Annotated in this window: 46 protein-coding genes (2 of these 46 running past the window's edge); 26 read left to right on the top strand and 20 right to left on the bottom strand. The window is 66.1% G+C overall.

The features are described 5' to 3' along the window. Positions 1-1,520, top strand: partial view of a polysaccharide pyruvyl transferase family protein gene (locus KHC24_RS05755; protein ID WP_213360387.1) — the 3' portion only. 49 nt of this gene lie to the left of the window's left edge; only the last 1,520 of its 1,569 coding nucleotides appear in the window; its start codon lies beyond the left edge, outside the window; the stop codon is at positions 1,518-1,520. 362 nt (positions 1,521-1,882) lie between these two features. Then, positions 1,883-3,442 (top strand): hypothetical protein, encoded by a 1,560-nt coding sequence (locus KHC24_RS05750; RefSeq protein WP_213360376.1) that lies wholly within the window; start codon positions 1,883-1,885, stop codon positions 3,440-3,442. On the opposite strand, the gene KHC24_RS05745 is transcribed toward KHC24_RS05750, so the two are convergent. Further along, complete coding sequence (locus KHC24_RS05745; protein ID WP_213360374.1) at positions 3,435-4,376, bottom strand: choline sulfate utilization transcriptional regulator; 942 nt, start codon at positions 4,374-4,376, stop codon at positions 3,435-3,437. The two genes, KHC24_RS05750 and KHC24_RS05745, sit on opposite strands and share 8 nt — an antisense overlap. Before the next feature lie 154 nt (positions 4,377-4,530). Between KHC24_RS05745 and KHC24_RS05740 the strand changes: the two genes are divergently transcribed. The 4 genes from KHC24_RS05740 (at position 4,531) to KHC24_RS05725 (ending at position 10,725) form a co-directional block, all read left to right on the top strand. Continuing rightward, entirely contained in the window at positions 4,531-5,472 is a 942-nt protein-coding gene (locus KHC24_RS05740) for a choline ABC transporter substrate-binding protein (RefSeq protein WP_213360367.1), read from the top strand. A gap of 67 nt (positions 5,473-5,539) precedes the next feature. Further along, complete coding sequence (gene betC / locus KHC24_RS05735) at positions 5,540-7,054, top strand: choline-sulfatase (protein WP_213360365.1); 1,515 nt, start codon at positions 5,540-5,542, stop codon at positions 7,052-7,054. 194 nt (positions 7,055-7,248) lie between these two features. After that, the gene (locus KHC24_RS05730) at positions 7,249-8,823 is read left to right on the top strand and encodes a multicopper oxidase family protein (RefSeq protein WP_213360362.1); all 1,575 of its coding nucleotides are present in this window, start codon (positions 7,249-7,251) and stop codon (positions 8,821-8,823) included. A gap of 228 nt (positions 8,824-9,051) precedes the next feature. Then, positions 9,052-10,725 carry a multicopper oxidase family protein gene (locus tag KHC24_RS05725; protein ID WP_246546173.1) on the top strand — a complete coding sequence of 558 codons (1,674 nt, stop codon included), beginning with the start codon at positions 9,052-9,054 and terminating at the stop codon, positions 10,723-10,725. A 171-nt stretch (positions 10,726-10,896) separates the two neighbouring features. Here KHC24_RS05725 and KHC24_RS05720 read toward each other — a convergent pair whose 3' ends face one another. Beyond that, positions 10,897-12,192, bottom strand: a complete 1,296-nt coding sequence (locus tag KHC24_RS05720) for an aminotransferase class III-fold pyridoxal phosphate-dependent enzyme (RefSeq protein ID WP_213360360.1) — start codon at positions 12,190-12,192, stop codon at positions 10,897-10,899. A gap of 216 nt (positions 12,193-12,408) precedes the next feature. Here KHC24_RS05720 and KHC24_RS05715 point away from each other — a divergent pair, with 216 nt between their 5' ends. The 8 genes from KHC24_RS05715 to KHC24_RS05680 all read left to right on the top strand — a co-directional run bounded on the left by KHC24_RS05715 (position 12,409) and on the right by KHC24_RS05680 (position 20,437). After that, the gene (locus KHC24_RS05715) at positions 12,409-13,113 is read left to right on the top strand and encodes a TetR/AcrR family transcriptional regulator (RefSeq protein WP_213360357.1); all 705 of its coding nucleotides are present in this window, start codon (positions 12,409-12,411) and stop codon (positions 13,111-13,113) included. Between the two features lie 371 nt (positions 13,114-13,484). Continuing rightward, complete coding sequence (locus KHC24_RS05710; protein ID WP_246546171.1) at positions 13,485-14,786, top strand: LLM class flavin-dependent oxidoreductase; 1,302 nt, start codon at positions 13,485-13,487, stop codon at positions 14,784-14,786. Between the two features lie 128 nt (positions 14,787-14,914). Beyond that, a complete protein-coding gene (locus KHC24_RS05705; RefSeq protein ID WP_213360350.1) occupies positions 14,915-15,997 on the top strand; it encodes an ABC transporter substrate-binding protein in 1,083 nt (360 codons plus the stop codon). Positions 15,998-16,092: 95 nt separating this feature from the next. Continuing rightward, on the top strand, positions 16,093-16,899 hold the full coding sequence (locus KHC24_RS05700) for an ABC transporter permease (RefSeq protein ID WP_213360343.1): 807 nt from the start codon (positions 16,093-16,095) through the stop codon (positions 16,897-16,899). After that, positions 16,896-17,735: an ABC transporter permease gene (locus KHC24_RS05695; RefSeq protein ID WP_213360341.1), complete on the top strand. Its 840-nt coding sequence runs from the start codon at positions 16,896-16,898 to the stop codon at positions 17,733-17,735. Before KHC24_RS05700 ends, KHC24_RS05695 begins: the two co-directional genes overlap by 4 nt. Beyond that, the gene (locus KHC24_RS05690; protein WP_246546170.1) at positions 17,732-18,868 is read left to right on the top strand and encodes an ABC transporter ATP-binding protein; all 1,137 of its coding nucleotides are present in this window, start codon (positions 17,732-17,734) and stop codon (positions 18,866-18,868) included. Before KHC24_RS05695 ends, KHC24_RS05690 begins: the two co-directional genes overlap by 4 nt. A 13-nt stretch (positions 18,869-18,881) precedes the next feature. Then, entirely contained in the window at positions 18,882-19,436 is a 555-nt protein-coding gene (locus tag KHC24_RS05685) for a flavin reductase (protein WP_246546168.1), read from the top strand. 47 nt (positions 19,437-19,483) lie between these two features. Continuing rightward, positions 19,484-20,437, top strand: coding sequence for an aminotransferase class IV (locus KHC24_RS05680; RefSeq protein WP_246546257.1), 954 nt, complete (start codon positions 19,484-19,486; stop codon positions 20,435-20,437). 299 nt (positions 20,438-20,736) lie between these two features. On the opposite strand, the gene KHC24_RS05675 is transcribed toward KHC24_RS05680, so the two are convergent. Then, positions 20,737-21,840, bottom strand: coding sequence for a LysR family transcriptional regulator (locus tag KHC24_RS05675; RefSeq protein ID WP_246546167.1), 1,104 nt, complete (start codon positions 21,838-21,840; stop codon positions 20,737-20,739). 297 nt (positions 21,841-22,137) lie between these two features. Here KHC24_RS05675 and KHC24_RS05670 point away from each other — a divergent pair, with 297 nt between their 5' ends. Beyond that, positions 22,138-23,448 (top strand): NtaA/DmoA family FMN-dependent monooxygenase, encoded by a 1,311-nt coding sequence (locus KHC24_RS05670; RefSeq protein WP_213360337.1) that lies wholly within the window; start codon positions 22,138-22,140, stop codon positions 23,446-23,448. 44 nt (positions 23,449-23,492) lie between these two features. After that, positions 23,493-24,029, top strand: a complete 537-nt coding sequence (locus KHC24_RS05665) for a flavin reductase (protein WP_213360334.1) — start codon at positions 23,493-23,495, stop codon at positions 24,027-24,029. 155 nt (positions 24,030-24,184) lie between these two features. On the opposite strand, the gene KHC24_RS05660 is transcribed toward KHC24_RS05665, so the two are convergent. From KHC24_RS05660 to KHC24_RS05640, 5 genes are read right to left on the bottom strand one after another with little or no spacing between them, the layout of a single operon-like run. Further along, entirely contained in the window at positions 24,185-24,961 is a 777-nt protein-coding gene (locus tag KHC24_RS05660; protein WP_213360330.1) for an amino acid ABC transporter ATP-binding protein, read from the bottom strand. After that, entirely contained in the window at positions 24,958-25,734 is a 777-nt protein-coding gene (locus KHC24_RS05655) for an ABC transporter permease subunit (protein ID WP_213360328.1), read from the bottom strand. The genes KHC24_RS05660 and KHC24_RS05655 overlap by 4 nt, the downstream gene beginning before the upstream one ends. Then, entirely contained in the window at positions 25,731-26,462 is a 732-nt protein-coding gene (locus KHC24_RS05650) for an ABC transporter permease (protein ID WP_213360326.1), read from the bottom strand. Before KHC24_RS05650 ends, KHC24_RS05655 begins: the two co-directional genes overlap by 4 nt. Before the next feature lie 25 nt (positions 26,463-26,487). Next, positions 26,488-27,339 carry a transporter substrate-binding domain-containing protein gene (locus tag KHC24_RS05645; protein ID WP_246546166.1) on the bottom strand — a complete coding sequence of 284 codons (852 nt, stop codon included), beginning with the start codon at positions 27,337-27,339 and terminating at the stop codon, positions 26,488-26,490. 45 nt (positions 27,340-27,384) lie between these two features. Further along, a complete protein-coding gene (locus tag KHC24_RS05640) occupies positions 27,385-28,704 on the bottom strand; it encodes an NtaA/DmoA family FMN-dependent monooxygenase (RefSeq protein ID WP_213360324.1) in 1,320 nt (439 codons plus the stop codon). Positions 28,705-29,159: 455 nt separating this feature from the next. On the opposite strand from KHC24_RS05640, the gene KHC24_RS05635 reads away from it, so the two are divergent. After that, on the top strand, positions 29,160-30,860 hold the full coding sequence (locus KHC24_RS05635) for a type I secretion system permease/ATPase (protein WP_246546164.1): 1,701 nt from the start codon (positions 29,160-29,162) through the stop codon (positions 30,858-30,860). Continuing rightward, positions 30,857-32,200 carry an HlyD family type I secretion periplasmic adaptor subunit gene (locus tag KHC24_RS05630; protein WP_213360314.1) on the top strand — a complete coding sequence of 448 codons (1,344 nt, stop codon included), beginning with the start codon at positions 30,857-30,859 and terminating at the stop codon, positions 32,198-32,200. Before KHC24_RS05635 ends, KHC24_RS05630 begins: the two co-directional genes overlap by 4 nt. On the opposite strand, the gene KHC24_RS05625 is transcribed toward KHC24_RS05630, so the two are convergent. Both KHC24_RS05625 and KHC24_RS05620 read right to left on the bottom strand, forming a co-directional pair. Beyond that, entirely contained in the window at positions 32,154-33,116 is a 963-nt protein-coding gene (locus KHC24_RS05625) for a LysR family transcriptional regulator (RefSeq protein WP_213360311.1), read from the bottom strand. The genes KHC24_RS05630 and KHC24_RS05625 overlap by 47 nt on opposite strands. A 200-nt stretch (positions 33,117-33,316) precedes the next feature. Further along, positions 33,317-39,643, bottom strand: a complete 6,327-nt coding sequence (locus KHC24_RS05620) for an Ig-like domain-containing protein (protein ID WP_213360302.1) — start codon at positions 39,641-39,643, stop codon at positions 33,317-33,319. Positions 39,644-40,092: 449 nt separating this feature from the next. Here KHC24_RS05620 and KHC24_RS05615 point away from each other — a divergent pair, with 449 nt between their 5' ends. From KHC24_RS05615 to KHC24_RS05590, 6 genes are all read left to right on the top strand, one after another. Further along, positions 40,093-40,710, top strand: coding sequence for a GntR family transcriptional regulator (locus KHC24_RS05615; RefSeq protein WP_213360299.1), 618 nt, complete (start codon positions 40,093-40,095; stop codon positions 40,708-40,710). Between the two features lie 66 nt (positions 40,711-40,776). Next, positions 40,777-41,655, top strand: coding sequence for an ectoine/hydroxyectoine ABC transporter substrate-binding protein EhuB (gene ehuB, locus KHC24_RS05610; RefSeq protein WP_213360291.1), 879 nt, complete (start codon positions 40,777-40,779; stop codon positions 41,653-41,655). A gap of 80 nt (positions 41,656-41,735) precedes the next feature. Then, a complete protein-coding gene (gene ehuC / locus KHC24_RS05605; protein WP_213360289.1) occupies positions 41,736-42,410 on the top strand; it encodes an ectoine/hydroxyectoine ABC transporter permease subunit EhuC in 675 nt (224 codons plus the stop codon). After that, positions 42,407-43,063 (top strand): ectoine/hydroxyectoine ABC transporter permease subunit EhuD, encoded by a 657-nt coding sequence (gene ehuD, locus KHC24_RS05600; protein ID WP_213360287.1) that lies wholly within the window; start codon positions 42,407-42,409, stop codon positions 43,061-43,063. The genes ehuC and ehuD overlap by 4 nt, the downstream gene beginning before the upstream one ends. Continuing rightward, a complete protein-coding gene (locus tag KHC24_RS05595; protein WP_271180657.1) occupies positions 43,047-43,847 on the top strand; it encodes an amino acid ABC transporter ATP-binding protein in 801 nt (266 codons plus the stop codon). Before ehuD ends, KHC24_RS05595 begins: the two co-directional genes overlap by 17 nt. A 5-nt stretch (positions 43,848-43,852) precedes the next feature. Next, positions 43,853-45,016 (top strand): aminotransferase class V-fold PLP-dependent enzyme, encoded by a 1,164-nt coding sequence (locus KHC24_RS05590; RefSeq protein ID WP_213360285.1) that lies wholly within the window; start codon positions 43,853-43,855, stop codon positions 45,014-45,016. A gap of 32 nt (positions 45,017-45,048) precedes the next feature. On the opposite strand, the gene KHC24_RS05585 is transcribed toward KHC24_RS05590, so the two are convergent. Next, positions 45,049-46,440 (bottom strand): amidase, encoded by a 1,392-nt coding sequence (locus KHC24_RS05585; RefSeq protein WP_213360283.1) that lies wholly within the window; start codon positions 46,438-46,440, stop codon positions 45,049-45,051. Further along, positions 46,437-46,709 carry a hypothetical protein gene (locus KHC24_RS05580; RefSeq protein ID WP_213360281.1) on the bottom strand — a complete coding sequence of 91 codons (273 nt, stop codon included), beginning with the start codon at positions 46,707-46,709 and terminating at the stop codon, positions 46,437-46,439. Before KHC24_RS05580 ends, KHC24_RS05585 begins: the two co-directional genes overlap by 4 nt. Before the next feature lie 29 nt (positions 46,710-46,738). Between KHC24_RS05580 and KHC24_RS05575 the strand changes: the two genes are divergently transcribed. Continuing rightward, on the top strand, positions 46,739-47,929 hold the full coding sequence (locus tag KHC24_RS05575; RefSeq protein WP_213360278.1) for a M24 family metallopeptidase: 1,191 nt from the start codon (positions 46,739-46,741) through the stop codon (positions 47,927-47,929). Positions 47,930-48,189: 260 nt separating this feature from the next. After that, on the top strand, positions 48,190-50,139 hold the full coding sequence (locus KHC24_RS05570; RefSeq protein WP_213360275.1) for a DEAD/DEAH box helicase: 1,950 nt from the start codon (positions 48,190-48,192) through the stop codon (positions 50,137-50,139). A 121-nt stretch (positions 50,140-50,260) separates the two neighbouring features. Here KHC24_RS05570 and pcaDC read toward each other — a convergent pair whose 3' ends face one another. The 8 genes from pcaDC to KHC24_RS05530 form a co-directional block, all read right to left on the bottom strand. Further along, on the bottom strand, positions 50,261-51,442 hold the full coding sequence (pcaDC, locus tag KHC24_RS25535; protein ID WP_213360273.1) for a bifunctional 3-oxoadipate enol-lactonase/4-carboxymuconolactone decarboxylase PcaDC: 1,182 nt from the start codon (positions 51,440-51,442) through the stop codon (positions 50,261-50,263). Between the two features lie 5 nt (positions 51,443-51,447). Next, positions 51,448-52,593: a lyase family protein gene (locus KHC24_RS05560; protein WP_213360270.1), complete on the bottom strand. Its 1,146-nt coding sequence runs from the start codon at positions 52,591-52,593 to the stop codon at positions 51,448-51,450. Next, positions 52,590-53,285 carry a protocatechuate 3,4-dioxygenase subunit alpha gene (pcaG, locus tag KHC24_RS05555; RefSeq protein WP_213360264.1) on the bottom strand — a complete coding sequence of 232 codons (696 nt, stop codon included), beginning with the start codon at positions 53,283-53,285 and terminating at the stop codon, positions 52,590-52,592. Before pcaG ends, KHC24_RS05560 begins: the two co-directional genes overlap by 4 nt. Then, positions 53,275-53,994 (bottom strand): protocatechuate 3,4-dioxygenase subunit beta, encoded by a 720-nt coding sequence (gene pcaH, locus KHC24_RS05550; RefSeq protein ID WP_213360262.1) that lies wholly within the window; start codon positions 53,992-53,994, stop codon positions 53,275-53,277. The genes pcaG and pcaH overlap by 11 nt, the downstream gene beginning before the upstream one ends. Positions 53,995-54,039: 45 nt before the next feature. After that, complete coding sequence (locus KHC24_RS05545) at positions 54,040-55,944, bottom strand: bifunctional sugar phosphate isomerase/epimerase/4-hydroxyphenylpyruvate dioxygenase family protein (protein ID WP_213360259.1); 1,905 nt, start codon at positions 55,942-55,944, stop codon at positions 54,040-54,042. Positions 55,945-55,956: 12 nt separating this feature from the next. Beyond that, positions 55,957-56,787, bottom strand: a complete 831-nt coding sequence (locus KHC24_RS05540; RefSeq protein WP_213360247.1) for a shikimate dehydrogenase family protein — start codon at positions 56,785-56,787, stop codon at positions 55,957-55,959. Between the two features lie 65 nt (positions 56,788-56,852). Continuing rightward, complete coding sequence (locus KHC24_RS05535; protein ID WP_213361235.1) at positions 56,853-57,584, bottom strand: amino acid ABC transporter ATP-binding protein; 732 nt, start codon at positions 57,582-57,584, stop codon at positions 56,853-56,855. A 70-nt stretch (positions 57,585-57,654) separates the two neighbouring features. Further along, on the bottom strand, positions 57,655-57,671 hold the 3' portion of the coding sequence (locus KHC24_RS05530; protein WP_213360245.1) for a transporter substrate-binding domain-containing protein. It continues 817 nt past the right edge of the window; only the last 17 of its 834 coding nucleotides appear in the window; its start codon lies beyond the right edge, outside the window; the stop codon is at positions 57,655-57,657.

The following is a 57,671-nucleotide window of genomic DNA, read 5'->3' as shown; positions in this document are numbered from 1 at the left end:
GCCTTCAACCCTACGTCGTGAAGGTTTGGACATATGACGATGTCTGCCTGGTCGCTGATTTGAATTATAAGGGCGTTCGATTCGGGTTTGATTTTACACCCTCGGAAAACGGGCTGTTCATCCTCGACATTGCTCCAAGACGATACAAATCCGCTTTTCGCGTGACTGCTAACGGCAGGAAGAAGCGGCTTGCGCAAGATGTCTCGCTGGATCGGACACTGAAGGTCGTCCGGAACAAAACTCGCCAGTTAATTTCAGATATCGACGGTTATATTGAGTCCCGCAAATCGCTTTCGGCAATAGCGACCGCTCCGCAACCTGCGACGCCCCCCGAGGCAGCACCAAGGCCTTCGAGGCCATTGAAGGTCGGGGTGATGACCCTTCCGCCCCGCACGAATTTTGGCGGCGCCCTTCAGGCGCACGCCGTGATGGAGGTGCTGAGGCGACTTGGGCACGAGCCCGTGCTTATCAACAGGCAACACCCCGCGCCCGACACGGATCCCGATGCAGCCGGTTCTGCGCAGGATGCGGAGATACCTCTGTTCACCAGCTCTTTTGCCGCAGGCAAAAAGGCTCCAGCATTCCTCTTCACCGAGAAATATACGTCTCCCATAACGAGACCGTTCTATTCTCCGGCTCAGTTAAGCAGGAATGTTGGTCGATACGATTTTGACGCAATCGTTGTCGGAAGCGATCAGGTTTGGCGTCCTCAATATGCGAGAAATATTCTATCCGATTTCTTCTGCGGCTTTCTTCCAGAAGATGACAATCGCACCAAACGCATCAGCTATGCGGCATCATTCGGCGCGCCTGACTGGGAATTTGACCCCGAACAGACGCGCATGGCTGCACACCTGATCAAGAAATTCGACGCCGTATCAGTCAGGGAGGATGGTGCCGTTGAACTCTGCCGGGACCATCTCGGGTCTGACGCCCAACATGTCCTCGACCCGACTCTGCTGCTGCCGGCCGATCACTATGCCAAGCTGTGCTTGCCCAAGCAGCTGAGCTCCAACAGCGGCCAGGTGACGGCCTATATCCTGGACACTAGCCGCGACAAAACCCGCGTCATCAACGCCGTGTCGCGAAAGCTTTCCGTAAAGGCCTACTCTACGGACGGCCAGCGCTACACCTCTACGGCGCCGGCAAACGACGATAAGGCCGACAAGACGGTCGAGGGTTGGCTTGCAGCATTCCACAAATCCGTCTTCGTGGTCACGGATTCCTTCCACGGATGCGTGTTCTCGATACTCTTCAACAAACCCTTCATTGCCTACGGCAATCCCGCGCGGGGCATGGCGCGTTTTACCTCCTTGTTGAAGATGTTTGGGCTGGAGGACCGGCTTGTGGTCAAGTCATCGGAGATAGACCTTGACCGGATGCTGCGGCCCATCGATTGGAATGCCGTTAATGGTCGCCTGGAGAAGCTTCGTGGGCAGTCTCTTGGGTTTTTGATCTCGGCGCTGGCCGGCGATAAAGAAGCGACTGAACGGCTCATATTGGCAGACGTATCCGCTTAGAACGCATGTCCCTGACGCTCGCCAACCTGCCTACGCGCTGCGGCCAGCCGCAGCGCGGCCTTGTCGCTTTCATTAGAACCGCAGCCATTTCTACCCTTGAAGCCGCATGGTTAAAGGAATCCATGCCGGCAGATGGATAAGGTGGAATGTGAGAAGCGTCACATCCGAGAAGGCTGAGATCATTTTCCCGGTCAGATCCTCGACATCGACCAAGGCGGCCCGGGCTTCACCCCGATTTCGCAGAAGCTGGCCACCCGTTGCTCATCACGCGCTTTGAAGCGTAACTGAAGCGGTCGAGCTTCGATCTGAACTGGCGAAGTGCCAGTGACAGATGCAGCAGGACCGATAAGAAAAGGAATGCCATGTCCGTCATCGCCACGCTTCCCATTGTGCAGGTCGCCGAAACGAAAGTGACAGGCTCCTCCCAGAAACAGATTGGCTTCAGTTCTCTCTCCACGCTCGTTCCCACCGGAACCAATCATCTGATTATCGAGATCAGCGGCGCGCAGACGTTCGATCAACGGCGCTTTTGCGAGGTCGTCGTCAACGGCGATGGCGCGGCCAAGTATCATCGCCGCGACTTTCAGGCCGTTAGTTCGAAGGTCTCAACCCGTTACAGTCTCGACCAGACTGTTGGTCAGGGCGTCGATATCGTTCCAGCCGCGGCCAATGAATTTAGTGGCGGATACATCTTCTTTCCCTACGCTTTTCGAACCGATAACGTGAAATGCTGGCAAACGATGGGCTCCTCGCTGGAGCAGCGACTGCATCGGCATATCTGCGCCTGGAACGATACGTCAGCGATCGATTCGATCGCATTCCGGCCCTGGCAAAAGACCCCCAGCCCGAATCGATGGACAGCAGGAACGACGGTCACGCTTTACGCGGTGGACGAGAGACGGCTCATTGAAGAAAGGGTGCTGACCGAGGACGGAAATTTTGCCTTCACGAATTTTCCGGCCGATGAGAACCACCTCATCTATCTGATGCATTGCAGGGCGAATTACGTGAACGCCGCCTATGTCGGCGACCGCACCTACCATGTGATCAATGACGATGACGGGAAGAATAATTACCGCGTCCAGCGGTTTGGCGGTGAAAAAATACCCAACAACGTCGTTTTGAATGAAAAATTCACGGAGCAGCGGATCGGATGGTCGTCGGCCATTGATTCTCCGGCCGACACTTTTGGTAGCCTCGTCGCACTCTATCCGGAGTTCCGTGATCGCGGCTTCTTCCAGCCCTGGATCAGCCAGCACGGTACCTTTGACAAGAAGACCTACATTCCGGTGAGCCAGGAAAACGGGTGTTGGCGGGAAACGTCCGATCTGACGAAAATTGCCTTCCGTCCAAAGGACAAAGCCGGCCTTTATAGCGCGGGGTCGCGTATAGGCGCATATTGCCCGAGCGGCCTCGCATCTCGCCACGTCGTCGCAGCAGAAGGGGCTGCGAGCGTCACGCTCGAGATTCCCACCGAGGCGAAGGCTCTCCGCTGCCTGGTCGTCGCGAGAACCGACGCGAATGAGGTGGAGGATCGTTTGCTTATCTCACTCAATGGAGATGGTGCTGCATCCAACTATGTTGGCCTACGGGCCTCTGCGCGTGACAAGTCTCACGAGGCGAAGGCTTCCGCTAATGAGGTGGGGGCGTTGCCGGGCGCGACTGCGCCGGAAAGCGTTTTCGGGTGTGGGACGGTCGCCATCCCCCAGCATTCAGCATCGGACCGCCACAAGCACTTGCTGTCCACGATAGGAGCCGCCGGGGGGCGTCTGGCACTCTACGGGACGCGCTGGAAGAGCACGGCTGCTGTCACATCGCTGACATTTCGCCCGAAGAATGGCTCGAAATTTGCTCAGGGAAGCGTGTTCGAACTCTCATTCGCCGACACGCTTCCTGAAGCTGGCGACACGGCGATCAAGTAAATCCGGAGGGCAAGGTCAGACCCTCTGGAAAACCACCACGATCAACGCCGCCACGCTGGATGATCCAGTTGATGAGATCCTGCACCGGCGCCGATGGCTCCGGACCCGGCTTCACCCAATAGCCGCTGTCGCCCCGTGACAGCGGCGGCCCCACCGCCACCAATGTGCCGTCGGCGATTGCACCGTCTATCAGCCCCGCCCAGCCGAGCGCCACGCCCTGATCGGCAATCGCCGCCTGCACGACAAGGCCATAGGTGTTCAGGCTCAGATCGCTCGGTCCGGCTTCGCGCGTCACAGGCATGGCGGCGAACCAGTCGCGCCAGGAGAACCAGCGCGGCTGCGGCGTGCTCTCCAGATGCAGCAAGGGCAAGTTGGCGAGCAGGCGGGGGGCGTCCAACAGCCCGTGGCGCGCGGCGAATTGAGGGCTGCAGACTGGGTAGACGCACTCCTCGAAGAGTTGGATGGCACCAGCGCCGAAATCCGACCGTGTACCAAACAGCACCGCCACATCCTCCGCCTCGTCGGCACCGGGATCGGCGGCGGCCGAGGCGATGATGTGGACTTCCGTTTCCGGATGCACCCGCCGAAACTGCGCCACCCGCGGCATCATCCAGAACGAGGCGAAGCCGTAATCGGTGAACAGCCGCACCACCGGACGCCGGCTCATGCGGCGAATGGCACGCGCACCGGCATCGAGTTCCGCCACCGCGGCGCTCGCCGCGCGGTGCAGCCGCTCGCCGGCGGGCGAGAGCGTGCTGCCGCGATGGCCGCGCTCCAGCAAGGCAGTGCCGAGCTGCTCTTCGAGAACGCGCACGGTGTAGCTGACCGCCGGCTGGGAGAGGCCAAGCTCCTGCGCCGCCGCCGTCAGACTGCCGAGGCGGCCGACGGCGTCGAACACCCGAACCCAACCAAGATCGAGACGGCGGTCAGCCATAAAAATCCATTGGGTCAGCCATTGAAAATAGCCAGCTTCACAGTGGCTGCCATTTAACGATCTGATGAATTCCAGGGCAAGGCGGGTAACAGACCAAAATCGGGGCACCCCTTCTTGCGATGCTTCGGCTCACATCTTTTTCAGAGGTCTGCCCATGAATCGCTTTCTACGGGCCGTTTGCGCCCTGTCCGTTGTCATATCTGCCGGCTCCGCCCTCGCGGCAGATGCCCCGACCTGCAAGACCGTCCGCATGTCCGATCCGGGATGGACCGACATCACCTCCACCAACGCCATTGCGAGCGTGCTGCTGCAGGGACTCGGCTACACGGCGGATGTGAAGACCCTGTCGGTGCCGATCGGCTATGAAGCCATGAAGACCGGCAATCTCGATGTCTTCCTCGGCAACTGGATGCCGGCGCAGCAGAAATTCATCGATGCGCTGAACGAGGCGAACGCCGTCGAGGTGCTGGCCACCAACCTCACCGGCGCCAAATTCACCCTCGCCGTGCCGAACTATGTCGCCGAGGCCGGAGTGAAGGACTTCAAGGACCTCGCCGCCAATGCCGACAAATTCGGCAATCAGATCTACGGCATCGAGCCGGGGGCGCCGGCCAATGCCAATATCCAGAAGATGATCGATGCCGGCGAATTCGGCCTCAAGGACTGGAAGGTGGTGGAATCCGGCGAGCAGGCCATGCTGGCGCAGGTCAAGCGCTCGGCCAGCGGCAAGGGTTGGATCGTCTTTCTCGCCTGGGCGCCGCACCCAATGAACGAGGCCTTTGCCATCACCTATCTCTCGGGTGGCGATGCCTATTTCGGGCCCGACTATGGCGGCGCCGAGGTCCGTACCCTCGCGCGCGCCGGTTGGTCCAGCCAATGCCCCAATGCCGCGAGCTTCTTCAGGAACCTGAAGTTTGATCTCGCGACCGAAAACGCGATGATGGGCAAGATCCTCGACGAAGGGATGGACCCGAAGGCGGCCGCCACCGTATGGATCAAGGCACATCCGCAGGCGCTTGAGCCCTGGCTCGCCGGTGTCACCACCTTCGACGGCAAGCCCGGCCTGCCTGCGGTGAAGGCCTCGCTCGGGCTCTGACCGCCGGCGCCGCCGGGCAATCGTCCCGGCGGCCGCGCCCTTTCATCGATGTCCCGCGAAGCGTGCCATGCCCCAGCCGAACATCCTCATCTTCATGGTCGATCAGTTGAACGGGACGCTATTCCCCGACGGACCGGCCGGGTTTCTGCATGCGCCGCATCTGAAGTCGCTGGCGAAGCGCTCCGCCCGGTTCGCGAACGGCTACACGGCGAGCCCGCTCTGTGCCCCGGCCCGCGCCTCGTTCATGTCGGGGCAATTGCCCAGCCGCACGCGGGTCTATGACAATGCGGCGGAGTTCAGCTCCGACATCCCGACCTTCGCCCACCATTTGCGCCGCGCCGGCTATCACACCGCGCTGTCGGGCAAGATGCATTTCGTCGGGCCGGATCAACTGCACGGCTTCGAGCAGCGGTTGACCACCGACATCTATCCCGCCGATTTCGGCTGGACGCCGGATTACACCAAGCCGGGCCAGCGCATCGATTGGTGGTATCACAATCTTGGCTCCGTCACCGGTGCCGGGGTGGCCGAGATCACCAACCAGCTCGAATATGACGACGAGGTGGCCTATCACGCCGGACGCAAGCTCTATGATCTGGCGCGGCGGCAGGATAACCGCCCCTGGTGCCTGACCGTCAGCTTCACCCACCCGCACGACCCCTATGTCGCCCGCCGGCGTTTTTGGGATCTTTACGGGGACTGTCCGGCGCTCGATCCCATGGTCCCGCCGATTCCCTTCGCGCAGCAGGACCCGCATGCGCAGCGGCTCATGCTGGCGAGCGACCATGCCAACGGCCATGTGACGCCGGAGGATGTGCGCCGCTCGCGCCGGGCCTATTTCGCCAACATCTCCTACATCGACGAGAAGATCGGCGAATTGCTCGATATCCTCGAACGCGGCCGAATGGCGAACGACACCATCATCGTCTTCGTCTCCGATCATGGCGACATGCTCGGCGAGCGCGGACTGTGGTTCAAGATGAACTTCTTCGAAGGCTCCGCGCGCGTACCGCTGATGATCGCCGCGCCGGCGGTCGCTCCCGGCCGGATCGACGACCCGGTCTCGACGCTCGACGTGCTGCCGACGCTTGCCGATCTCACCGGGCTCGATCTCTCCGGCATCATGCCGTGGACCGATGGCGAGAGCCTCGTCCCAACCATGCTGGGGCTGGGCACGCGCGGGCCGGTGCCGATGGAATATGCGGCGGAAGGCTCCTATGCGCCGCTGGTGGCCTTGCGTGACGGCCCGTGGAAGCTCGTGCTGTGCGAACTCGATCCGCCAATCCTGACCAATCTCGACGACGACCCGCACGAATTGGTCAACCGGGCGGACTACCCGGCATGCGCGGAGCAACTGGCCCGGATGCTCGCCGCCATGCACGCCCGCTGGGACCTCGCCCGCTTCGACGCCGAGGTGCGGGCCAGCCAGGCACGACGGCATGTCGTTTACCAGGCACTGCGCAACGGCGCCTATTATCCATGGGATTTCCAGCCCCTGCAGCAGGCCTCCGAGCGCTACATGCGCAACCATATGGACCTGAACGTGCTTGAGGATGCGCAACGCTATCCCCGAGGCGAATGACCGCCTCTGATGCGCGGAGCCTCCGATCTTCGAATTTCCCCATGTCGGCGGGCAAGTACTCTAAGAAGCATCAAAATTAAAACCACTTCCCGATCGAAGTAGTTGCCGGGTTTCCGTGGCTTGATACGATGACCTCGGGCTTTAGCGAGGCCTGCCGTTTCGGTGACTGTGACGCTAGCTCTGGGAGAGGTTTGATGCCCTTCGTTGCGAAGGCAGGTCTTGGCTCCCTCTCGCGCCGGCACCTGTTGAGCAGCGCCGGTTTCGGGGCGTTGGCTATGGCCTCGGGCCTCGCTGCCGCCTTGGTCGTACGAAGCAGCGCAGCGAGTGAAACGGCGGAAGCCCACGGCGGGCACCCTCTCGGGCGCGGAGCGCCGCGCGCTCCCTGGGACCGGAACGCCGCGCTTGTCGAGCCCGAAGTCCGCCGTTCGATAAAGGGCGAACTCAGGACCGAACTGAAAGTTGCTTATGGCTATAAGAGCCTCGGCGGCTACCGGCTCTCGCTGCGCACTTATGAAGGCGGCATTCCCGGCCCGACGCTAAGAGTGAAGCCGGGTGACGTGCTGCGTATCAGACTGGTCAACGACCTGCCGCCCAACCCGGATTCGATGCCGGACGACATGACGCTGCCGCACCAGTTCAACTCGACCAATTTCCATTTTCATGGCGGGCATGTCAGCCCCAACGGCATCGCCGACAACATCTTCCGCGTGATGGAACCGGGCCGGAGCTACGACATCGAAATCGCCATACCGGAGGACCACACATGCGGGACCTGCTGGTACCATCCGCACAAGCACGGCAGCGCCGACATCCAATTGACCAGCGGCATGGCCGGCGCGCTGATCATCGAAGGTGACTTCGACGACATTCCCGAAATCCGCGACGCGACGGACCAGGTGCTGCTGCTCAACGAGGTGCTGTTCGACTATCGCGGCACCATCGAGACCTATGACACGATGTGGCCGGAAGGCGTGCCGCGCTTCCTCTCCGTCAACGGGCAGCGTGAGCCGGTGATCCGTCTGCGGCCCGGCGAGGTGCGGCGCTGGCGCCTGATCCACGCCGGCCATGAGAACAATCTCAATCTCGCGCTGGAAGGGCATGAACTGCATCCGATAGCCTATGACGGCATCCGACGGCCGGAGATTGGGAGCCTGACGGCTCAGTTGATGGCGCCCGGCCAGCGCGCCGACGTGCTGGTGCGGGCTGGCGCACCCGGCACCTACTGGCTGCGGGCGATCGCCAACGATCAAGGCTACCCCTCCCCGACCGGTCCGCTGGCGAAAATCGTCGTCGAAGGCGAACCGATGGCGATGACCCTCCCGGCGACGTTGGGCGGCAGATCGCCGCTCAAGACGATCGCCGCCGAGGAGGTAACCAACAAACGGGAACTGCCGCTCAGAACGATCGTGCCGGAATATCCTCCGGCCGCGAATTATCAGGAATTCACCTTCCTCATCTGCGACCAACGCTTCGATCCGGACCGCGTCGACCAGCGGATCAGGCTGGGGGCGGTGGAGGAATGGAAGGTGATCAACGAGGACGAATCCGACCACGTCTTCCACATCCATACCAATCCGTTTCAACTGGCCGCGGTCAACGACCTACCCGTCGCCGAGGCGGACTGGCGCGATACCGTCATCGTCCCGCGTCTGGGCAGCGTGACCTTCCGTTCCCGCTTCCTGGATTATGCCGGCCGCTTCGTCCTGCACTGCCACATGATGAACCATGAAGAACTCGGCATGATGCAGATCGTGGAAGTGCAGGCCTGACCTCACCGTCCCTGATCCTTCAGGAGACGCCGCCACCACTTATCGCCGACATTGGCAGCACTAGATCAGCCCCCGGCATGCATACCGCAAGGAGATTCCCGATCTTCGAACGGCAGCACTGCCAACGCCCGAAGGTAGATTTTATCTTCGAATTAGATTGAATAATCCTGCAAATTCTTGCTTCATTGACCAAACTCTCCTGAGAGAGAGCAGACGGGGGGCAAAGTCATGGACGAGCAGGCAAAGTGTGATCTGGCCGCTTCGGTAGCCGGTGCGTCGGTGCATGCGGATGTCATCGAAACCCACCCCTCGCGCCGTAGCTTCATCGCCGGCGGCATGGTCGGCATGATCACCCCAAGCGTCGCCGGTCTGCTGGTCTCGCAGGTCGATGCGGCGTCCATGCAGCACGACAGTCCGAGCCCGCCCGCCGGCAGTGGAGCACAACGGGTCCGCGAGCCGGTCCGCCCGGGTGGCGGACCGCGGCGAATAGCCTTCGTGGAGGGTGAGCCGCTACGCCAGCCGGAAATCCGCCGCTCGGAGAAAGGCGAACTGCGCACCACGCTTCGGGCCGCCTATTCATGGCAGGAGATCGGCGGCTACCAGCTGCATTTGCGCGGCTATGAGGGGATGATGCCCGGGCCGACCTTGCGGTTGCAGCCGGGCGACGTGCTGCGCATCCGGCTCATCAACGACCTGCCGCCCAATCGCGAGACCATGCCGCTGCAGATGAACCAGCCGCATATGCTCAACCTGACCAATTTTCACTTTCACGGCGCCCATACCAGCCCCGACGGCATCTCCGACAACGTGCTGCGCACCATGGAGCCCGGCCAGAGCTATGACGTCGAGATCCGCATTCCCGAGGATCATCCTCGCGGTACCTACTGGTACCATCCCCATCATCATGGATCCGCCGATATCCAGCTATCGAGCGGCATGGTGGGCGCCATCGTCATCGAAGACGGCCCGGAACAGGTTCCGGAGGTCGCGGCAGCCAAGGACCTCACCATGGTGCTGGGCGAAGTGGTGTTCGACGGCTTTGGCATGGTCGAGGGATTCGATGCTCTGTTCTCCGAGACGTCGACCCGCTTCCTCTCGTTGAACGGCCAGCGCAATCCGACGATCACCATGCGGCCGGGCGAAGTGCAGCGCTGGCGCCTGGTGCATGCCGGCTATCAGGACGACCTGTTCCTTGCGTTGGACAGTCACCAGTTTCACGCCATCGCCCGCGACGGCATCGGCCTCGTCATCATCGGCGAGGGGCAGATCTGCACCGACCAGCCGGAGCGCAAGGACGCGCTGCTGATCGCGCCCGGCCAGCGCATCGACGTGCTGGTGAAGGCCGGTACGCCCGGCACTTACGACCTGAAGGCCCTGCCCTATAATCAGGGCTATCCCTCGCCGTTCGGGCCGATCGCGCGGGTGAAGGTCGAGGGCGAGCCGCTGCCCATGCCGCTGCCCGGCCGCCTCGCCCCGCCGCCCCTGGCTTCCATCCGCGATGAGGAAATAACCAACCGCCGGCGGCTGACCTTTTCGGCCGACCTACCCGAGAACGACGCCGCAGCGCATTGGAGGGAGTTCAGCTTCCTGGTCGATGGGCGCAGCTTCGATATCAACCGCATCGATCACCGCATAAAACTTGGTGCGATCGAGGAATGGGAGATCGTCAACCTCCACTTCCATGACCACATCTTCCACATCCACGTTAATCCGTTCGAGCTGGTAAAGGTGAACGGGGAATACGTGCCGTCGGTCTGGCTCGACACGGTCGTCCTGCCGCGCAACGGCAGCATCACCATCCGCTCGCGCTTTCTCGACTATGTCGGAAAATACGTGCTGCACTGCCACATGATGAACCACGAAGAACTCGGCATGATGCAGCTGATCGAAGTGCACGCATGACCCGCTGATGCCGCGCGCCGCGCCGGCTATCGCCATCGACGGGCGGATCCGCCTATCACGGCGACAGCCCGCCAAAGTGCGCCCCGGAATGCGCCCTTTGGCGGGGAACCACTCCGCAGACGCTGCGAGCCAGTCCGTTTATGGACTGGCGCCGCTCAGAATCACCGGCACTCACGCCGAGAGCAGCGCCGCCCGCTCCAGCCGGTCGCGCACCACCGGACGCTCCAGCGGCAGGCCGGCACGGTCCTGCGCCTTCAGCGCCGTGAACGCCGCGTCGGTTGCCTCCAGCGTCTGCGCGACATCCGTCTCGGTCAACGCGGCGTTGATGAACATGTTGTGGTAGGGGTGCAGATACACCCCACGCCGCACCGCCGCCGCAGCCCAGAAATAGCCGAGCCGCATCTCCGGATCGTCTTCGAACAGGATTTGCGGCATCTGCACCGGCCCGGTCTGGCGCAGCGCGAAGCCGTGCGCCGCCGCCTGCGCCGCCAGCCCTTCGCGCAGCAGCCGGCCGGTGCGCTGGAGGCGCTCCAGATAGTCGCTCTCGCGGATGATCTTCAGCGTCGCCACCGCCGCCGCCATCGGCACCGCCGAGAACCAGAACGAGCCGGTGACATAGACGCTGGAGGCCGCCTTGCGCAGGGGCTCCAGCCCGACCAGCGCCGAAATCGGCTGGCCATTGCCGATCACCTTGCCGATCGAGGTGAGGTCCGGCTTGACGCCCAGTGCCGCCCAGGCGCCGTCGCGCGACAGGCGGAAGGCGGCGCGCACCTCGTCGAGCACCAGCACCGCGCCCTCGGCATCGCACAGGCGGCGCGCCTCGCGGGCGAAGGTGGCGTCGGGCTCGGACTGGTCGCGAAAGGTCTCGTGGCGGAACGGGGTGGCGAACACCGCGGCGATGTCGCCGGCATGCGCCGCCACCGCCTCGGCGAGGCTCTGCGGGTCCTGGTCGCGGTAATAGACGATATGGCCGCGATCCTCGGAGAGGATGCCGGCCGGTCCCGGCGTGCACCAGGGCGCGGCGCCGTGATAGACGCCCTTGCCGACCAGGATCTTGCGCTTGCCGGTATGGGCGCGGGCGATCACCGTCGCCATCGAGGTGGCGTCGGTGCCGTTCTTGCAAAACATCGCCCAGTCGGCAGGGCTGAGCATGGCGACCATGTCCTCGGCCAGCGTCACCATGATCTCGGAGGGGCCGGTCAGCGTGTCGCCGAGCTGCATCTGCGCCCGCACCGCGGCGTCGACCTCCGGCTGGCGATAGCCGAGCAGGTTGGGACCATAGGCGCACATATAGTCGATATATTCATTATCATCCGCGTCCCACAGCCGCGTACCTTCGGCGCGGCGGAAGAACTGCGGAAAGTCGGCCGGCAGCAGGGCGGTGGATTCGTGCCCATACATGCCGCCCGGGATCACCTGGGCTGCCCGTTGCTTGAGTTCGGCATTGCGCGAATTGGTCCAGCTCATCGGGTGAAGCCTTCGGGGTTGATCGAGGAAAGAGACCGCCGCAAAAGGGACAACGCGGCGCGTCGGAAAGCGGATCGTCAGCTCGCGGCGATGCCTCCCCTCACGGTAATGATAGATTTATCGATTATCAATCTCCCGCCGGTTACAAATTTTCCGTATTTGCTCCACCTTGCCACGACGGCTAGCCTGTCAGCGACAGCAAGGAATGCCATGCGAATGAACGAGCGCCCCGCCCCTGCCCCGGAGGTCGACGACGAATCCCAAGACGGAACCGGCGAGGCGAACCCGATCGGCAAGACCCCTGTACGTCGGCGCCGCGGCCAGATTCGCCTCAAGGCACTGATCGAGGCCACCGACGCCCTACTGCAGGAACATGACGTCAGCGAAGTGGGGCTGTACCAGATCGCCGAGCAGGCCGGCGTTCCACCCGCCTCCATCTACCACTTCTTCCCCAATAAGGAGGCCGCGCTCGTCGCCCTGGCGGAAGATTATCTGGAGCGCCTTGTCGCCCGCTCGATCGAAGCTCCGCCGTCGCCACCTGCCAACTGGCAGGAGCTGATCGGCTGGCGCATCCGCACGTCCGCCCGCTTCTATAACGAGCACGTTCCGCTCATGCGCCTGTTCCTGGGAGCCAGCATCAGCGCCGAGGTTCGCCAGCGCGACATGGCCGGCACGCTGGCGGTCTCGCGCACCCGCGCCGAGATGTTCGACCGTCATTTCGTCATGCCGCCGATCAAGGATTGGATCGGCAAGCTCGCCACCTCGCTCGCCATTGCCGACGGCATCTGGGCGCTGTCCTACAGCCAGAACCAAAGCATCACCGACGAATCCATTGAGGAGGGCGTGCGCGCCGTCACTGCCTATTTGCGCTGCTACCTGCCGGAATGGATAGAACCACGCGACCAAACGCCGGGTTCATAGCGAGGAATTATCGATTTTATGCGCACCGATGCACCTTTCGGCGCAGGGCGCATCCACACCCCCGAACAGCCACCGTGCCGACACCGAACCGCGCGCCAAGCGTCGGCGCAACCCGTGCGACGCACGGGTTTTGCCCAAACCGAGACCTGCGTGGCTAGGCAGTCGCTCATAAATTTGGCAGCGCTCAGCAAATATGCATCCCGGAGTGCGGCGCAGCATATTTGGTATTGATATTCGATTTTTCCATCATTACGGTTCTCGTCATTGAGATTGACGCGGACGAGTTACCAGTGCGGCGAGCCTCCTGATGGAGGCTGTCCGACAACGAGCCGTCGTGTCGCTACGCAGGGGTGATGGGCGTGCCGAGGCAAATGCATTTCATTGGTTTCTGCATTGCGGGGCCGAACTGGCATCACAACGGAAGCTGGCGGCATGATGAAAGCGACGCCGTCGATGCGCTCGATCCCAAGCGCTACGAAAACATTGCCCGCATACTTGAAGAGGGGAAGTTCGACGGCCTGTTCTTCGTCGATGTGCTGACTCTGTTCGATACCTTCGGCAAAAGCTTCGCCGCCAATTTGCGCCAGCCCGGCCAGATCTTCCTGCTGGAGCCGCTGCAGCTTCTCTCCCGCATGGCGGCGGTGACGCAGCACCTCGGCCTCGCGGCGACCATGTCGACGGCGTTCTACCACCCGTTCCACATCGCCCGCGCCTTCGCCTCGCTCGACCACATCAGCGGTGGGCGCGCGGCATGGAACGTCGTGACCTCGGCGAATGATCGCGAGGCGCAGAATTTCGGCATGGACAAGCTCATGGAGCGCGGCCTGCGCTACGACCATGCCGAGGAGGTCATCGAGGCCTGCCAGGCCTTGTGGAACTCCTGGGACGAGGACGCGCTCATCCTCGACCGCAAGAACGGCGTCTATGCCGATCCGGACAAGGTCCATTACGTCAATTTCGAAGGCAAGTGGGTGAAGACCCGCGGCCCCTTGCAGACCCCGCGCTCCCCCCAGACCAGCCCGGTGCTGATGCAGGCGGGTTCCTCGGAGCGCGGCCGCGAATTCGCCGGTCGCTGGGCCGAAGTGCTGTTCACCCTGCAGCACGACAAGGCCGAGATGCAGGCCTTCTATGCCGACATCAAGTCGCGCCTGGACAAGAACGGGCGTCCGCCAAATCACTGCGCCGTTCTGCCCGCCATCGACATCATCGTCGGCGAGACCGAAAGCATCGCCAAGGAGAAGGCGGCATACCTCAATTCGCTGGTCAGCCCCGAGCTTGGCGTCGCCGAAATCTCCAACGCCATGGGCGTCGACCTGTCGGGCTATCCGCTCGACAAGCCGCTGGTCGATATGGAGATCAACCAGGGCTCGCGCGGCGTGTTCGACAACATCCTGAAGGGCAGCGAGAAGAAGAACCTCACCCTTCGCGAGGCCGGTCAGCATTTCGGCATCAGCGAGCTGACGCCCCAGCTCATCGGCACCCCCGAGATGATCGCCGACCACATGCAGGACCTGTTCGAGTCCGAGGCCTGCGACGGCTTCGTCATCGTGCCTTCGCTGACGCCGAGCGGCTACGCCCAGTTCGTCAAATCGGTGGTGCCGGAACTGCAGCGCCGCGGCATCTACCGCAAGGATTACACCGGGCGCACCTTCCGCGAGAACCTGCGCAGTTGAGACCGGAATGCCGATCCGTGGATCGCGGCTCGGCAGACATCTGTTCGCTCTAACGTTTCAGTGCCTCTCCCCGGCGATGCCGGCCGCGTGCCAACGCTCTCCCATGTCCGAGATCAGGATGCCAGCCCATGTCCGACCGCACTGACCTCCGTCTTCCGCACGCGCGCCGCGGCATTTCCCGCCGCGGCTTCCTCGCCGGCACCGCAGCGGCCACCGCCGTCGGCATCTTCAGCCCGCATGTGGTGCGCGCCGCCAGCGATACCATGACCGTCCCCAATTCGGGCGGCGCCCTGGAAGAAGCGTACAAGGTCGCCTATTTCGACACCTTCACCGCCAAGACCGGCGTGAAGATACTCGGCGCGCCCTATATCGATACCGCGCGCGTCAAGGCGATGGTCGACGCGAACGCCGTCGATATCGATGTCGCCAACATCGATTTCGCCGAGGCGGCGGTGCTGGCCAAGCTCGGCCTCCTCGAGCCGATCGACTACGACATCGTGCCGCGCAAGGCGCTGGATACCTGGGCGGCGAACGATCACTACATCGTCTCCGACGTCGCGGCCACGGTGATGGGCTGGAACACCCAGGCCTTTACGGCGGAGACCCGGCCCAAGGGTTGGAGCGAGTTCTTCGACGAGGCCGCCAAGCCCGGCCAGCGCAGCCTGTGGAAGCTGGCGCCGCAGACGATGGAGATCGCCGCGCTTGGCGCCGGCATTCCGGCGGACAAACTCTATCCGCTCGATCTCGACGCCGTGTTCGCATCGCTCGACAAGATCAAGCCGAACCTCACCTGGTGGACCTCCGGCGCGCAGAGCGCCCAGTTGCTCACCTCCGGCGAGGTTGATGTCGGCACCGCCTGGAACGGGCGCCTGTTCAAGCCGAAGAATGACGGCGCACCGGTCGACTACACCTTCGACCAGAGCATCTTCACCTGCGACGCCTTCATCGTGCCCAAGGGCGTGAAGGACAAAAAGCGGGCGATGGAGTTCCTCGCCAATCTGGTCGAAGCGAAGAACCAGGCCGTATTCGCCCAGCACATTCCTTATGGCCCGACCAACCCGGCCGCCTTCGATCTGCTGGATGCCAAGACCAAGGCACTGCTGCCGAACTCGCCGGAAAACGGCAAGACCGCCGTGCTGCAGAACGTCCAGTATTGGGCCGATAATGGCGACGAGCTGTTCGCCCGCTTCAACAAGTGGCTCGTCGGTTGAGCGACGCGGCAATCAACGGCGCGGCATCCCCTGCCGCGTCTCTTGCCGTGCCGAGGCAGAGAGCCCGCACCTGGTCACCATCCAAGGGCGGGCTCATGCTGCTGGCGGCACCGCTCACGCTGCTTGCGCTCTTCTTCCTCCTGCCGCTCCTCACCGTATTCGGCCAGAGCTTCGCAGCGCCCGACGGTCCGCTCGGCACCTATGCCCGCGTCGCCGGCGACAGCGCGCTGCGCTATTCGCTGATTTACACCTTCCAGACTGCGGCGATCGTCACGCTTGCCGCGCTGGTGCTGTCCTATCCGGTCGCCTTCCTGATCAGCCGGGCGCAGGGGCGCTGGCTGGTCATCGGCATGGTGCTGGTGCTGGTGCCGTTCTGGACCAGCGCGGTGATCCGTTCCTATGCCTGGCTGGTGCTGCTGCAACGGCGCGGCGTGGTGAACGAGATCATGCTCGCCCTCGGTCTGATCGACCGACCGCTTCGGCTGGCCAATACCGATCTCGGCACCCATGTCGCCATGGTGCAGATCATGCTGCCCTTCATGATCCTGCCGCTGCTCAGCGCCATGCGCGGCATCGATCCCAGCATGTTGCGCGCCGCAGCCATACTCGGCGCCAATCCCTGGCGGCAATTCGTCAATGTCTATCTGCCGCTGTCCACGCCGGGCGTGGGTGCCGGCTGCGTGCTGGTGTTCATCTCGACGCTCGGCTTCTACATCACCCCGGCGCTGCTCGGCGGGTCCAGCCCGATGATCGCGGTGGCGATCGAGCAGCAGGTCTCGCGCCTGCTCGACTGGCCGCTCGCCTCGGCGCTGGCGACGGTGCTGCTCGTGCTCACCTGCGCGCTGTTCATGCTCTATGAGCGGCTGAACCGCCGCCTCGCCGGCGCGGGAGAGGGCCGATGAACGGCGCAGCCACCACGCCGGTTTGGCGCATCCTCTCGGCCGGCATCGCCTTGTTGGCGGTGCTGGTGCTCATCTACCTCGTACTGCCGACGCTGGTGATCGTGCCGCTGTCCTTCTCCAGCGACACCTTCCTGAAGTTCCCGCCCTCGGGTTTCTCCACCCGCTGGTATGAGAGCTTCGCGGCAAGCACCGACTACCAGCTCGCCATCCTCAACAGCCTGAAGATCGGCGTGCCGGCGGCGCTGGTGGCGACCGTGTTCGGCGTCATGGCGGCGCTGGCCGTCGTGCGCGGCGCCGTGCCCTTCCGGCGGACGCTGGCGGCGCTGATCATCGCGCCGCTGATCCTGCCGCAGATCATTCTGGCCATCGGCCTGTTCCCGCTGATGGCGAAGGTCGGGCTCATCGGCACCTATCCCGGCATCGTGCTCGCCCATGCGGTGGTGACGATGCCATTGGTGTTCATCACCGTCTCGGCGGCGCTTCGCAACTACGCGCCGACCTATGAGCTGGCGGCGATGACGCTGGGCGCCAATCCATGGCGCACCTTTCGCCATGTGACCTTCCCGATGATCCGCCCCGGCGTGATCGTCGGCTTCATCTTCGCGCTGACCTTCTCCTTCGACGAGCTGATCCTCGCCATGTTCCTCACCAGCCCGACCACGCGCACCGTGCCGCGCCTGCTGTGGGAGCAGCTCAATTTCCAGATGACCCCGATCATCGCCGCCGCGACCGTGGTCCTGCTCACGGCGACCATCGCCCTGCTGTGCCTGGCGGCCATCGCCGGAGCCGGCGCCCGCCGCCGCATGGGCCGGCCGGCCGAGGGAGTAAACGGATGAACGACATGTCGTCCTCGCAAGCCCTTGGCACTTTTCCCGATACGTCGCGCACACGCGGGGCGCGGGTCGAGTTCGACCGCGTCAGCAAGGATTATGGCGAGCTCACCGTCCTGCACGAGACCTCGCTGACGATCGAGGCGGGCGAGTTCTTCGCCCTGATCGGCCCCTCGGGCTCCGGCAAGTCGACCCTGCTCGGCGTCCTCGCCGGCTTCGTGCCGCCGAGCTACGGCGCGGTGAAGGTCGATGGCACCGACATCGTCGCCGTGCCGCCCTACCGTCGCAACATCGGCATGGTGTTCCAGAACTACGCGCTGTTCCCGCATATGAGCGTGGCCGAGAATATCGGCTTCCCGCTGAAGATGCGCGGCTGCGGCAAGGGGGAGATCGCCGAGCGGGTGAAGAAGGCGCTTGCCATGGTGCGGCTCGAGGCGTTGGGCGAACGCCGTCCGGCCCAGCTCTCCGGCGGCCAGCAGCAGCGCGTCGCGCTGGCCCGCGCCGCCGTCTACGACCCGCGCCTGCTGCTGATGGACGAGCCGCTGGGTGCGCTCGACAAGAACCTGCGCGAAGAGATGCAGGACGAGATCAAGCGCTTCCAGCGCGCCTTCGGCGCCACCGTGATCTATGTCACCCACGACCAGCAGGAGGCGGCCTTCCTCGCCGACCGGCTGGCGGTGATGCGCGGCGGCATGCTGGAGCAGATCGGCACGCCGCGCCAACTGTACGAGATGCCCGGCACGCATTTCGTCGCCAGCTTTCTCGGCGAGGCCAGCCTGCTGCCGGTGGCGGAGATCGTCGAGCGCCACGGCCGCGAGGTGACCGTCCGTACGCAGGGCGGCCTGGTCCTGCGCGCCCTCGCCCCCAGCCGGGTGAGCGAGCGCCGCGCGGTCTGCCTGCGCCCGGAGAACATCGCCATCGGTGCCTCGGCACGCGAGCGCGACAACCACTTTCTCGGGGTGGTGGAGGAGGCGGTGTTCACCACCGGCACGCTGCGCTACCGCGTGCGCCTGCCCGGCACCGACGGCGCGCTGACCGTGCGCGTTCCCTCCCATCCGGGAATCGAGCTCCTGCCCCCCGGAGCCAGCGTCGACATCGGCTGGGACGCGACCATGGCCGTCACCATCGCCGAAGAATGAAGGGATCACCGACATGGCCCCAGCAATGACCAACCGCATCACGACCAACAGCTTCACTCCCGACATCGGTGACGCCTCCGAACCGGCCGCACTCGACCCTCGCGCCTTCCGCGGTGGCATGGCGAAGCTCGCCGCGGCGGTGAACGTCATCACCACCGTCCATGACGGAGAGCCCTATGGCTTCACCGCCTCGGCCGTGTGCAGCGTCACCGACACGCCGCCGACGCTGCTGGTCTGCGTCAACCGCTCCAACCGCACGCATCCCGTCATCGCCGCCAGCCGCATTCTGTGCGTCAACACGCTGTCGGGGCCGCATGCCGAGCTGTCCATGGCGTTCGCCGGCGGCAGCGCGCCCATGGTGGAGCGCTTCGGCCATGGCGAATGGGCCTCGATCGTCACCGGCGCGCCGGCGCTGGTGGATGCGGCGGTTGCCTTCGACTGCCGCGTCTCGGCGTTTCACGAGGTCGGCACGCATGACGTGCTGTTCTGTGAAGTCGTGGCGATCCGCGAAAGCGCGCAGACCGAGAGCCTGGTCTATTTCGACCGGCGCTTTCACCGTCTCGGCTGACCAGCCGGAGACCATCGATCACCCAGCAGGAGCCTATCGTGAGCAGCATGGAAGCCGTCTTCGCGGGCTATGAACAGCGCCTCGCGGAGCTGAAGGCCAGCACCAATCCCCTAGCCGACGGCGTCGCCTGGGTGGCCGGCGAGATGGTGCCGCTGGCAGAGGCGCGCATCCCGCTGATGGACCAGGGCTTCCTGCGTTCCGATCTCACCTATGACGTGCCGGCCATCTGGGACGGGCGGTTCTTCCGGCTCGACGACCATCTCGACCGGCTGGAGCGAAGCTGTGCCAAGCTGCGCCTGCGCAGTCCGCTCGACCGCGCCTCCATTCGCGCCACCCTCGTCGAGATGGCGGCGATGAGCGGCATACGCGATGCGTTCGTGTGCCTCATCGTCACCCGTGGGCTGAAGCAGGTGCGTGGCAACCGGCCGGAGGATCTCGCCAATAATCTCTACATGTTCGTCGCGCCCTATGTCTGGGTGGTCCCGCCGGAGATGCAGCGCACCGGCGCGCCGGCCATCGTCACGCGCACCGTGCGGCGCACCCCGCCCGGCGCGTTCGATCCGACGGTGAAGAATCTGCAATGGGGCGACTTCACGCGTGGCCTCATCGAGGCGCAGGATCGCGACGCGGTCTATCCTCTCCTGCCGGACGGCGACGGCAACCTCACCGAGGGCGCCGGCTACAACATCGTGCTGGTGAAGGACGGCGTGCTCTACACGCCGGAGCGCGGCGTGCTCGAAGGCGTCACCCGCAAGACGGTGATGGAAATCGCCGCCGCCAAGGGCATCGAGGTGCGGATGGAGCATGTGCCCGTCGACCTCGCCTATCGCTGCGACGAGCTGTTCTTCTGCACGACGGCCGCAGGCATCATGCCGGTGACCACGCTGGACGGCCAGCCCGTGGGTGGCGGACAGGTTGGGCCGATCACGCGCCAGATCTGGGAGGCCTATTGGGATCTCCACCATGATCCGAAATTGAGCTTCGCCATCGACGCGCATTGAGCCGCCGTCCGTGCGAGACGGCACGCGTGGCGACGCGCGTTACCCATCTCGCGCGCGCCTTGGCGCGGCGAAGCTCGAGATCGGGATGTTCCTGTCGACGGCATGCCGGGCTGCCTCACTCCGCTTGAAGATCGGCACGCTCAGCTCGGGCGGCGGCATGTCGAAGCCGGACGATGCCATGGCCGGGCGATGCCATGACTCGCGCCCAGGCAACCACAGCGCCCCTTTAAAGGCCCTCCACCCCGCATCGGCTTGGTGAGCATGTCGGCGGGAACGCACGGGAGCGGCAGCCCACCGTGCTACCGCGTCGGCGCGCTGTCGGCGACCTGCCTCTCCGGCGACGGCGCCGATCGGCGACTGGGCATCGGCGCGTTCGGCGTGAAGCGCTCGGCCACCTTTCCCGACGTCACCACCGTGCAAACGCCGTCACGCTCCACCAGGGTGCCACAGCTCGTGGCGAAGGCCGGTCGCGGCAGCACACGGCCCTGGCCGAGCTCCATATGCACGTCGACCAGGCAATCGACGAAGCGGCGAGCGAGCTTGAAGTCCGCCACACCGGGACCCATCATCGCCGTGACCGGATTGACGATGCGCACCAGATCGGGCCGCAGGGCGCGCAGCGAGCCCGCGGCGATGAGCGGCTCTGCCGTATGGTCGAGCACGTAGCCGATATTCCGGCCTGACAGGATAAGGGCGAGCTGGGATTGAATACCGAGCCCGATGTCGCCGCAGGTGACACCGTGGCGGGTACGTTCCGGGTGGTAATATTCGAGATGTCCCCGGTTGCAGTAGGCCGCCGATTCGATGTCCTCGAGGGTCAGTTCGTCGTCAGGCACGGCGAACAGAGGGTGCTTGTCGCTGCAGCACATGTAGCCCTGCTCGTCGAACAGGTGCTCATAGGTCAGCTGAGGGAATTGATCGTTCACCAGGCCGATGCCGACATGCACCATGCCGTCGGCGACACGCCCGGTCAGTTGAAAGCCGAGCATGACCTCCATGCGAAAGCGCACATTGGGATAATATTCCGAGCAACGCTGGATCGCGTCGTGGATGCGTGCCGAGGGATTCTCGACGATGCCGTCCTGAATGCCCACGAAAAGCTCGTAGCCGGTTCCCTGGTTGATGTTCGAGGCCTTCTGCTTGAAGGTCTCGATCGAGGCGAACAGCTCTTTCGCGGCCTGATAGACCGCCTCGCCCTCCCGAAACAGCTTGAATCCCTTGGGCCCGCGCCGGCACAGCCGCGTGCCGAGCCGGATCTCCAGCGACTTGAGATTTTCGCTCAGCGTCGACTGCGAAAGGTTCAGCGCCGCCTGCGCCGCGGTGAAGCTCTTCTGCTCGACGATGGTGCAGAAGCAGCGCAGCAGCTTCAGGTCGACGTCGTAGATCTGACTGATGTTCGACATCACTGCACCTCTTCTGACGTCAATCGTGCACCCCCCGCCCCGCGCTTTCCGGGCCTTTGCAAATTGTGCGCCGCACCGGACCGGCCTGCACCCGCTTGATATGCCATCAAAATCGATCCTGCGCATATTTTCATCGCCAAGCGCGATTGATCAATATGTCATCAAGCGAAAGTGCGATGCTCAATGTTGCGCCGTCCCCCGGCGGGAACATCGCTTGGGGTTTTGACGATGGTCCCGCGCCGAGCCGCCGCACTAGGCTGCCGCATCGGTTCTGGACAGGCGCATCGAGGCTTCCCCATGAGTGCACGGCCATTCCACCTAGGATGGTTCACCAATTTCGCCGTCGACGAGTGGACGAAGACGTTCACCGGCGGCGGAGACCCGTGGGACGGCAAGTTCTACATCGACATGGCCCAGGCGATGGAACGGGCGTGTTTCGACTACATCATGCTCGAAGATACGCTGATGATCTCGGAGGCCTATGGCGGCACCAACGAGATCTACCTGAAGCACAACATCATGGGGCCGAAGGCCGATCCCTCGCCGATGGCGGCTCTGATCGGCGCGAGCACCACCCATCTCGGGGTGGTCGCCACCTTCTCGACCATGGCCTATCCGCCGTTCATGCTGGCCCGGCTGTGCTCGACGCTCGACAATATCTGCAAGGGGCGCTTCGGCTGGAACATCGTCACCACCGGCGAGGATCTGGCCGCCGAGAATTTCGGCATGGACAAGCTGCCGCCCCGGCAGATGCGCTACGACATGGCCGACGAGTATGTCGAGCTGTGCAAGCAGCTCTGGGCCAGTTGGGAACCGGATGCGGTGGTGCGCGACCGTTCGACCGGCACCTATGCCGACTATGCCAAGGTGAAGCCGATCCACTTCAAGGGCAGCTATTATAAAAGCCGCGGCCCGCTGAACTGCGTGCCTTCCCCACAGCATCGGCCGGCCTTCGTGCAGGCCGGCGGCTCGCCGCGCGGACGCCAGTTCGCCGCCATGACGGCCGACAGCATCATCGCGCCGTCGATGGGCGTGGCCGGCCTGAAGGCGTATCGCGACGACGTCCGGGCCAGGGCGGAAGCCGGCGGGCGCAACCCGGACGATATCAAGGTGCTGTTCGTCGTCGCCCCCATCCTCGGCGAGAGCGAGGAAGAGGCCAAGGCCAAGGCGGCGCGCATCGTCGAGGCGCCGGATTATTGCGAGAAGGCGCTGGCGCTGATCGCCGCGATCACCGACATCGATTTTTCCAAATTCGATCTCGACGAGCCGCTGCCGCACCTCACCACCAATGGCGAACAGGGCTCGCTCGATGCCTTCCAGCAATGGGGGAGCGGCAAGACCTTGCGCCAGCTCTGCGCCGACCAGCTCGCGCGCGGCCTCGACGGCCTGATCGGCACGCCGGACCAGGTTGCCGAGCGGATGGGCGAGGTGATGGCCGAGGTGGGAGGGGACGGCTTCCTGATCACCCGGCCATTCACCACCAATATCAGCCGGCAATACATAAACGACATCTGCGAAGGCCTGGTGCCGGCATTGCAGCGCCGCGGGCTGGCCCGCACCAGCTACACCGAGGGCGCCACGCTGCGTGAAATGCTGCGCGAGTTCTGACCCGACAGCCCTTCCCGTCCTCACGCTTGCCGATCGGAGCCTTCATGAGTGCGGCCAGTTCGCATGCAGCCACCATAGCTTCAGCAGAGGCGCCGACGCCGGTGAACCGGGACCTCTTCCGCAGCGGCATGTCCAAGCTGCCCGCCGCGGTCAACATCATTACCAGCCTCGGCGAACGAGGAAGATGCGGCTTCACCGCCTCGGCGGTGTGCTCGGTGACCGACAGTCCGCCGACGCTTCTGGTGTGCGTGAACCGCTCCAACCAGTCTCACGAGGCGATCACGTCGAGCCGGGTTCTGTGCGTCAACACGCTGGCCGGCCCGCATCACGAAGCGCTCTCCATGACCTTTGCCGGCGGCGTGAAGACCATGGACGAGCGCTTCGCCGGCGCCGGTTGGACGACGCTGGTCACCGGCGCACCGGTGCTGTCGGAGGCGACGGTGGCCTTCGATTGCCGCGTGACGCAGGTGGCCACGGTGGGCACTCACGATGTCGTCTTCTGCGAGGTGCTCGGCCTGCACCAGCACGACACCTGCGAGGGGCTGGTCTATTTCGGGCGACGTTTCCACCACCTGACCTGAGGCAGGGCGCCCGATCCGCTTGCCTGCCGCCGGCCCTGGCCCCTGCCCTTCCACGGTCGGTGCATCGCCGATCTCGCTCCGCCATGGCGCCGCCGTCTCGCTTCCCGCCATCGCCGCGCTTCAGCGCGAGCCATGCTGTGGCACGACCTGTTCTCTCAGCGCAGAATCTGGGCGAGGAAATCGCGCAGGCGCTGGCTTTCCGGCGCCTGGAAGAAGCTCGCGGCATCGCGACTTTCCACGATCTCGCCATGGTCCATGAAGACGCAGCGGTCCGCCACTCTGCGGGCGAATCCCATCTCATGGGTGACGCAGAGCATGGTGACGCCGCTGGCGGCGAGTTCCTCCATCACGCCCAGCACCTCGTTGACCATCTCGGGGTCGAGCGCCGAGGTCGGCTCGTCGAACAACAATATGCGGGGCTCCATGCAGAGCGCGCGCGCAATCGCCACCCGCTGCTGCTGGCCGCCGGACAGGCGCGAGGGGTACTTGCGCGCGTGGTCCGCGAGATGGACCCGCTCCAGATAATGCATGGCGAGCTTCTCGGCCCGCGCTTTGGTCAGCCCGCGATTGAGCTGCGGCGCCAGCATGCAGTTCTCGATCGCCGTGAGGTGAGGAAACAGATTGAAGTGCTGGAACACCATGCCGACTTCCTGGCGGATATCCTGCACCGTGCCCTCGTCGGCGGTTAGTTCGATGCCGTTCACCACGATGGAGCCGCCATCATGACGCTCCAGCGCATTGATGCACCGGATCAGCGTCGATTTGCCCGAGCCGGAAGGGCCGCAGATCACGATCCTCTCGCCGCGCCGTACCTCGAGATCGATGCCGTTGAGGGCGCGATGGCTGCCATAGTGCTTCACCAGCCCGGAAATGGTGATCGCGAGCCGGCCCGGCTCTTTGGCGGCATCGGGAGCAGGCGCGTGCATCGTCATGGCGTCACCTGCCCCAGATCGGAGGTCCGGCGCAGCGCAGCGCCCCTCCCCGGCACGCCGGCATCGGCTGCGACATCCTCGGCATTGTGGCGGTTGAGCCAGCGCCCCCAAAGACCGAAGCCGAGGCGGATGATGTTCACGAACGCCCAGTAGAACGCCGCCGCACAGAGAATGGGCGTGAACGGATCATAGGTCTGCTCGAAGATGGAATTGGCGACGGCGGTGAGATCGGTGATCGTCACCACCGAGACGATGGCGGTGCCCTTGATGAAACTCACCACCTCGTTCTGGTAGGCCTTCAGCCCGTAGCGGATCGCCAGCGGCATCTTCACCCAGATGAAGATGTTGCGCCGGGTGATGCCGAGCGCCTCGCTCGCCTCGACGATCCCGTGCGGGACGGCAAGCAGGCCGCCGCGCAGTACCTCCACCATATAGGCCGCGTGATTGAGGCTGAGCGCGACGATGGCGCAACCGAAGGGAGAGCCGAACAGGATCCAGAACGGGCCTTCGCGCAGCGCCTCTATCTGCCCGAGCCCGTAATAGACCAGATAGAGCAGGATCAGCAGCGGCGCGCCGCGGAAGAAGGTCACGAAGGCTTCCGCCAGCAGCGCCAGCCAGCGGCGGTCCGACATGCGGGCGAAGCAGATCGGGAAGGCCAGCGCGAGGCCGAGCAACAGCGGCAGCGCGGTGAGGATCGCCGTCACCTTCAGCCCGTCGAACAGCGCCGGCAGGCTCTCCCAGGCGAGGGCGAGATCGATCGGCAGTCCGTTCATGCCGCGGCCCTGGAAGAGGAACGGCCTGCCGCCTCGCGGCGCTGGCCGCGGTCGAGCCGGGTTTCCAGCCGGCTCGCCAACCTGAACGACAGGGCGCTGAACGCGATGAACACGAGCGCGGTGGCGACGAAGAAGATGAAGGGTTCCTTGGTGGCTCCGGCCGCGATCTTGGCGGCGGCGACGAGGTCCTGCAGGCCCGCCAGCGACACCAACGGGGTTTCCTTCAGCATGAAGCTCCACACATTGACGAGGCCGGGCAGCGCCAGCCGCATGACCTGCGGCAGGATCACCTTGCCCCACATGATCGCCGGCGGGATCGCCAGCGCCCGCGCGCCCTCGAACTGGCCCTTGGGCAGGTTCTCGATGGCGCCGCGCACCAGCTCGGCGATATAGGCCGCATAGACGACGGTAAAGGCGATGACGCCGGCGCCGAAGGGCGAGATGTCGATCCGCGCGCCGAACTCGCCCAGCACCGCTCCCAGCATGGCGCTGCCGCCATAGAAGGTCAGGAAGATGACCAGCAGCGAGGGCACCCCCATGAAGATCGAGGCATAGACCCGCCATATCCCTTGCACGACCCGGCTGCGCGAGAGCGTGGCGATGCCGATCAGCACGCCGAATATGAAGGCCAGCGCGAAGCTGGTGAGGAAAAGCTCCAGCGTGATGAGGGCTCCCTCGCCGAGCTGGCGCATATAGCCTGCCAAGTCGGCGAGGGAGAGATTGGTCATCCGCCGGTCTCCGTGCGTGTCTCGCTCAGTTCACGTTGGCGCAGGCGGCTTCCGAGGCGAGTGTCGCCACCGGCACGTACTTCTTGCGGATCTTGGTGTAGGTGCAGTCCTTGATCATCTCGGCCAGCGCGGTGTTGACGCGCTTGACCAGCTCTTCGCTCTTCTTCGGGAAGATCCAGCTATAGCCGCGCTCGGCCTCGGGGATCGCGGGGTCGCCGAGCCAGTGGTCGCCGCCGGCGAGCTTGTAGTCCTTGCCTTCGGGCTTCGCGATCAGCTCCAGCGTCCAGTTGATCTTGGAATCGAACACCAGGTCGAGGCGCCCGGCGAGGAGGTCGAGCTTCATCTGGTCGGGGTTGTCGTAATAGACCTCGGTGAAGGTGTCCTTGCCGAAGTGCTTGTGGATGTAGGGGACCATGGAAGCGCCGCGCTGCAGCGCGATCCGCAGGCCCTTGCCGGTGACCCCTTCCTTGGTCAGCGTGTAGTCGCTGTCCTTCTTCACGATGAAGGTCGCCGGATTGTAGACGATCGGCATGGCGAACAGCGCCTTTTCGACACGTTCCGGCGTCGGCGAGATCTGGGTGACGATGCCGTCGAACTTGCCCTGCAGCATCGAGGGGATCAGCGCCTTGAAATCCATGACGACGATTTCGCAGTCGGCGCCGATGCGCTTGCACATCTCCCGCGCCAGCTCGGGTTCCATGCCGGTGAGGTTTCCGGAGGAGTCCACCATCGAGAAGGGCGGATAGACGCCCTCATTGCCGAGCCTGAGCTTCTCGGCGGAGGCGGCCGACAGGCCGGCGGCGAGCACGAGGGCACTGAGCGCAAGGACACCGGTGCGCAGCGGGCGGCGCAGCAAGTGCGGGTGGAGCGGCTTCATCGGCATCGTCCTGTCTTCAAGGGGGAGATCGCGGGATGGCGGCGGTCAGAACTCGAGCAGGTTGTCGCGCAGTTGCTCGTGGGCGTAGGCACGTCGGGTAAGGCCACGGCGCTGCAATACCGGGACGAGCCCGTCCATGATGGTGGCGACCGAACGGCGACTGACATCGCCCAATGCAAGAAGGAAACCGTCGCCGCCGACCTCCGCCATGATCTCTTCCATCTGGCTGGCGACACTGTCCGGCGTGCCGACCACGTCGACGCAGTAGCCGCAGCTCACATGGTCGATCATCGCCTCGCGCAGCGGCTTGTCGCCGGCGCGGGTGAGGAATTGCGACAGGCTCGACTGGTGGCCGTTGGTGGTCAGGCTGAGCTGGCTCACCGGCGTATCGAGATCGAGGCTGGAGAGGTCGAGATTGGTGCTCCAGCCGAAACGCGCCATGCGGGCGTCGAGATTGGCGGCGGCCGAGACGCGGCGCTGCTCGGCGAACCATTGGGCCTGGTCCTCGGTCTCGGCGACGATCGGCGAGAGCAGGAAGAGGATCTTGCAGCTGTTCGGATCGCGTCCCATCGCCGCCATCTGGGCGCGGATGTCGTCGCGATACTGCTTCATGGCGGCGACGCCGTTCGGCGCGGCGACGATGGTGTCGGCATGGGTTGCGGCGATGGTGCGTCCGCTCTTCGAGCCGCCGGCCTGGGCGATCACCGGCTGGCCCTGCGGGCACGGCCCGGAGTTCAGCGGCCCGCGCGAGCTGTAATACTGCCCGGCATAGTCGATGGTGTGGACCTTGGCGGGGTCGATGAGGATGCCGTTCTCGCGGTCATCGAGGATGGCGCCCGGCTCCCAGGAGCCCCACAGCCCCTTGACGATGTCGATATATTCCTGCGCCATCACGTAGCGCTGGTCATGCTCCGGCAGTTTCTCCAGGCCGAAATTCTGCGCCGAGAAATCCGACGAGCCGGTCACCATGTTCCAGCCCGCCCGCCCGCCGGAGATCTGGTCGAGCGAGCCGACGATGCGGGCGGTCAGGTAGGGATGGTAGGCGAAGGTCGAGAGCGTCGGCACGATGCCGAGCCGCTTGGTGGCGGCGGCCATGAGCGTCGCGACGACCGAGGGCTCCTGCCGCGGGGCGCAGATGCCACCCTTGAGGAAGATGTCGCGCGAGTTCTGCCAGTTCTGCCCGATATAGATCGAATCCTCGATAAGGATGTAGTCGAAGCACGCGCGCTCCATCGACTTCACCAAGTCGAGGAACATATCGGCGGTCATCCATTCCTGCGCGATGTTGCCGGTCCACGGCTCTCCCCAGGCCTGGATACTTGAACCTTGGAGAAACCAGGCGAGATGAAACGGATTTGCAGGCATTAACGCACCTTACTCCCTATGACCGCACCGGAGAGCCGCCGACGCGGTGCAGAAGGTAAGGCGGCGCACGGGGCGGGAAGTATCGCCAACACACGAAGTTTGGTTTGTCTGCTCTCCACATGGGCGAGCCTACAAAATAGGCAAACTGCCCGCAGCGCGCTTAATGCCCGCCGGTGCGGGGATCGGGCGACATAGGGAAGGCGTGCCCGCCATCCCCCTAAGTACATGAACTCCGTGAGGAAAAGCGGTGCGCCGCGAGGCGGACGTTCCGTCGTCCTGCTTCCGGCATCGGGCGCTCACGTGGCGCCCTCGCCCTTCACATCCTTCGCATGCGGTTTCGGCAGGAATGGTCACGGAGCTGTCAGAGGCATCGGTTACGCCGACGCCTGCCGGGACCATTTCCCGGCAGCCCCTGACCGTGACCGTCCGCGACTGTGACCCGTGATCTCATGAAAATGCCGGCCTCCCGCCCGCCCGCCTCGGCGATCGACAACGCCTTCCGCTCCTGCCGCCGGGCACTGTCGGGCATCGCCGCCTTCAGCTGCGTCATCAACCTGCTGATGCTCACCGGCCCGTTCTTCATGCTGCAGGTGTATGATCGCGTGCTGGCAAGCCGCAGCGTGCCGACCCTGGTGGCATTGCTGATCCTGGTGGCGATCCTTTACGGATTTCAGGGATTGCTCGACCTGATACGCGCCCGCGTCCTGGTCGGGCTGGGGATCCGGCTCGACGCCAATCTGCGCGGTCTCGCCTTCGACCTGATGTCGGGCCTGGCGCTGCGCCGTGGGCGGGAGGGCAACAGCCAGCAACCGCTGCGCGATCTCGACCAGCTTCGACAGTTTCTGTCCGGGCAGGGACCGGTAGCCATATTCGATCTGCCCTGGGTGCCGCTCTATCTGGCGCTGCTTTTCGTCTTCCACCCGCTGCTGGGGCTGGTCGGCCTCGGCGGCATCCTCGTGCTGTGCGGCTTCATGGTAGTGACGGAGCTTGCCACCAAGGCGCCGCAGCGCGAGGTGGCCAAGCGGTCCTCCGCCCGCAATGCGATCGCCGATGCCTATTGCCGCAACATCGAAACCATCGGCGCCCTCGGCATGGGCCAGCCGATGCGCGCGCGCTGGGAGCAGGCCCATGACGCCTACCTCGCCGATAATCGCAAGGCGGCCTATGTGTCCGGCGATCTGGTCTCCACCAGCAAGTCTTTTCGCTTCCTGTTGCAATCGCTGATGCTGGCGGCGGGCGCTTTCCTGGTGATCGGCGGCGAGGCGTCGGGCGGCGTCATGATCGCGGCTTCCATCATCTCCTCGCGCGCCCTCGCCCCCGTCGAACTCGCCATCGCCAACTGGCGCGGCTTCGTTGCCGCCCGGCAAGGCTATGCCAGGCTCGGCGTGCTGGCGCGGGAGTTCCCGGCAGGCGCGGCGCCGATGCCGCTGCCGGCGCCGGCGGGCCGTCTCGATGTCGAGGCGCTCGCGGTGACGGCGCCGGGGCAGCCCAGGCCGATCATCGCCGGCCTCAATTTCTCGGTGCCGGCCGGCAGCGCGGTCGGCGTCATCGGTGCCAGCGGCTCGGGCAAGTCCACCCTCGCCCGTGGCCTCGTCGGCGTCTGGCCGGGCTCGAAGGGCAGCGTGCGGCTCGATGGCGCCGCCATCGAGCAGTGGGACCGCGACGCGCTCGGCGGCCATATCGGTTATCTGCCGCAGGATATCGAGCTGTTCGACGGCACGGTCGCGGAAAACATTGCCCGCTTCGGGCCCAAGCCCGATCCGTCCGCCATCATCGCCGCCGCCCGGCGCGCCGGCGTGCACGAGCTGGTCCTGCGCCTGCCCGCCGGCTACGACACCCGGCTCGGAGAGGGCGGCACCGCCCTGTCCGGTGGCGAGCGCCAGCGGGTCGCCCTTGCGCGCGCTCTCTATGGCGAACCGTTCCTGATCGTGCTCGACGAACCCAACTCGAATCTCGACGCCGATGGCGAGGCGGCCCTGACGCAGGCCATCCGTTGGGCGCGTGACTCCGGGCGGGTCGTGGTGGTCATCGCGCACCGCCCCAGCGCACTCGCCGCGGTCGATCTCGTCCTGATGCTGGCGGAAGGCAAGCAGCAGGCTTTTGGAGCGAAAGCCGAGGTGCTCGGACGGGTGCTCAAGCACACGGTGGCGGCATGACCGGTCCAGGCACATGGCTGGGGCGCCTGCGCGCCCGCTTCGCCCAGCGTCCGGGCGACGATGGCATCGAGCGGCATCTTGCGATCGGCGGCGCCAGCATCCTGCTGCTCGTCCTCGGCGGCGGAGGCTGGGCGACGATGGCGGCGCTCAATGGGGCGGTGGTCACGTCCGGCACCATCGTGGTGGAAAGCTCCGGCAAACGCATCCAGCACCCCGAGGGCGGCGTCGTCGGCGTCATTGCGGTGAAGGAGGGTCAGCACGTGACCACCGGCGAGACGCTGCTGCGGCTCGACGACACCGTTACCCTCGCCAACCTGATGGTCGTCGACACCCAGCTGGTCGAGCTGTCAGCACGCCGGTCCCGGCTTGAGGCCGAGCGCGATCGCGCCGACGAGGTGCGTCACGCGCCGGACCTCGTCTCCCGGCGCGGGGAGGCCAATGTCGCGCGTGCCCTCGACGGCGAGATCAGCCTGTTCGCCTCGCGCCGCACCGCCATGGAGGGACAGGTCTCGCAATTGCGCACCCGCGTCGAGCAGCTCGGCGAAGAGGTCAAAGGGCTGGACGCCCAGATCGCCGCCAAGAGCGTCGAGATCGGCTTCATCAAGGAAGAGATTGCCGGCGCCGACGAGCTTTACCGCAAGGGACTGACCCCGCTCACCCGTCTGCGCACGCTCCAGCGCGACGAAGCCCGTATCGCCGGCGAGCGGGGGCAGCTCGAGGCCGACCTGGCGCGCACCCGCGGCCGTATCAGCGAGACCGAGCTGCAGATCCTGCAACTGGACCAGGACCGCCGCGCGGAGGTCATCGAGCAGCTGCGCGAGATCGAGGGGAAATGGGCGGAGCTTCAGGAGCGCCGCATCGCCGCCCAGGACAAGCTCACCCGCGTCGAGCTGCGCGCGCCGGTGGCCGGCATCGTGCATCAGCTCGATGTGCACACCGTCGGCGGCGTCGTCTCGCCCGGCCAGACGGTGATGATGATCGTGCCGGGCAATGATGCACTGGTGATCGAGGCGCGAATCTCCCCGGCCGATATCGACCAGGTCTCGATCGGCCAGACCGCGGAAATCCGGCTCGCCGCCTTCAACCAGAAGACGACGCCGGAACTCAAGGGGTTCGTGTCGCGCATCGCCGCCGATCTGACCACGGATGAGCGGGCGGGGCTGAGCTACTACGTCGCCCAGATCACCCTGCCGCCCGACCAGATCGCCCAGCTGGGGGAACTGAAGCTGATACCCGGCATGCCGGCGGAAGTCTTCCTGCAGACCGGCGAGCGCAGCGCGCTCAGCTATTTCGTCAAGCCGCTTCAGGACCAGATTGCCCGCGCGATGCGGGAGGAGTGAAGGCCGGATTGAAGGCCGGATTGAAGGCCGGATTGAAGGCCGGATTGAAGGCCGGATTGAAGGCCTCCTGCGCGCAGGTGAAGAAGTCGTCGATCAGCGGCGTGCGCCGTCGCTCGTCGAGGCAGACGACATATTCCTCGATCATGATGGCGGCGTCGCGGATCGGCACGAAACGCAGGCGGCTGTCGTGGCCGAATTCGAGATCGGCGATGACCCCGAGCCCGAAGCCGGCCGCCACCGCCTCGCGCACGCCCTCGCGCGTCGATACTTCAAGGATGGCGCCGAGGGAAACCCCGCTCTCGACCAGATTCTGCTCGAAGACCGCGCGGGTGCGCGAGCCGCGCTCCCGCAGCACGAAATTGATCCCTTGCAGATCGCGCATGGCGACGCTGCCGCGCACGGCCCAGTCGTGCTCCGCCAGCACCAGCAGGCCGATCTTCATATTGGCGAGCGGCTGCACCTTCAGCCGGTCGTCCTTCGGCAGCTCGGCGGTGATGCCGACATCGGCACGGAACTGCACGAGCTGCTCGATGACGTTGTCGGAATTGTGCACCTGCAGCGAGAACACGAGATTGGGACGCCGCCGGCGCAGGGCGCGCAGGATCGGCAGCGAGTGCACCACGCCGTCGGCGGCCACCCGCAGCTGACCGCCGTCGATCTTCCGGCTCTTGAGGATGGCGGCCGCCTCGGCCAGGGTGGCGAACAGCCGCGAGGTCACCTGGTACAGGCGCTCGCCATCGGCGGTGAGGGTGACGCCGCGCGGGCCGCGCTGGAACAGCGACAGGCCGGACGCCGCCTCGAGCTGCCGCACCTGGTTGGAGAGATTCGACTGGCTTATCGCGGTCTCGCGCGCCGCCTGCGAGTAGCCGCCGGCGGCGGCGACATAGTGGAATGCGCGAAGCTGCGTGATCGACATCTTGCCTCCGATACACCGCCCGCGAACCTGCTGGCGATGGCGGCGCGGCGCCGGCACCGCTTTCGGCGCCCGGCTCCCCGCCGCAGGTGAAGACGACCCTATACCGGCCTTCGGCAGACGTGTTTATGACAGCCCGGCGGCGTCCGGCCGGTGACGGTCGGCGGCAGCCGGCTCGATGGCGAGCCGGCTGCGTCCTTGGTTCAGCTGAAGAGGAAGTCGTCGGCGCCCAGGCGGCTCTTGGTCATGTCCTCGACCAGCACGGTGTTGTTGCCGCTGTCGTCGAGCTGGATGACCACGCCGTCGGCGGTGTCGATCATCGCCGCCACCACCTCGTCGAACGTCGCGAAGTCCAGATTGCTGAACTCGATGACGTCGCCGCTAGCGAAGTCGATGATGACGTCGGCTCCGGCATTCGGCTGGAACACGAAGGTGTCGTTGCCGAGCCCGCCTTCGAGAACGTCGTCGCCTTCGCCCCCCTTGAGCAGGTCGTCGCCGATGCCGCCCTGCAGGAGGTCGTCGCCGGCACCGCCCCAGAAGCGGTCGTCGCCGATGCCGCCGCGCAGGACATCGTCGCCATTGCCGCCGGCCAGCAGGTCGTTGCCGGTGCCGCCTTCGAGAAGGTCGTCGCCGTCGCCGGCCGACAGGCGGTCATTGCCGTTGCCGCCCTTCAGCCAGTCGTCGCCATACCCGCCATAGACCGTGTCATGGCCGTTGCCGCCCTCGAGCTCGTCGTCGCCTTCATTGCCGTTGAGGGTGTCGTTGCCCTCGCCGCCCTTGAGCAGGTCGTCGCCGGACTGGCCGAGCAGGGTGTCGTCGCCGGCGCCGCCCGTCAGCAGGTCGTCGCCCGCGCCGCCGTCGAGGCGATCGCTGCCGGCCACGCCGTCGAGCACATCGGCGCCGTTGCCGCCCTTGAGCAGGTCATTGCCGAGACCGCCGGACAGCTGGTCGTCGCCGTCATTGCCGAACAGCTTGTCATTGCCCTGGCCGCCGTCGAGCACGTCATCGCCGGCGCCGCCTTCGAGGCGGTCGTCGCCGACGCCGCCCTGCGACCCGGAAACCACCTCCAGCGTGACCCCGGCGGTGGAGGTGCCGCCCTTGCCGTCCGAGATGGTGTAGGTGAAGGAGGCTGCGCCCTCGAAGCCGGTCGTCGGGGTGAACACCACATTGCCGGCCTCGTCGAGGCTGACCGTGCCGCCCACCGCCTGGCCCACCGCGACGATGCTCAGCGCGTCGGCATCGGCATCGATATCGTTGGCCAGCAACAGCGCCGCCGCGAGGGTCAGCACCTGGCCGGTGCGGGTGGTGAAGCCCGCATCGGCACCCGCCACCGGCGTGGTGTTCTCCGGCTCTTCCGAGTCGAGCGACACCACCGTCACATTGTCATAGGTGACGCCGCTGCCGGCCCGCCAGTTATAGAGCCCGAAGCTGCCCTTCTCGGTGTCGTGGATCTCGATCGGCTGGGTGAACAGCGCCACGCCGTTCAGCCAGACCTGCAGCTTGCCGTCGAGGATGTCGGCGCGCAGCGTGTTGGTGCCGGCGGTGTCGTAGCGCATCGGCCCCTGCCAGAGGGTCTGCTCGATGCCGTCCTTGAGGCTGAACAGCTGCGGTAGGCCGGTCTGGTTGTCGAGCTCGAACTTATAGTAGTTGTCGGCGTCCTGATAATGCAGGAGCAGGCCGACGCCACCACCCGACGCCGAGGTGAACGTGGTCTCGACGCTGTAATCCTCCCACTCCGAGGCCCCCTCGCCCTCATAGACGGCGTAGGTGCCCTTGCGCAGCGCGTAGATGCCGTCGCCGAGCGGGCTCCAGTTGAGGCTCCACTGCGAGGACGGCGCGGTGTCGCCGGTGCCGCCGAGTTCGCGGCTGTAGCGGTTCGAGCTCTGTTGCAGCACCCCGTCGACCACCGACCACGCGGCGGCGGTGCCGAGTTCGCCCTCGTCGACGAAGCGGAAGCCCTGGGCCAAGCCGTCGGAGAAGTCCTCGTTCACCAGCACCTTGTCGGCGGCGACGATCTCCACCTTCACCGTGTCGCTGGAGGTGCCGCCGGCATTGGCGAGGTCGAGGCGGATGAGATGCTCGCCGGTTTCGAGCGAGACGGTTCCTTCGGCGCCGCTGGCGAGGGCTTCGCCGTCCTCGCTCCAGCTGACCGTGGTTTCGCCGGTCAGGCCGTTGCTGGAGAGCGCCGAGAGGTCGATGTCGACCGAGCCGTCGCCATCGGTGTCGATGACGCGGATGGTCTTGCCGGCATCGGCGATCAGCGTGCCCTTCTGCACCAGGATGTCGTCGAAGAACACCTGGCGCTGACCGGCGGAGTAGACGCCGACAGTGCCACCCGACAGCGGGCTGTCATCGGTGACCATGCCGCCGAACAGCGCCGCGCCGTCCATGGTGGCGTAGAGCTTGCCGTCTTCGACGGCGAGTTCCACCGCGAAGGCGCGGTCGAACGGCGTGGTGCCCTTCTCGGTGGCGAGCACCGTCTCGACGCCGCCCTGCACGCGGATGAGCTTGTGCTCGTTGGCCGAGATGTCGAAGGACAAGCGATAATAATTCTGCGCGTCGGTGTAGTAGGCGACCAGCCCCAGGCCCTTCTGGTCTTCCGCCGTCAGAGTGGCCGAGACGGTATAGCCGGTCCAGGCGTCGCTGCCGGCGCCGGTCCAGTTCATGATGCCGGAGGCGTTGTCATAGGCGCGCAGCGCGCCCTCGCCGGCGGCGATGCCCTCCACCTCCGTGCCGCGCGACTGCACCGAGCCGGCGACCTGCCAGCGGGCACCCGGCGCCGTCCAGCCCTCGGCATTGCCGTCGTCGAAATTCTCCGACAGCAGCGTGTCGCTGTTGGTCACGGTGACGCGAACGGTATCGGTCGAGACGGTGCCGTCGGTCGTGGTTGCCCGGAGCGTCAGCTGATGCACGCCGACACCGAGCGCGACATCGGCCTCGGCGGTGGTGGCGATCACCTCGCCATCGGCGTTCAGCCATTCATAGAAGGCGATCTGGCCGAGCTTGTCGACCGAGCCACCGGCGTTGAGGCTGATCACCGCCGTTTTGGCGTCGCCGGCCGCAACGGTCTGGTGCGCGCCGGCCTCGGCGCGGAACTGCTGCGTCGGCGTGCCGAGATCGGCGTCGATCTCCTCCTCATGCTCGCGCAGCTCGCCGGTCAGCTGGGTGCCGGACCCGTCGCCGATCTGCTGGGACAGGGTGCCCGAGCCGAGATTGGCGTTCAGGTTGCCGGCGGTGAAGTCGAACTGCGCCATGTTGACGCCCGGCAGCAGCGAGGTGAACGGGCCGCTGGCGGTCGGGCCGCCGAGGCCGGCAACGTCCTCGGCGCTGAGGGCCTTCTCGACGAAGGCGAAGGACGACATCGAGAAGTCGACGGTCTCGAAGCTGTCGTCGGCGAACAGCAGGAAGCCGCTCTGGCCGATATTGAAGGCCGAGCCCACCGTCTGGGTGCCCTGCAACTCGCCATTGACGTATTTGTTCATGGTGTAGGTCGAGCCGCCCTCGCCGACCTGCTCGAGGGTGATGACGAGGCGGATATACTCGCCGAGCGGCAGATGCCCCTCATCCTGGCCGTTGGTGCCGATCACCGCATAGCCGTCGCGATAGTTCAGCCACAGGTCGCCATCGGTGATGTTGTTGAGGTCGCTCTGGAAGATCGACGACAGGCCGCCGGTCTCCGGCAGCTTCACGTCATAGACCAGCGTGTAACTGGAATAGGTGCTGCCGCCGTCGGACGGGGCGAAGCCGGGCGTCACCTTGAGGCCGTTGGCCGGGTCGAACTTGGGCGCGTTGATGACGCCGCTGTCGCCGTCCGGCAGCGCGTCGGTGCCGAAGCCGACCGGCTGCGTCACCTCGCCGGGGCCGCTGCTGCCATCGCCGCCGCTGCCGTCGCGCGAGGGCTCGGCATCGCCGCGCGCGCCGGTGACGTACTCGTCCTTCGCCGAGAGATAGGTCTCGGTATAGACCTTGCCGTTGTCGGGATCGATGGTGATCAGGCGGATGGCGCCGTTGCCGCCATTGCCGCCCTCGGTGGCGTCGCCATTGCCGGTCGCTTCCAGCGACACGCCGTTCTGGTAGTTGACGAACATCTGGTAGACCGGCTCGCCGGCCTCATTGTAGCTGACGATGGTCTCCGCGCCGTCGCCAAAGACGTGGCCGGAGAACACGAAGGACACGTTGGTGTGGCTGTAGATCAGGTCCTGCCACATGTCTTCGCCGTCATTGGCGTTCTCGGCGCTGTTGCCGACGCCATAGTCCTTGCCGGTGCCCTCGCCGAACAGCGGGCCGGAGTAGTTGTCGGCACGGGTGCCCATGTTGGTGTAGTGGTGGGTGGTGACGATGGCGCGGTAGTCGGAATGCGCGTCGAGCACCTCGCCGGCCCAGCGCAGCACGTCGTCGCGGGCGCCGAATTCGAGCGAGAGGTTGATCCACTTGGTGCCGTCGGCCCCCTCGAAGGTGTACCAGGCGTTCTTGGTCTCGCCGGCCTCCTGGTCGTAGACGCCGCCGAGCGTCGAATGCTCCTGCATGTACTCGACGCCGAAATACTGGCTCTGCAGCGAGGTGTAGTTGCTGGCGCCACCGCCCTGGTCATGGTTGCCGGGCAGCATGGCGTAGGGAACCACGCCGTTCAGCTTCTCGAACGCCTCCTTGGCGATCGCCCATTCGCTGGCGGTGTTGCCGGAGGTGACGTCGCCGACGCTGGTGACGAAGCGCAGGTTCAGCATCTCGGCATTGTCGGCCAGCCACTGGGTCATGCCGTTGAAGATCTGCTGGCCGGCACCGGGGAACACGTAGTCCTGGGTGTCGGGCAGCACGGCGATGGTGTAGGCGTTCTCGCCGGCGACGCGGACGCGGAAGTCGTCGGTATAGACTTGGCCCTCGGCATCGACGGCCTCGACATGGACGTCGGAGCGGCCGAACGTCTTGGCGTCGATCTCCAGCCTGTTGCCGTCGATCAGCCGCGCCTCGACAGCCTCGCCGTCGGAATTGGTCACCGTGAAGGTCAGGCCTTCCGCGGTGAAGTGCGCGCCGAGATCGATGGTGACGGTGTCGGCATCGGGGGTCAGCATCATGTCGGCGATCGAGCGCAGCTGGATCGGCTCGCCGCCGTCGCCGCCATCGACCGGCGGAGCGGAAACCGCCGGAACGCCGGCCTCGATCGGGCTTTCAACGGTCAACTCGCTGTTCTGCGGCTCGAGAGTGCCGGCACCCAGCGTCGCGTCGAGCGTGCCGTCGGTGAAGCGGAACTCGCTGCCGTTGGCCGCGAGGAAGTCCGGCTCGAGGATGGCCGGGACGATGCCGGGGGCGCTGGGGCCGCCAATGGCCTTCATCTGCGTGTCGTTCAGCGCCACTTCGACATAGGCGATGTTGGAGACGTGCACCGGCGAGGTCTCGCCGTCCTCGTCGGAGAAGATCAGGAAGCCGGCCGCCTTGTCGATGGTGTAGCGGGCCAGGTCGGTGCTGGTCTGGCTGCCGACCAGGTCGCCATTGATGTACTTGTTGATCTGGACCTCGCCGTCCTTCTGCTCGACGGTGAAGGCGACGCGGTTCCAGGTGTCGAGCTTGGCCTCGCCCTGGTAGTTGCCGCCGATGCCGATGCCGTAGCTGTCGCCGTCGACCTTGCCGAACAGGTCGCTGTCGCTGCCATTGGCGGCGTCGCTCTGGAAGAACGGGATCCAGCCATTATTGCCGGCCGACGACACGTAGACGTCGAAGGCGATGGTGAATTCCGTCGCGGCGCCGGTGCCGCCGGGGGTGAGCTTGATGGTCTGGTCGGGCGCGCCGGCCGGGATCGACAGCAGCTGGTCGGCGGCCGGGATGGCCGGGATGCCGGCCTCCTCGGCGGTCTCGACCGCAACCTCGGTTTCGACGGGGGTAAGGGTGGCGGCGCCGAAGGCGGCGTCGAGCGTGCCGTCGCCGAAGCGGAACTCCGAGCCATTGGCGTCGACGAAGGCGGCATTGGCGGCCGGCGAGACGATGCCCTCGCCATTGGCGGTGCCGAGGCCGGCGATGTCCGCCGTGGAGAGAACCGTCTCGGCATAGGCGAAATTGCTGAGATGGACGGGGGAGGTCTCGCCATCCTCATCGGAGAAGATCAGGAAGCCGGCCGCCTTGTCGATGGCGTAGCGGCTCGGGTCGCTCGAGGTCTGCGAGCCGACCAGCTCGCCGTTGATGTATTTGGTGATCGTGACTTCGTTGTCGGTGGTTTCGACGGTGAAGGCGATACGGTTCCAGCTGTCGAGCGGGGCCACGCCCTGGTAGTTGCCGCCAATGCCGATACCGAAGCCGTTGCCTTCGATCTTGCCGAACAGGTCGCCGTCATTGCTGTTGTTGACGTCGCCCTGGAAGAAGGGAACCCACCCTCCCGCCGTCGCCGCCGGAACATAAAGATCGTAGACCAGAGTGTAGCTGACCGCGGTGCCGGTTCCGCCCGGAACGACGAGAAGTCGCTGGTTCTGCGCGGCGCTCGGAACGCTCAACAGTCGATCTTCGTTGGTTTCGATGAGCTGGGCGGGGTTCGAGGAAGTCATACTTCGCTCCTATTCAGCAGGACAGCAATTCCGGTCGTACCGGGTCTGGAACGCGTCCTAAGGGCAGGAGCCTACGCGACTGTGACAATTGGCTGAAATGACCGAAATGGTTCGATCTCTTCTTTCAATACCGGCTATTTGCCTTCGCAATGCCGAACGGGAAAAAGCCCCGGCAGACACGGTTCCGGGCCTATGAGAGGCAGGCCGTCGCGGTAGTCGCCCCGCTGTCGGTGGCACCGACGGCCCGCTCGTTCCCTGCCCCTGTGCGTCCCTTGCCCATGAGCCTCCCCGGCACCGAGACACGCTCGGCGGCTCGCCAATCTGCTCAATCTCTCTCCATGGACTGACACAATTTTGGCCTTGCCATCCCCACTCGCCATCCACGAACATATCCGAGATATATCTTAAGGATTTCACGGATGCCTCAGCCCGATCTGCGCACGATGGTCATGGAGACGCTGCGCAGCGACATTCTCGACCAGCGGATTCCCATCGGCGAGATCCTGCTCGAGAAGGAGGTCGCGGCACGGCTATCGGTGAGCAAGACCCCGGTGCGCGAGGCGCTGGCCCTGCTGTGCCAGGAAGGCCTCGTGCAGCTTTTCCCGCGCCGCGGCTATGTAGTGCGGGGGCTCAGCGTCCAGGAGGTGCTGGACACCTTCGATCTGCGAGTCATCCTGGAAGGCGCCGCCGCGGAACGGGCTGCCCGCCACCTCACCGCCGACGAGCTCGACCTGCTCGCCGAGCTGTGCGAGCACGATTGTTGCCGTACCTCGCAGCTCGGTGACAGCGCCCAGCGCGAGGACATGCTGCACAGCCTCGACTTCCACCTGATCATCGCCCGGGGCAGCCGGAACCAGCTGCTGGCGACCGATGTCGAGCGCCTGCTGCGGGCCTCGCGCCGGATCACCGCGATCGGGTTCACCTACGGCCATCACGCCGGCATCGTCGACGCCCTGCGCGCCCGCGATCCGGCGGCCAGCCGAAGGGCCATGGAGGATCACATCCTCGCCGGCCGCCGCCTCGCGCTCCAGACCCTGGCCCGGAGCGACGACGAGATCGCGAGCTGAAAACAGCCGCGACGACTGCTGCACGACCCCAATCCAAAAAAACGACCTTCGACAGAGGAGCCTGCAATGACCTTTTCCATCGACCGCCGCGGCCTGCTCACGCTGGGCGCCGGCGCCGGCCTGCTCGGCGCCGGGCTCGGCACCCTGCTGCCCTCCACGCGCGCTCAGGCCGCCAGCCTGCCCTCGACCATCAAGGTCGGCCTTTCCAACCAGCTTCCCTACGCCTTCCTCGACGATAAGGGCGTGCTCACCGGCCAGTCCCCCGACGTGCTGAAGGCGGCCCTGGCAAGCGCCGGCATCGCCAAGGTGGAGCCGGTGGTCGCCGAGTTCAGCGCCCTCATCCCCGGCCTGCTCGCCAAGCGCTTCGACGTGATCTGCACCGGCCTCTACATCCGCCCGAAGCGCTGCGAGGTTCTCGCCTATGGCAACCCGGACTCGATGAGCCGCGAGACCATGGTGGTGAAGGCCGGCAATCCGCGCGGCATCAAGAGCCTGGACGACGTCAAGAAGAACCCCGACATCAAGATGGCGGTGCTGCGCGGCGGCGTCGAGGAGGCCTATGCGAAGGCGGCCGGCGTGCCCGAGTCCCAGTGGGTGGTTCTTCCCGACACCGCTCCCCTGCTCGCCGCGGTCCAGGGCGGGCGCGCCGACGTGGCGTTCTGCTCGCTGGTCATCATCTATCCGACCCTGCTGACCATGTCGGATTCCGGCCTGGAGATCGTCAAGGACTTCGTCGACCCGATCGTCGATGGCAAGCCGGCGATCGACTACGCCGCCATGGGCTTCCGTAAGGAAGACAACGCCCTGCGCGAAGCCTACGACGCCGGCCTGGCGAAGCTGGTCGCCTCGGGCGAACTGGCCGCGATCAACAAGAAGTACGGGCTGCCGGAGGCGCTTTCCCCGATCGCCTCGACCCCCACCTCGGCCGAACTCTGCAAGGCCTGAGAGACGGCGACCGACTTCGGATCGTGACAAACTCCCGTCCGGCCCATGTGGGTCGGACGGGAGCACAACGGCATCGGACCATGGAAACTCTGCTCACCACCGTCATCGCTCTGGCTCCCCGTCTCGTCGACGGCGCCATGACGACCGTGGCCATCACCTTGCTGACGGCACCGTTCGCGGCCCTGTTCGCGCTCATTGCCGGTCTGGCCCGGCTGTCGCACGTCCGGACGATTGCCGTGGCGGCGGTCGTCTATGTCGAGCTGTTTCGCGGCACCTCGCTGCTGGTGCAGCTCTTCTTCATGTTCTACGTGCTGCCGCTGATCGGCATCGAGCTGTCGCCGTGGACGACGGGCGTCGCCACGCTCGCGCTCAATTTCGGCGCCTATGGCTCGGAGATCGTGCGCGGCGCGCTGCTCGCCGTGCCGCGCGGGCAGATCGAGGCCGCCCTCGCACTCCACATGCCGCCGAACCGGGTGCTGCGCCGGGTGCTGCTGCCGCAGGCGTTGCCGGCCATGCTGCCGCCCTTCGGCAACCAGCTCATCGAACTCGTCAAGGCGACCTCGCTGCTGTCGCTGATCACGATTTCCGATCTCACCTTCGTCGGCAACGCGCTGGCACAGACCACCGGCCGGGTGACGACCGTCTATATCCTGCTGCTCGCGGTGTATTTCGGCATCGCCTACACGTTGACGCTGGCCATGCGCGCGCTGGAACGCCGCTACGGCGTGGCCCGAACCATGGCAGCGGCGCGATGATGTTTCAGCTCGACTATGCCGCCGAGCTGCTGCCGATCCTGCTCAAGGCGTCGCTGATCACCATCGAGGCGACGCTGGGCGGCATGGCGGTCGCGCTGGTGCTCGGCCTTGTCCTCGCCCTGCTGCGGCGGTCGCGGCACGCCGTGATCCACACGCCGGCCTCGGCGCTGGTGGAGTTCGTCCGCTCGACGCCGCTGCTGATCCAGATCTTCTTCATCTATTACGTGCTGCCGCTCTACGGCGTGCGCATCCCGACGCTGGCCTGCGGCATCATCGCCCTCGGCCTGCACTATGCCACCTACACCGCCGAGGTGTATCGCGCCGGCATCGAGGCGGTGCCGCACGGCCAGTGGGAGGCGGGGCGCGCCCTCAGCCTGCCGATCTACCGCATCTGGCGCCACATCATCTTGCCGCAGGCACTGCCGCCGGTCGTCCCCGCGCTCGGCAACTACCTCATCGCGATGTTCAAGGAGACGCCGCTGCTCGCCGTGATCGGCGTGCATGAGCTGCTGGGCACCGCCTTGCGGGAGGCCAGCCAGACCTATCGCTATTACGAGCCGCTGACGCTGGTAGGCCTGATCTTCCTGGCCTTCAGCCTGGTGACGGCGCTGGTGCTGCGTCGCGTGGAGGTGCGCCTTGCCGGCCGCTCCTGAAACCGCGCATCACACGCCGCCGCTGAACGCCCTGAGGCTCTCCGGCATCGGCAAATCCTTCGGCGGCGCCACCATCCTGTCCGGCTTCTCGCTGGATGTGCCGGAAGGCCAGCGCCTGGCGCTGATCGGCGGCAGCGGCTCGGGCAAGACCACGGTGCTGCGCCTGATCGCCGGCCTCGAACGTCCGGATGCCGGAGACATCGAGCTGTTCGGCCGCCGCCTGCCCTATCGCCGCTTCGCCGGACGTCTCATTCCCGACGACCCGCCGGAGATGCGCGAGCTGCGCCGCCCGATCGGCATGGTGTTCCAGCATTTCAACCTGTTCCTACACCTCACTGCACTGGAGAACGTCACCGAGGCGCCCATCCATGTGCTCGGCCAGCCGCCCGCCGAGGCGCGGCGCGAGGCGTTGGCATTGCTGGATAGCGTCGGCCTCGCCGACCTCGCCGACCGCTATCCTCGCCAGCTGTCCGGCGGCCAGCAGCAGCGCGTCGCCATCGTCCGGGCCCTGGCTTTGCGGCCCCGGGTCCTGCTTTTCGACGAAGTGACGGCCTCGCTCGACCCCGAGAAGGTCGCCGAGGTTCTGGCGGTGATGCGTACCCTCGCCACGGATGAGCGCGTCACCATGATCATCGTCACCCATGAGATGGGCTTTGCCCGCGAGGTGGCGGACCGGGTGGTGTTCATGCAGCGCGGGGTCATCGTGGAGGACGCACCGGCCATCGATTTCTTCACCGCCCCCCGCGACCCGCGCAGCCGTGCTTTCTTGAACCTTGCGAGCTGATGGCCATGTCCGTTTTCCCCACCGAGGTCGGCGCCCTGCCCACCGCCGCTACCGCATTGCTGGCGCACACAGAATTCGTCGGCCTGCCCGAGGGCGTCTGCCATCTCTATGCCGGCGGCGAAGCCCCGGTGCTCCGGGTCGCGCTTGACGCGCTCGCCGACTATGCCGCCGACAAGAGCGCGGGAGGACCGGGCCGGCGCCGCATGGAGGAGCGGGTAGAGGCGACCCGCGTGGCGCTCGGCCGCCGGCTCGGCCTGCCTTATGCCGAGAAGCGGCTGGGGTTCACGGCCAGCGTCAGCCATGCCATGGACCTTGCCGCCCGCGCGCTGATGCGGGCGCCCGGCGAAATCATCGTGCTGGAGGACGAATTCCCCTCGCTTCCCCTCGCCTTCGCCGGGTATCCGACCGAGGGCGGCGTCCTGCGCTGGATCCGCTCCGGCGAGGGCAGCGAAGAGCGCCTGATCGCCGCGATCGGGCGACGGACACGCGCCGTCTGCGTCAGCCATGTCAGTTTCCTCACCGGCCGCCGGCTTGATCTCGCCCCTCTCGCCGCCGCGTGCCGCGCCGTCGGCGCAGCGCTTCTCGTCGATGTCTCCCATTCGGCGGGCGTGATCGAGTTCCCCGCCCACTGTTGCGACATTATCGTTTCCTGCACCCATAAATTCCTGCTCGGGCTGCACGGCGCCGGTTTTCTCTACTGGAACGAAGAGCGGCTCGGCCCCTGCCCCATCGCCGCACCGGGCTGGAATTCGGTGGCGTGCTACCGGATCGCGGAAGGACGGCTCGACTGGGCCCCGCGCGACGGCGTGGCGGCGATCGAGGCCGGCAATCCCAATTTCGGTTCGCTCTATGCGCTCAAGGCGGTGCTGGATCGGCTCGATGACACGCCATTGGCTGCCATCCAGTCGCATGCGCTCGCCCTCGCCGGACAGTTGAAGGCCACGCTGCACGCACGCGGCATCGCCCTGTGGACCCCGATGCAGAGCGGGCAGGCCGGCTCCAGCGTCGCCATACCCTGCGCCGAAGCCGGCACCGTCGCTGCCCGTCTCGCCGATGAGGGCCTGCTGGTCGCCGCCAGCGACGGGCGGTTGCGGCTGTCCTTCCACGTCCACAATGCACGCGACGACGTCGACCGTGCCGCCGCGGCGCTCGCTTCGGTGATGCCGTGAGCGACGTGGCAGCCGCGTCGCGTTCGGGCGCCTCAGACCCCCGGCGGCATCAGGCGGTGATGCTCCGTCACCCGCTGATAGGCGGAAGCCAGCGCGAACAGCGTCGGCTCGCCGAACGGGCGCCCCACCAGTTGCAGACCGACCGGCAGCCCGCGTCCCGAAAACCCCGCCGGGAAGGCGAGCGCCGGCACTCCGAAATAATTGGCCGGTCGCATGAAGCGGCTGATCGACTGGATGAGGGCCTCCGCCTCCGGCCCGCCGCCAATATCGGTTTCGGCGAGCGTCGGCGCATCGAAGGGCGCGACCGGCGTCAGCACCGCGTCGAAGCCCTCGATCGCGGCGAGGTGGGCGGCGAGCGCCGCGCCACGACCACGCAGCGCATAAAGATAGTCCTGCGCCGAATAACCCAGCCCGTTCACCAGCCGGTTGTGGATCTGCGGATCATAGGGCGCATCGGTGAAGAGTGTTTCGCGATGCTGGCTCGCCGCTTCGCTGGCAACCAGCACCAGTTGCGCCGCACTGAGCCCGTCCTGATCCGGCAGGTCGACGGGCCGCAACTCGACGCCGAGCCGCTCCAGCACCCGCACGCAGGCATCGAGCGCCGCAGCAACGTCAGGCGTCAGCCCCTCGGTGTAGAAGCCGGTGGGCAGCCCCACCCGCAGCCCCGCGACGGGCATGTCGCACGCTGCGACATAGTCGGCAGCGGGAGCATGCTCGGCGGTGGGGTCGCGCGGATCGGCGCCCACCAGCGGCGCCAGCAGCGCGGCGACATCCTCGGCCGAACGGGCCATCGGACCGATCGTGTCGAGGCTGAAGGACAGCGGCATGCAGCCGCCGCGCGAAACCAGTCCCGTTGTCGGCTTCAGCCCGGTGACGCCGCAGAAATGGGCAGGCAGACGGATCGAGCCACCGGTGTCGGAGCCGAGCGCGCCGTGGATCAGACCGGCAGCCACCGCCACGCCGGGACCGGACGAGGAGCCGCCGGTGATGTGCGCCGGGTTCCACGGGTTGCGGGCCGGTCCGAGAAAGGCGTTGTGCCCGGTGCTGTTATGGGCGAACTCCGCCATATGCAACGTACCGAGATCGAGCGCCCCCGCCGCATCGAGCCGTCGCAGCACCGTGGCGGTCTCGCGCGCCGCGACGCCCTCGAACAGGCGCGAGCCGCAGGTCGTCACGCGGCCATCGCGATAGATCATGTCCTTGTGCGCCAGCACGACGCCGCCGAGCGCACCCCGAAAGCCGCCCGCCGCCGCCCTGCGGCGAGCCGCCTCACCGTCATGGCGCACAAAGGCGTTGAGATGACGGAGCCGGCGCTCGGCATCGGTCATCTCCTCCACTACCTCAGCCGCTCGCATCGTTCCCTCGGCGATCCGCGCGGCGTAGGCGCGCACCGGCATCCAGCGCGGCGAGACGTTGCCGCTCATGGCCGCCCTCCCCGCCGTAACACGGCCAGAAAATCGGCCGGCTCGCTGCCAAAGGCGGGACGCGGCAATCCGGCGGCCAGCCGCTTTCGCGTCGCGACCACCACGGCCTCGACTGCCTTCGCCCTGCCCTGCGGGATCGGCCCCGCTTGCGGTCCGGGGCCGTTGTCCTTCTCGTCTTGCATGCTCAGCACTCGCATCAATATCTCGATATCACCCTTAATTACACGAAACATCGAGATTAAATCAAGTAAATACAAATATAATTTCATGAAATATGCAATGATAGGAAGTTAATCTGATGAAATCAAGAAATCTATATGGATGGGAGGAGCGTAGATCGGTCCTTGAACTTGATTTCGACGAAAGTGAATTCCACTCTCGCATCCATTCGGTTCAAGCACGCCTCCAGACACAGGATCTTGAGGCACTGTTGATCTGGGAAGAAGGGGCGAATGGCAGCAATGTCCGTTACCTCAGCGGCTTCTACATGCCGCCCACCTGGATCGGCGGCTCGCTGGTGCTGGTCGGGCGTGATCATGATCCGGTGCTCGTCACCAGTGCCGTGGCGCATGGCGAGCCGATGCACTCCAACATCCAGACCACCTGGCTGCGCGACGTGCGCGCCGTCGGGTTGGACTATGCCGAGGTCATCGCGGCGGTCGCCGACCTCGCGGCAGCCTGGCAACCCAAGCGGCGCATCGGCGTCGCCGGCTTCGACCGCCTGCCCTATGCCCTGCGCACCGGCCTCGTCGCGGCGCTGGAAGACCATCGCCTGGTCGACGATGGCGGGCTCATGCAACGGCAGCGGACCATCAAGTCACCGGCGGAAATCTCGTTGTTGCGCCGGCTTGGCCGGATCACCGCCGCCGGCATGGAGGCCGCCATGGCGACGGTGGCTCCCGGCGCCACCGAATCGGAAGTGGCGGCGGCGGCGCATAGCGGCTGCATGGCGGCGGGCGCCGAGCAGATGACATTCGGCTGCTTCGTCGGCGCCGGCAAGCGCGGTGCCCTGAAGAACATCGCTCCACGGCCGGACCGCCGGATCACCGACAACGACCTCGTCGTCATCGATCTCGGCTGCAAGCTGGGCGGCTACCAGTCCGACATGTCGCGCAATGTCGTCGCCGGCCGCCCGGCAACGGACATCGCCAGCATGATCGAAACCTGCCAGCGGGCGCTTGCGGCCGGCAAGGCGATGATCCGCCCCGGCGTCGCCGACCGGGACATCGTCGCCGCGATGCGGGAATGCATCGGCGCCGCCGGCTTCGGCCAGTGGGATTGGTCGATCTGCCACGGCTACGGCCTCGATCTAGTGGAAACGCCCACCTTCGCCGCGTCCGAGCCCACCATCATCGAAGCCGGCATGTGCTTCTACATCGAGCCGATGATCATTCCGCCCCAGATCGGCGCGATCTGCATCGAGGACATGATCGTGGTCACCGATGACGGCTTCGAAAATATGACTCCCGTCAGCGTGGAGGCCTGGTGAAGGCCTGAGCCGGCGGCCTATGATCGCGCTGTGAGCGATGAAAGAGGACAAGACGCCTCGGAGTGCCTTGTCCTCATGACGCCGGTCGTCGGTCGGGCGCGTTCGGCTGCAGGTCTGCATCGACGACATGAACGCATCGCTGGATCATTTCCTGGCAGGCGTGGCATCCGGGCTGCCGCTCGATTAAAGTGACGCCCGTGATCCCTTCCGATGGCTTCCGTTCGACGCCTGACGACATTGCGAGATAGGCGGAACCAGCCGTGCCCTTCATAACGACAAATCCGGCGCTCGCCCGCGCCTTGGCCGAACGCGAATACAACAACCCGACGCCGGTACAGCTCGCGGTGCTGGCACCCGAGGCCTCGGATCGCGACCTGTTGGTTTCCGCGCAGACCGGCTCCGGCAAAACCGTCGCCTATGGACTTGCCATGGCCGAGACGCTGCTCGGCACTGCGGAGCATTTTGCCCCCGCGACCGCCCCGCAAGCCCTGGTGGTGGCTCCCACCCGGGAACTGGCGTTGCAGGTCCAGCGCGAGTTCGCCTGGCTCTATGCGGCGACGGGAGCCCGCATCGTCTCCTGCGTCGGCGGCATGGACGCGCGCGCCGAGCAGCGCCTGCTGAACCAGGGCGCCCATATCGTCGTCGGCACGCCCGGACGCCTGCGCGACCACCTTGAGCGCGGCCGGCTCGATCTCTCGGCGCTGCGGGTCGCCGTCCTCGACGAGGCCGACGAGATGCTCGATCTCGGCTTTCGCGAAGATCTCGAATTTATTCTCGACGCCACACCGCCGGAGCGGCGCAGCCTGCTGTTCTCGGCCACCATGCCGCGCGGCATCACCGCGCTCGCCAAGCGCTACCAGCGCGACGCCTTGCGCATCGAGGTGGCGAGCGCCGAAGGCGGCCACGCCGACATCGAATACCGCACGATGCGCATCGCCCCGACCGAGCTCGACCATGCGGTGGTCAATGTGCTGCGCTACTATGATACGCCGAGCGCCATCGTGTTCTGCAACACCCGCGAGGCGGTGCGCCGCCTGCATGCGATGCTGCAAGAGCGTCAGTTCTCCGCGGTGGCACTGTCCGGCGAACTCAGCCAGAACGAGCGCAACCACGCCTTGCAGGCATTGCGGGACGGTCGGGCGCGGGTCTGCGTCGCCACCGACGTCGCGGCGCGCGGCATCGATCTGCCGAATCTCGGCCTCGTCATCCATGCCGACCTGCCGAATGACGCCGAAAGCCTGCAGCACCGCAGCGGCCGCACCGGCCGCGCGGGCCGCAAGGGCGTGAGCGTGCTGCTGGTGCCGCCGTTCCGTCGCCGGCGGACCGAAGACCTGATGCGGGGAGTGGGCATCACGCCGACCTGGTCGGGCCCGCCGACCGCCGACGACATCCGCAAGCTCGACCATGAGCGCATGCTGGTCGATCCGCTGCTCGCCGACGATCCCAGCGAGGAGGATGCCGCCGCCGCACAGACGCTGCTTGCCGCCCATTCGGCCGAGCATCTGGCTGCGGCGCTGGTGCGTCTCTATCGCGCCGGTCTGCCGGCTCCGGAAGAAGTTGCCGATCCCGGCGAGCCGCGCAATGTGCGCGACCGTGGCACCCAGCGCGACTTTGGCGGCCCGTCGGGCGAGAGCGGCAGCACATGGTTCCGCCTCAATATCGGCCGTCGCAACAATGCCGATCCGCGCTGGCTGCTGCCGTTGATCTGCCGGCGCGGAAACGTGACGCGCAAGGACATCGGCGCCATCCGCATCTTCGACGAGGAGACCGCCTTCGAAGTCGGCCTCGCCGCCGCCGACCGCTTCGGCAAGGCGGTGCGCAAGGCAGACGGTGCCGATGTGATCATCGAGCCGTTGCCCGGCGGCCCGTCGGGCGAGCGCTCGGAGCGTCCCGCTCGCGGGAAGCCGCTGCGCGGCAAACCGCCCCACGACAAGCCGCATCACGAAAAACCGTCCTACGAGAAACCCTTCCGGGACAAGAACTTTCGCGACAAGCCCGCGCAGGCAAAGTCGGCGGACGGCAAACCAGCCTTTGGCAAGCCTGCTTACAGCAAACCTGCCCATGGCAAAGCGGCGCACGGCAAGCCCGCCTTCAATAAGGCTCGCGAGGCAATGCCTTCAGACCACAGCGCCGGCGAACGTCCGCCCAAGCGTGAGCGCCCGAGCACGTTCGAGGGCAAGCCGAAGGGAAAGAAGCCGCGACCCTCCTGAGGGGCGCCGCGGACGGCATCCGGGAGTTGGAGCGTTAGATGCGGAGGCTGATCACTGCGCGCTTTCGGCACCGCGCGATGATCGACCAAGGCCTGCACTCGCCCGCCCACGGGTCCGCGCTTTAAGTCCCCGCGTCGATCTCGGCGATGATGCGGCCTGCCTCGTCGAACGCGGTGTTCGCTGCGGGGACGCCGGCATAGACGGCGGTCTGCATCAGCACCTCCTTCAGCTCGCCGCGGGTGAAACCATCGCGCGAGAGCCCGGTGCGCACATGCAGGCCGAACTCCTCCCAGCGGCCAAGGCTGGCCGTGATCGCGACGACGAGCAGCCTGCGGGTGCGCTCGTCGAGGCCGGGCCGTCCCCATATCTCGTGCCAGGCCGTGCGGGTGATCATCGCCTGGAACTCGGCATTGAAGGTCGTGCGTGCGGCAAGCGAGCGGTCGACCCAGGCATCGCCGAGCACGCGGCGCCGGTTGGCGAGCCCGTCCTCGAACAAGGCCTGTTCCGCCCGCCGAACATCTGCCGCCGGCGCCAGAAAGTCGCGTAGCGCCGCCGCAAGGCCCATCGGCGCTTCGACCGGCGCAAGGTGGGCGCAATCGAGGCGCACGTGGACAGCACCGGGAATGCCGGCGACGAGACGCTCGCCATGGCCGGCGAAGGGGGTGGAGACGTCGCGATCGCCGGTGACGACCAGAGTCGGCAGGGCCAGCCCTGGCAGGCGATCGAGCAGTTCCATGTCGCGGATCGCCGCCCCGGCACCGGCATAGCCGTCGGCCGCCATGGCGATAAGGTTGCGGCGCAGGCTCTCGGCGACGACAGGCCGTTGCACGGCGAAGACCGGCGACAGGAAGCGCCCCATGGCGAGATCGGCGATGCCCTGCATGCCACCTTCCGCCACATGTGCGATACGGTCCTCCCAGGCATTGCGGTCCATGGCCGGCGAGGTGCACACCAGCGCCAGCGCCGACACCCGCTCCGGCCGGTTGAGGGCGAGCTGCATCGCGACCATACCGCCGAGCGACACACCGGCCACGGCAGCCGCATCGATGCCGGCCGCGTCCATCGCCGCGGCAACATCTTCCGCCAGCAGGGCCATGGTGTAGTCGCCGCCCGGCGCATCCGACGCCCCATGGCCGCGCATGTCGAGCCGCAGCAGGCGGAAGGCCGGCAGCAGATGCGGCACGACCGCGTCCCACAGCGACAGGTCGGTACCGATCGAATTGAGCAGCACCAGCGGCGGCTTGGCCTCCGAGCCGTCCAGCCTCCAGAAGATGCGAGCGCCCGCATTCACGACAAACGGCATGGCGCCTATCCTTTGCCCGCGTCAGCAAGCAACTGCGCGACCAGCGCCGCACTGTCGCCGATCGCGTCGCCAAGGCCGGCGACGGCGAGATTTCGGCCAATGGCCGCCATGTCGATCTCCAGCCCCTGCGCCACCTCGGCCATTGCCGCAGCGCTGCCGGCGGCGAGGAGGAAAAGCTCGGCCATCGCCGGCCCTTCCGCCTGCCAGCCGCCAAGGCCGCGCTCCTCCTCCGCCGGCAACCCGAACAGGATGCCGGCCACCAGGCCGGGCACGCGGTGGCCAGCGGCGAGTGCGATTTGGCATCCCGTCGGATTGCGCTTATGCGCCATCGCCGAGGAACCGCCCCGACCGGGGATCGACGGCTCGTAGACCTCGCCAATCGCGTTTTGCGACAGCAGCGAGATATCGCGCGCCATCTTGGCAAGCGCCCCGACAAGGATGGCGACCGCCGCCGCGATGCCTGCCAGACCGCCGCGCCGGGAGTGCCAGGGCACGACATCCCGCAGGCCGAGCGCCCCGCCCAGCCGGGCGGCAACCGCCGCGCCCTTACCCTCCAGCCCCTCCCGCGTTCCGGCGGCCCCGCCGAACTGGAGCACCGCATGGCGGGAGACCTCGGCCTCAAGTCGCTCGGCTGCCTCGCAGATGCCGGCCCGCCACTGCGCGAGGCGCAGGCCGAAGCCTATCGGCCGCGCATCCTGCAGCAGCGTGCGGCCGAGAGCGGGCGTCGTCGCATGCCGCGCCGCCAGCACGGCGAGGCCGGCCGTGATGCCGGCGACATCCTGCGCGAGCAGCGCTGCGCCGTCGCGGATCTGGCAGCACAGCACCGTATCGGCGAGATCCTGGCTGGTGGCGCCCTTGTGCACCACCGCAGCCGCGGCCTCCGGCATCCCGGCCCGCAGCCGCGCGACCAGCGGAATGGCCAGCGTGCCGGCATGCGCCGCCTCGGCCGCGAGTTCCGCCGGATCAATGGCAATCGTGCCGCACAGAGCGGCGATGGCGGCAGCGTCCTCCGGAGATACCAGCCCCTCGGCCGCCTCGGCGGCAGCCAGAGCAGCCTCGAAGCCGAAGGCATGGCGCAGCGTCGACGCATCGTCGAAGATCGCCAGCATGGCGTCGGTGGTTGCCGACCGGGTCCGCAGCAACTGGCTCATAGGTCGAAGAACACGGTTTCGTTGCGCCCCTGCAGCACGATGTCGAGCCACCAGCTCCCAGCGGATCGGCGCTGCGCGATCAGCGTATGTCGGCGTTCCGGCGGCACCAGCGCCAGGATCGGGTCCTCCCCGTTGCCCTCCCCGTCGGCGAAATAGAGCCGGGTCGCCAAGCGTTTGAGCAGCCCCCGTCCGAGCACCGAAAGCGCAATGTGCGGCGCCTGCAGCGTGTTGCCGGGGCCCGGCACCCGGCCGGGGCGGATGGTACGGAAACGCCATATGCCGTTGCTGTCGGTGGCGGCGCGACCGAAACCGACGAAATGCGGATCCAGCGGCACCTCCTCGCGACCATCCTCGACGCTGGCATAGCGACCAGCGGCGTTGGCGTGCCAGATTTCGATCATGACGTCGTTCAGCGGCGCACCATTGCCATCATAGACGCCGCCGGCAATCTCGATCACCTCGCCCTGCGGCCTGCCGGTCGTGCCGGACTCGGCGAGCAGGAAATGCTCCGGCGGCATCAGGTCGGGCCTCGCGCCCATGTCGGAACGGCCGACCAGATCGCCGCCGCCCTTCCAGGGCAGCCCATAGTGAAAGAACGGCCCCACCGTCTGCGACGGCGTCTGGCCGAACAGCGCCGGATCCTGGTTGTCGAAACGCGGCGCGGCGTTGAGGGCCCCGAGGTCAGTGGTCATCGTGATGCTCCTCGAACGGGGTCTGGCCGCGGCCTTTGAGCACGATGTCGAAACGGTAGCCGAGCGCCCAGTTCGGCTCGGTAATGCCGATATCGAAGCGGGCGACCAGCCGCTGGCGATAGGGCATCGGCACCGCATTGGCGATCGGATCGATCTCGATCAGCGGATCATCCGGGAAATACATCTGCGTGACCAGCCGGGTCGCGAAGGCCGGGCCGAGCAGGGAGAGATGGATATGAGCCGGCCGCCAGGCATTCTTGTGATTTCCCCAGGGGTAGGCGCCGGGCCGTATGGTGACGAAGCGGTATCGTCCCTCGGCGTCGGTGACCACCCGGCCGACGCCGGTGAAATTGGGATCGAGCGGCGCCGGCCAGTCGTCGCGGGAATGGATATAGCGGCCGGCGGCATTGGCCTGCCAGATTTCGATCATGGTGTGCGGCACCGGCCGCGCCTGCTCGTCGAGAACGAGGCCGGCAACGACGATGCGCTGTCCCTGAGGCGCGCCGCGATGCTGCGCGGTGAGATCCGTCATCGCCGGCCCCATCAGCCGGTCCCAGGCTTCGTCGGGGCCGGTGATCTCGGTCAGCGTCGCAGGAATGGCGAGAGGGGCAAGCCGGGGCGAGCGGAGCACGGTGGAGCGGTAGTCCGGATGCAGCGAAGGCGGTGCGCCCGCATCCTCTCGACTGTAGGGAAGGATCAGTCGGCTCATGGCACCACCTCCATCAAGCGGCCACGGGAAGGAAAAGGCGTCCGTTCATTGCCCGGCGAATGCCGGCGTCGCGAGCGTGTGCAGATTGGCTTGCGCGGTCAGGCGGATGGCGGCGTTTGCGGCGCCGTAGCCGGCATAGCCGTCGCGCTGGACGATCTCGAAGAAGAAGCCGCCATTGAGCGGCGCGGTATAGGCGTGGCGGAACTCGCCCGCGACATCGCGGTCATAGAGGACGTTCAGCGTCCTGAGCGCGTCGATCTGTCCGGCGGCGAGGTCGGATCGGGCCTCGAGATCGTCATAGTAGTTCTCGGGGATGGGCAGCATGGTCATACCGCTGGCCACCAGCCGCGTCACGGTGGCGGCGATATCGTGGGTGGCGAAGGCAATGTGCTGCACACCGGAACCGAACAGCTCATTGACGAAGCGAGCGGACAGGGTGCGATGGCTCTGCGAGCCGTTGAGGATCAGCCGAAGCCCGTGGCCGGCCCCATCGACCGGCCCGCTTTCGATGACCTGGCTCTGCACCACGCCGCCGGGGTCGATCACCGCCTGGGTGGGTGACTTATGCGTCTCGAACAGCGAGGAGTAGAACAGCAGCCAGGTCAGCATCTCCTCGTACTGCATGCTCTGCGAAACATGGTCGACGCCGAGAAGTCCGGCGCCCGGGACAACGTCGCCTGTCGGTTCGAAATCGACATCGGACCAGCGGCCGAGCGCCGAGGCGCGGTCGAGGAAATAAACCAGACTGCCGCCGACGCCGCGCACGGCGGGAATATCGAGTTCGCCGGGACCGGCGGCGCCGGTATGCGGCACGTCCAGCAGCGCCCGCGCTCGCAGTGTCGCCCCCTGCGCATCCGGCACGCGCAGGGCGAGCGCGCAGACCGAGGTGCCGTGGGTGATCTGGTAGCTGTGCGCGAAGCCTTCCGCATCGCTGTTCAGCACGATGCGGATATCGCCCTGGCTCCAGAGGTCGACATCCTTCGAGCGGTGCCGGCCGGTGCGTCCAAATCCGAAAGCGCGCAACAGCTTCTCAAGGCCGGGCCGCTCCACCTCGGCCACCGCAAATTCGATGAACTCCACCGCCTCGACGGGCCGTGGCAGCGGCATCGGCACGGCGCCGGGCACCGGCCGGCCGAGACGGCGGGCGGTCTCGTCCAGCAGCCAGATCAGCGAGCGATGGCCGTCGAGCGCCACCGAGCGGGCTGACCCGGCGCGGAACCGGTCGTTGAAGATCTCCAGCGACAGCACGCCGTCATAACCGGTAGATACCAGCGCATCCATGAAGCCGGCGAGATCGAGGTCGCCCTGCCCCGGCAGGCAACGCCAGTGCCGGCTCCAGGACAGCGGATCGAGTTGCAGCAGCGGCGCGTCCGCCATCTGCACCATGGCGATCTTGTCGCTTGGAATGGTGCCGATGGTCGAGAGTTCGAGCTTGCGCGCCAGTATATGGAAGCTGTCGAGGACGACGCCGACTTCCGGCCGCCCCGCCCGCCGCACGATTTCCCAGGCGTCGCGGTAATCGTAGACATGCCGCCCCCAGGCCAGCGCCTCATAGCCGACGCGCAGGCCGCGTCGCCCGGCCCGCTCGCCGAGTTCGACGAAGTCGGCGGCCAGCCGGTCGATGCCGCTCTGGGCCTCGGGGGAGACATTGGAGCAGACGAACAGCAACTCGCTGCCCAGCTCCTGCAACAGGTCGAACTTGCGTTCCGCCCGGTCGAAGGTCCGCTGCCGGCGGGTTTCCGGCATGCCCTCGAAATCGCGGAACGGCTGGCAGGTAACGATGGACAGGCCGAGATCGCCGCAGATGCGCCGCACCTCGGCCGGCGAACCCGGGAAGGCGATCAGATCGTTCTCGAAGATTTCAACCGCCGGAAAGCCCGCCGCCGCAATGGCCTCCAGCTTCTCCACGAGGGTTCCCGATACGCAGACGGTCGCAATGGAGGGGATCATGGCGTGCTCCTTTCAGCGAAGCTGCGCGATGGCGCGCAAATCGTCCGGCGTTGTGGATGGCAGGCCGAAGAATTCGAGATAGGCGGGTATCTGCTCGAACAGCATGTCGGTGCCGATCTGGAACGCGCAGCCGCGCGCGCGCACGGCGTCGAGAAACGGCGTGATCTCATGCGTCAGCACCACCTCGCCGACGAAGGCGGAGGGGGGAAGCCGCGCGACGTCGACGGGCAGCGGATCGCCGTGGCGCATCCCGAGCGGGGTCGCGTTGACGACGATGTCGAAGCCGGCCGGATCGTTCGATCCGGTGGCGACCCGCAAGGCGGGATAGTGACCGACGAGACGCCGGCGGAGTTCGTCCGCCGCCGCCGCGTGGCTGTCGAACAGGCCGAGTTCGGCGATGCCGGCACGGGCGAGCGAGGCGGCGATGGCCGAGCCAACCCCGCCGGCGCCGACGACCAGTCCGCGCTGGCCGGCCACCTCGCGCCCCTTGCGCAGCAGGCCGCGCACGAAACCCTCCCCATCGAACATCTCGCCGACGAGCCGCCCGTCGGCCTCCCGCCGGACGGCGTTGCAGGCGCCGGCAATCGCGGCTGTCGGCCGCACCTCGTCGACGATGGCGAGGGTCACGACTTTATGCGGCATGGTAACCAATGCGCCGAGCGCATTGGAAAGCCGGAAGAATAGCTTGAGAAACCCCGGATAGTCCTCGCTGCGGCACCCCATCGGCACGACAAGGACATCGATCCCCTCGCGCTCGAAATAAGGGTTATAAATCATCGGCGACTTGAAGCTCTCGGTTGGGAAACCGAGATGGCCGATGAGCTTTGTGGTCCCGGTGATCATCTCGCGTCTCAATTTGTGTCGGACGGCTCGTGCAACGGCAGGGTCGTGCTCTGGCGAAACGGCGCTCAATGCGGGCGCAGAATCTCGCCGAGGAATTTGCGTGTGCGCTCATGGCGTGGCTGCGTGAAGAAGGCGTCAGGCGGCGCTTCCTCGACTATCGTGCCGCCAGCCATGAAGATGACGCGGTCGGCAACCTGCCGCGCGAAGCCCATCTCATGGGTGACGCAGATCATCGTCATCCCCTCCTCGGCGAGGCCGATCATGGTGTCGAGCACCTCCTTGACCATTTCCGGGTCGAGGGCGGAGGTCGGCTCATCGAACAGCATGACGCTGGGGCGCATGCACAGGGCGCGGGCAATGGCGACGCGTTGTTGCTGGCCGCCCGAGAGCTGCGCCGGATACTTGTCGGCCTGCTCCAGGATCCGGACGCGGTCGAGCAGCCGCCGCGCCGTCGCCTCAGCCTCGCTCCGGCTCATCTTAGCCGCCCGCATCGGCGCCAGCATGCAGTTCTGCAGCACGGTCATATGCGGGAACAGGTTGAAGTGCTGGAACACCATGCCGACCTCGCGGCGGATAGCGTCGATGGTGCGGCTATCGTCGCCGAGCCGGGTGCCGCCGACGCGGATCTCGCCCTTCTGGTAGGCCTCCAGATGATTGATGCAGCGGATCAGCGTCGATTTGCCGGAGCCCGACGGCCCGCACAGGACGATCTTCTCGCCCCGGCGGACCGACAGGTTGATGTCGGAAAGCGCCTTGAAGCCGCCGTACCACTTCTCGACATCGGCCATGACGATCATGGGATCCGTCGTCGCGGCATTGGCGATGGAAGCATGTGTCGTCATGGCCTGGACTCCCATGGTGCTGGCGTCAGCTTGCCGAGAAGG

This window comes from Ancylobacter defluvii, assembly GCF_018390605.1.
Taxonomy (GTDB): Bacteria; Pseudomonadota; Alphaproteobacteria; order Rhizobiales; family Xanthobacteraceae; genus Ancylobacter; species Ancylobacter defluvii.
This window is presented reverse-complemented; position numbering and strand designations above follow the sequence as displayed.

Coding starts and splice junctions, on each gene's coding strand:
- KHC24_RS05750 (WP_213360376.1), top strand. CDS start 1,883: ATGTCCGTCATCGCCACGCTTCCCATTGTGCAGGTCGCCGAAACGAAA.
- KHC24_RS05745 (WP_213360374.1), bottom strand. CDS start 4,376: ATGGCTGACCGCCGTCTCGATCTTGGTTGGGTTCGGGTGTTCGACGCC.
- KHC24_RS05740 (WP_213360367.1), top strand. CDS start 4,531: ATGAATCGCTTTCTACGGGCCGTTTGCGCCCTGTCCGTTGTCATATCT.
- betC (WP_213360365.1), top strand. CDS start 5,540: ATGCCCCAGCCGAACATCCTCATCTTCATGGTCGATCAGTTGAACGGG.
- KHC24_RS05730 (WP_213360362.1), top strand. CDS start 7,249: ATGCCCTTCGTTGCGAAGGCAGGTCTTGGCTCCCTCTCGCGCCGGCAC.
- KHC24_RS05725 (WP_246546173.1), top strand. CDS start 9,052: ATGGACGAGCAGGCAAAGTGTGATCTGGCCGCTTCGGTAGCCGGTGCG.
- KHC24_RS05720 (WP_213360360.1), bottom strand. CDS start 12,192: ATGAGCTGGACCAATTCGCGCAATGCCGAACTCAAGCAACGGGCAGCC.
- KHC24_RS05715 (WP_213360357.1), top strand. CDS start 12,409: ATGAACGAGCGCCCCGCCCCTGCCCCGGAGGTCGACGACGAATCCCAA.
- KHC24_RS05710 (WP_246546171.1), top strand. CDS start 13,485: ATGCATTTCATTGGTTTCTGCATTGCGGGGCCGAACTGGCATCACAAC.
- KHC24_RS05705 (WP_213360350.1), top strand. CDS start 14,915: ATGTCCGACCGCACTGACCTCCGTCTTCCGCACGCGCGCCGCGGCATT.
- KHC24_RS05700 (WP_213360343.1), top strand. CDS start 16,093: ATGCTGCTGGCGGCACCGCTCACGCTGCTTGCGCTCTTCTTCCTCCTG.
- KHC24_RS05695 (WP_213360341.1), top strand. CDS start 16,896: ATGAACGGCGCAGCCACCACGCCGGTTTGGCGCATCCTCTCGGCCGGC.
- KHC24_RS05690 (WP_246546170.1), top strand. CDS start 17,732: ATGAACGACATGTCGTCCTCGCAAGCCCTTGGCACTTTTCCCGATACG.
- KHC24_RS05685 (WP_246546168.1), top strand. CDS start 18,882: ATGGCCCCAGCAATGACCAACCGCATCACGACCAACAGCTTCACTCCC.
- KHC24_RS05680 (WP_246546257.1), top strand. CDS start 19,484: ATGGAAGCCGTCTTCGCGGGCTATGAACAGCGCCTCGCGGAGCTGAAG.
- KHC24_RS05675 (WP_246546167.1), bottom strand. CDS start 21,840: ATGTCGAACATCAGTCAGATCTACGACGTCGACCTGAAGCTGCTGCGC.
- KHC24_RS05670 (WP_213360337.1), top strand. CDS start 22,138: ATGAGTGCACGGCCATTCCACCTAGGATGGTTCACCAATTTCGCCGTC.
- KHC24_RS05665 (WP_213360334.1), top strand. CDS start 23,493: ATGAGTGCGGCCAGTTCGCATGCAGCCACCATAGCTTCAGCAGAGGCG.
- KHC24_RS05660 (WP_213360330.1), bottom strand. CDS start 24,961: ATGACGATGCACGCGCCTGCTCCCGATGCCGCCAAAGAGCCGGGCCGG.
- KHC24_RS05655 (WP_213360328.1), bottom strand. CDS start 25,734: ATGAACGGACTGCCGATCGATCTCGCCCTCGCCTGGGAGAGCCTGCCG.
- KHC24_RS05650 (WP_213360326.1), bottom strand. CDS start 26,462: ATGACCAATCTCTCCCTCGCCGACTTGGCAGGCTATATGCGCCAGCTC.
- KHC24_RS05645 (WP_246546166.1), bottom strand. CDS start 27,339: ATGAAGCCGCTCCACCCGCACTTGCTGCGCCGCCCGCTGCGCACCGGT.
- KHC24_RS05640 (WP_213360324.1), bottom strand. CDS start 28,704: ATGCCTGCAAATCCGTTTCATCTCGCCTGGTTTCTCCAAGGTTCAAGT.
- KHC24_RS05635 (WP_246546164.1), top strand. CDS start 29,160: ATGCCGGCCTCCCGCCCGCCCGCCTCGGCGATCGACAACGCCTTCCGC.
- KHC24_RS05630 (WP_213360314.1), top strand. CDS start 30,857: ATGACCGGTCCAGGCACATGGCTGGGGCGCCTGCGCGCCCGCTTCGCC.
- KHC24_RS05625 (WP_213360311.1), bottom strand. CDS start 33,116: ATGTCGATCACGCAGCTTCGCGCATTCCACTATGTCGCCGCCGCCGGC.
- KHC24_RS05620 (WP_213360302.1), bottom strand. CDS start 39,643: ATGACTTCCTCGAACCCCGCCCAGCTCATCGAAACCAACGAAGATCGA.
- KHC24_RS05615 (WP_213360299.1), top strand. CDS start 40,093: ATGGAGACGCTGCGCAGCGACATTCTCGACCAGCGGATTCCCATCGGC.
- ehuB (WP_213360291.1), top strand. CDS start 40,777: ATGACCTTTTCCATCGACCGCCGCGGCCTGCTCACGCTGGGCGCCGGC.
- ehuC (WP_213360289.1), top strand. CDS start 41,736: ATGGAAACTCTGCTCACCACCGTCATCGCTCTGGCTCCCCGTCTCGTC.
- ehuD (WP_213360287.1), top strand. CDS start 42,407: ATGATGTTTCAGCTCGACTATGCCGCCGAGCTGCTGCCGATCCTGCTC.
- KHC24_RS05590 (WP_213360285.1), top strand. CDS start 43,853: ATGTCCGTTTTCCCCACCGAGGTCGGCGCCCTGCCCACCGCCGCTACC.
- KHC24_RS05585 (WP_213360283.1), bottom strand. CDS start 46,440: ATGAGCGGCAACGTCTCGCCGCGCTGGATGCCGGTGCGCGCCTACGCC.
- KHC24_RS05580 (WP_213360281.1), bottom strand. CDS start 46,709: ATGAAATTATATTTGTATTTACTTGATTTAATCTCGATGTTTCGTGTA.
- KHC24_RS05575 (WP_213360278.1), top strand. CDS start 46,739: ATGAAATCAAGAAATCTATATGGATGGGAGGAGCGTAGATCGGTCCTT.
- pcaDC (WP_213360273.1), bottom strand. CDS start 51,442: ATGCCGTTTGTCGTGAATGCGGGCGCTCGCATCTTCTGGAGGCTGGAC.
- KHC24_RS05560 (WP_213360270.1), bottom strand. CDS start 52,593: ATGAGCCAGTTGCTGCGGACCCGGTCGGCAACCACCGACGCCATGCTG.
- pcaG (WP_213360264.1), bottom strand. CDS start 53,285: ATGACCACTGACCTCGGGGCCCTCAACGCCGCGCCGCGTTTCGACAAC.
- pcaH (WP_213360262.1), bottom strand. CDS start 53,994: ATGAGCCGACTGATCCTTCCCTACAGTCGAGAGGATGCGGGCGCACCG.
- KHC24_RS05545 (WP_213360259.1), bottom strand. CDS start 55,944: ATGATCCCCTCCATTGCGACCGTCTGCGTATCGGGAACCCTCGTGGAG.
- KHC24_RS05540 (WP_213360247.1), bottom strand. CDS start 56,787: ATGATCACCGGGACCACAAAGCTCATCGGCCATCTCGGTTTCCCAACC.
- KHC24_RS05535 (WP_213361235.1), bottom strand. CDS start 57,584: ATGATCGTCATGGCCGATGTCGAGAAGTGGTACGGCGGCTTCAAGGCG.